55 protein-coding genes and 3 tRNA genes (2 of these 58 only partly in view) are annotated in these 57,323 nt (G+C 56.0%); 42 read left to right on the plus strand and 16 right to left on the minus strand.

The features are described from left to right. The 3 genes from nagE to ACN1CO_RS01450 all read left to right on the plus strand — a co-directional run. On the plus strand, positions 1-1,765 hold the 3' portion of the coding sequence (gene nagE, locus ACN1CO_RS01440) for an N-acetylglucosamine-specific PTS transporter subunit IIBC (protein ID WP_419137121.1). The gene continues 272 nt to the left of window position 1, outside the view; 1,765 of the gene's 2,037 nt are visible here — the last part of the coding sequence; its start codon lies off the left edge, out of view; its stop codon occupies positions 1,763-1,765. Between the two features lie 152 nt (positions 1,766-1,917). After that, a complete protein-coding gene (gene glnS / locus ACN1CO_RS01445) occupies positions 1,918-3,585 on the plus strand; it encodes a glutamine--tRNA ligase (protein WP_419137123.1) in 1,668 nt (555 codons plus the stop codon). Between the two features lie 234 nt (positions 3,586-3,819). Beyond that, positions 3,820-4,215 carry a hypothetical protein gene (locus tag ACN1CO_RS01450; RefSeq protein ID WP_419137125.1) on the plus strand — a complete coding sequence of 132 codons (396 nt, stop codon included), beginning with the start codon at positions 3,820-3,822 and terminating at the stop codon, positions 4,213-4,215. A gap of 66 nt (positions 4,216-4,281) precedes the next feature. Here ACN1CO_RS01450 and fur read toward each other — a convergent pair whose 3' ends face one another. The 4 genes from fur to ybfF all read right to left on the minus strand — a co-directional run bounded on the left by fur (position 4,282) and on the right by ybfF (position 6,943). After that, positions 4,282-4,725, minus strand: a complete 444-nt coding sequence (gene fur, locus ACN1CO_RS01455; protein ID WP_003852805.1) for a ferric iron uptake transcriptional regulator — start codon at positions 4,723-4,725, stop codon at positions 4,282-4,284. A 346-nt stretch (positions 4,726-5,071) separates the two neighbouring features. Beyond that, the gene (gene fldA / locus ACN1CO_RS01460; RefSeq protein WP_090962998.1) at positions 5,072-5,602 is read right to left on the minus strand and encodes a flavodoxin FldA; all 531 of its coding nucleotides are present in this window, start codon (positions 5,600-5,602) and stop codon (positions 5,072-5,074) included. Positions 5,603-5,734: 132 nt separating this feature from the next. Further along, positions 5,735-6,010, minus strand: coding sequence for a LexA regulated protein (ybfE, locus tag ACN1CO_RS01465; protein WP_003852811.1), 276 nt, complete (start codon positions 6,008-6,010; stop codon positions 5,735-5,737). A 168-nt stretch (positions 6,011-6,178) separates the two neighbouring features. Further along, a complete protein-coding gene (gene ybfF, locus ACN1CO_RS01470; protein WP_419137127.1) occupies positions 6,179-6,943 on the minus strand; it encodes an esterase in 765 nt (254 codons plus the stop codon). Positions 6,944-7,193: 250 nt separating this feature from the next. Here ybfF and seqA point away from each other — a divergent pair, with 250 nt between their 5' ends. Next, complete coding sequence (seqA, locus tag ACN1CO_RS01475; RefSeq protein ID WP_419137128.1) at positions 7,194-7,739, plus strand: replication initiation negative regulator SeqA; 546 nt, start codon at positions 7,194-7,196, stop codon at positions 7,737-7,739. A 26-nt stretch (positions 7,740-7,765) separates the two neighbouring features. Beyond that, positions 7,766-9,406 carry a phosphoglucomutase (alpha-D-glucose-1,6-bisphosphate-dependent) gene (pgm, locus tag ACN1CO_RS01480; protein ID WP_008925011.1) on the plus strand — a complete coding sequence of 547 codons (1,641 nt, stop codon included), beginning with the start codon at positions 7,766-7,768 and terminating at the stop codon, positions 9,404-9,406. A 275-nt stretch (positions 9,407-9,681) separates the two neighbouring features. Here pgm and kdpE read toward each other — a convergent pair whose 3' ends face one another. Beyond that, complete coding sequence (gene kdpE / locus ACN1CO_RS01485) at positions 9,682-10,356, minus strand: two-component system response regulator KdpE (protein ID WP_419137131.1); 675 nt, start codon at positions 10,354-10,356, stop codon at positions 9,682-9,684. A gap of 257 nt (positions 10,357-10,613) precedes the next feature. Here kdpE and ACN1CO_RS01490 point away from each other — a divergent pair, with 257 nt between their 5' ends. The 11 genes from ACN1CO_RS01490 (at position 10,614) to nei (ending at position 19,833) form a co-directional block, all read left to right on the plus strand. Next, positions 10,614-10,814: a DUF2517 family protein gene (locus ACN1CO_RS01490; RefSeq protein ID WP_090962986.1), complete on the plus strand. Its 201-nt coding sequence runs from the start codon at positions 10,614-10,616 to the stop codon at positions 10,812-10,814. 154 nt (positions 10,815-10,968) lie between these two features. Further along, positions 10,969-11,925, plus strand: coding sequence for a YbgA family protein (locus ACN1CO_RS01495; RefSeq protein ID WP_419137133.1), 957 nt, complete (start codon positions 10,969-10,971; stop codon positions 11,923-11,925). A 12-nt stretch (positions 11,926-11,937) separates the two neighbouring features. Then, positions 11,938-13,362, plus strand: coding sequence for a deoxyribodipyrimidine photo-lyase (phrB, locus tag ACN1CO_RS01500; protein ID WP_419137134.1), 1,425 nt, complete (start codon positions 11,938-11,940; stop codon positions 13,360-13,362). A gap of 18 nt (positions 13,363-13,380) precedes the next feature. After that, entirely contained in the window at positions 13,381-14,124 is a 744-nt protein-coding gene (locus ACN1CO_RS01505) for a type 2 GTP cyclohydrolase I (RefSeq protein ID WP_419137136.1), read from the plus strand. A 150-nt stretch (positions 14,125-14,274) separates the two neighbouring features. Further along, positions 14,275-14,931: a 5-oxoprolinase subunit PxpB gene (gene pxpB / locus ACN1CO_RS01510; RefSeq protein WP_419137138.1), complete on the plus strand. Its 657-nt coding sequence runs from the start codon at positions 14,275-14,277 to the stop codon at positions 14,929-14,931. Next, entirely contained in the window at positions 14,925-15,854 is a 930-nt protein-coding gene (gene pxpC, locus ACN1CO_RS01515; protein ID WP_419137140.1) for a 5-oxoprolinase subunit PxpC, read from the plus strand. The genes pxpB and pxpC overlap by 7 nt, the downstream gene beginning before the upstream one ends. After that, entirely contained in the window at positions 15,844-16,581 is a 738-nt protein-coding gene (gene pxpA, locus ACN1CO_RS01520) for a 5-oxoprolinase subunit PxpA (RefSeq protein ID WP_419137142.1), read from the plus strand. Before pxpC ends, pxpA begins: the two co-directional genes overlap by 11 nt. A 53-nt stretch (positions 16,582-16,634) precedes the next feature. Continuing rightward, positions 16,635-17,363: a DUF969 domain-containing protein gene (locus ACN1CO_RS01525; RefSeq protein ID WP_419137144.1), complete on the plus strand. Its 729-nt coding sequence runs from the start codon at positions 16,635-16,637 to the stop codon at positions 17,361-17,363. Further along, entirely contained in the window at positions 17,363-18,379 is a 1,017-nt protein-coding gene (locus tag ACN1CO_RS01530) for a DUF979 domain-containing protein (protein ID WP_419137146.1), read from the plus strand. The genes ACN1CO_RS01525 and ACN1CO_RS01530 overlap by 1 nt, the downstream gene beginning before the upstream one ends. A 6-nt stretch (positions 18,380-18,385) precedes the next feature. Continuing rightward, entirely contained in the window at positions 18,386-19,033 is a 648-nt protein-coding gene (pcp, locus tag ACN1CO_RS01535) for a pyroglutamyl-peptidase I (protein ID WP_419137148.1), read from the plus strand. A gap of 11 nt (positions 19,034-19,044) precedes the next feature. Continuing rightward, positions 19,045-19,833 carry an endonuclease VIII gene (gene nei, locus ACN1CO_RS01540; RefSeq protein WP_419137150.1) on the plus strand — a complete coding sequence of 263 codons (789 nt, stop codon included), beginning with the start codon at positions 19,045-19,047 and terminating at the stop codon, positions 19,831-19,833. A gap of 338 nt (positions 19,834-20,171) precedes the next feature. Here the strand turns inward: nei and ACN1CO_RS01545 are convergent, their stop codons facing one another. Beyond that, a complete protein-coding gene (locus ACN1CO_RS01545) occupies positions 20,172-21,455 on the minus strand; it encodes a citrate synthase (RefSeq protein WP_419137152.1) in 1,284 nt (427 codons plus the stop codon). Positions 21,456-22,086: 631 nt separating this feature from the next. On the opposite strand from ACN1CO_RS01545, the gene sdhC reads away from it, so the two are divergent. From sdhC to ACN1CO_RS01655, 22 genes are all read left to right on the plus strand, one after another. Further along, entirely contained in the window at positions 22,087-22,476 is a 390-nt protein-coding gene (gene sdhC / locus ACN1CO_RS01550) for a succinate dehydrogenase cytochrome b556 subunit (RefSeq protein ID WP_419137154.1), read from the plus strand. Further along, positions 22,470-22,817 (plus strand): succinate dehydrogenase membrane anchor subunit, encoded by a 348-nt coding sequence (gene sdhD / locus ACN1CO_RS01555; RefSeq protein ID WP_008925023.1) that lies wholly within the window; start codon positions 22,470-22,472, stop codon positions 22,815-22,817. The genes sdhC and sdhD overlap by 7 nt, the downstream gene beginning before the upstream one ends. Further along, positions 22,818-24,584: a succinate dehydrogenase flavoprotein subunit gene (gene sdhA / locus ACN1CO_RS01560; protein ID WP_090962960.1), complete on the plus strand. Its 1,767-nt coding sequence runs from the start codon at positions 22,818-22,820 to the stop codon at positions 24,582-24,584. 14 nt (positions 24,585-24,598) lie between these two features. Further along, positions 24,599-25,315, plus strand: coding sequence for a succinate dehydrogenase iron-sulfur subunit (locus ACN1CO_RS01565; RefSeq protein WP_179896495.1), 717 nt, complete (start codon positions 24,599-24,601; stop codon positions 25,313-25,315). Between the two features lie 200 nt (positions 25,316-25,515). After that, a complete protein-coding gene (gene sucA, locus ACN1CO_RS01570) occupies positions 25,516-28,323 on the plus strand; it encodes a 2-oxoglutarate dehydrogenase E1 component (protein WP_419137156.1) in 2,808 nt (935 codons plus the stop codon). 15 nt (positions 28,324-28,338) lie between these two features. Continuing rightward, positions 28,339-29,559, plus strand: coding sequence for a 2-oxoglutarate dehydrogenase complex dihydrolipoyllysine-residue succinyltransferase (gene odhB, locus ACN1CO_RS01575; protein WP_419137158.1), 1,221 nt, complete (start codon positions 28,339-28,341; stop codon positions 29,557-29,559). A 67-nt stretch (positions 29,560-29,626) separates the two neighbouring features. After that, a complete protein-coding gene (sucC, locus tag ACN1CO_RS01580; RefSeq protein ID WP_003853151.1) occupies positions 29,627-30,793 on the plus strand; it encodes an ADP-forming succinate--CoA ligase subunit beta in 1,167 nt (388 codons plus the stop codon). Then, positions 30,793-31,668 (plus strand): succinate--CoA ligase subunit alpha, encoded by an 876-nt coding sequence (gene sucD, locus ACN1CO_RS01585; RefSeq protein WP_090962952.1) that lies wholly within the window; start codon positions 30,793-30,795, stop codon positions 31,666-31,668. Before sucC ends, sucD begins: the two co-directional genes overlap by 1 nt. Before the next feature lie 574 nt (positions 31,669-32,242). Then, on the plus strand, positions 32,243-33,814 hold the full coding sequence (gene cydA / locus ACN1CO_RS01590) for a cytochrome ubiquinol oxidase subunit I (RefSeq protein WP_419137161.1): 1,572 nt from the start codon (positions 32,243-32,245) through the stop codon (positions 33,812-33,814). A gap of 11 nt (positions 33,815-33,825) precedes the next feature. Further along, entirely contained in the window at positions 33,826-34,965 is a 1,140-nt protein-coding gene (gene cydB / locus ACN1CO_RS01595) for a cytochrome d ubiquinol oxidase subunit II (protein WP_419137163.1), read from the plus strand. A gap of 15 nt (positions 34,966-34,980) precedes the next feature. Next, positions 34,981-35,085, plus strand: coding sequence for a cytochrome bd-I oxidase subunit CydX (gene cydX, locus ACN1CO_RS01600; protein ID WP_013357150.1), 105 nt, complete (start codon positions 34,981-34,983; stop codon positions 35,083-35,085). Beyond that, the gene (gene ybgE / locus ACN1CO_RS01605; RefSeq protein WP_419137165.1) at positions 35,085-35,378 is read left to right on the plus strand and encodes a cyd operon protein YbgE; all 294 of its coding nucleotides are present in this window, start codon (positions 35,085-35,087) and stop codon (positions 35,376-35,378) included. Before cydX ends, ybgE begins: the two co-directional genes overlap by 1 nt. A 178-nt stretch (positions 35,379-35,556) precedes the next feature. Beyond that, complete coding sequence (ybgC, locus tag ACN1CO_RS01610) at positions 35,557-35,961, plus strand: tol-pal system-associated acyl-CoA thioesterase (protein ID WP_003853144.1); 405 nt, start codon at positions 35,557-35,559, stop codon at positions 35,959-35,961. Then, a complete protein-coding gene (gene tolQ / locus ACN1CO_RS01615) occupies positions 35,958-36,644 on the plus strand; it encodes a Tol-Pal system protein TolQ (protein ID WP_090962944.1) in 687 nt (228 codons plus the stop codon). Before ybgC ends, tolQ begins: the two co-directional genes overlap by 4 nt. A 13-nt stretch (positions 36,645-36,657) precedes the next feature. Next, on the plus strand, positions 36,658-37,086 hold the full coding sequence (gene tolR / locus ACN1CO_RS01620; RefSeq protein ID WP_003853140.1) for a colicin uptake protein TolR: 429 nt from the start codon (positions 36,658-36,660) through the stop codon (positions 37,084-37,086). Positions 37,087-37,113: 27 nt separating this feature from the next. Beyond that, positions 37,114-38,448: a cell envelope integrity protein TolA gene (tolA, locus tag ACN1CO_RS01625; RefSeq protein WP_419137168.1), complete on the plus strand. Its 1,335-nt coding sequence runs from the start codon at positions 37,114-37,116 to the stop codon at positions 38,446-38,448. 115 nt (positions 38,449-38,563) lie between these two features. Further along, a complete protein-coding gene (gene tolB / locus ACN1CO_RS01630; protein WP_313701731.1) occupies positions 38,564-39,859 on the plus strand; it encodes a Tol-Pal system beta propeller repeat protein TolB in 1,296 nt (431 codons plus the stop codon). A gap of 51 nt (positions 39,860-39,910) precedes the next feature. Beyond that, positions 39,911-40,438, plus strand: coding sequence for a peptidoglycan-associated lipoprotein Pal (pal, locus tag ACN1CO_RS01635; protein ID WP_090962904.1), 528 nt, complete (start codon positions 39,911-39,913; stop codon positions 40,436-40,438). A gap of 9 nt (positions 40,439-40,447) precedes the next feature. After that, positions 40,448-41,242, plus strand: coding sequence for a cell division protein CpoB (gene cpoB / locus ACN1CO_RS01640; RefSeq protein ID WP_090962902.1), 795 nt, complete (start codon positions 40,448-40,450; stop codon positions 41,240-41,242). 164 nt (positions 41,243-41,406) lie between these two features. Beyond that, positions 41,407-41,482, plus strand: a tRNA-Lys gene (locus ACN1CO_RS01645). Positions 41,483-41,552: 70 nt separating this feature from the next. Continuing rightward, positions 41,553-41,628 (plus strand) — tRNA-Lys (locus ACN1CO_RS01650). Positions 41,629-41,674: 46 nt separating this feature from the next. Further along, positions 41,675-41,750: transfer RNA gene (locus ACN1CO_RS01655), tRNA-Lys, on the plus strand. A 393-nt stretch (positions 41,751-42,143) separates the two neighbouring features. On the opposite strand, the gene ACN1CO_RS01660 is transcribed toward ACN1CO_RS01655, so the two are convergent. Then, entirely contained in the window at positions 42,144-43,619 is a 1,476-nt protein-coding gene (locus tag ACN1CO_RS01660) for an AlkA N-terminal domain-containing protein (protein WP_419137171.1), read from the minus strand. 158 nt (positions 43,620-43,777) lie between these two features. Here ACN1CO_RS01660 and ACN1CO_RS01665 point away from each other — a divergent pair, with 158 nt between their 5' ends. The 3 genes from ACN1CO_RS01665 to pnuC all read left to right on the plus strand — a co-directional run bounded on the left by ACN1CO_RS01665 (position 43,778) and on the right by pnuC (position 46,254). Continuing rightward, positions 43,778-44,320, plus strand: coding sequence for a methylated-DNA--[protein]-cysteine S-methyltransferase (locus ACN1CO_RS01665; RefSeq protein WP_419137173.1), 543 nt, complete (start codon positions 43,778-43,780; stop codon positions 44,318-44,320). Positions 44,321-44,446: 126 nt separating this feature from the next. Then, a complete protein-coding gene (gene nadA, locus ACN1CO_RS01670; RefSeq protein WP_419137174.1) occupies positions 44,447-45,508 on the plus strand; it encodes a quinolinate synthase NadA in 1,062 nt (353 codons plus the stop codon). A 23-nt stretch (positions 45,509-45,531) separates the two neighbouring features. Beyond that, the gene (gene pnuC, locus ACN1CO_RS01675) at positions 45,532-46,254 is read left to right on the plus strand and encodes a nicotinamide riboside transporter PnuC (RefSeq protein WP_419137176.1); all 723 of its coding nucleotides are present in this window, start codon (positions 45,532-45,534) and stop codon (positions 46,252-46,254) included. On the opposite strand, the gene zitB is transcribed toward pnuC, so the two are convergent. The 4 genes from zitB to ACN1CO_RS01695 all read right to left on the minus strand — a co-directional run bounded on the left by zitB (position 46,248) and on the right by ACN1CO_RS01695 (position 51,322). Beyond that, entirely contained in the window at positions 46,248-47,231 is a 984-nt protein-coding gene (gene zitB, locus ACN1CO_RS01680) for a CDF family zinc transporter ZitB (RefSeq protein ID WP_419137178.1), read from the minus strand. The two genes, pnuC and zitB, sit on opposite strands and share 7 nt — an antisense overlap. After that, a complete protein-coding gene (locus tag ACN1CO_RS01685) occupies positions 47,209-50,265 on the minus strand; it encodes an ATP-binding protein (protein WP_419138951.1) in 3,057 nt (1,018 codons plus the stop codon). Before ACN1CO_RS01685 ends, zitB begins: the two co-directional genes overlap by 23 nt. Positions 50,266-50,279: 14 nt before the next feature. Next, on the minus strand, positions 50,280-50,861 hold the full coding sequence (locus tag ACN1CO_RS01690) for a response regulator (protein WP_419137180.1): 582 nt from the start codon (positions 50,859-50,861) through the stop codon (positions 50,280-50,282). A 98-nt stretch (positions 50,862-50,959) separates the two neighbouring features. Continuing rightward, the gene (locus ACN1CO_RS01695; RefSeq protein WP_419137182.1) at positions 50,960-51,322 is read right to left on the minus strand and encodes a YbgS-like family protein; all 363 of its coding nucleotides are present in this window, start codon (positions 51,320-51,322) and stop codon (positions 50,960-50,962) included. Positions 51,323-51,610: 288 nt separating this feature from the next. On the opposite strand from ACN1CO_RS01695, the gene aroG reads away from it, so the two are divergent. Then, on the plus strand, positions 51,611-52,663 hold the full coding sequence (gene aroG, locus ACN1CO_RS01700; protein WP_419137184.1) for a 3-deoxy-7-phosphoheptulonate synthase AroG: 1,053 nt from the start codon (positions 51,611-51,613) through the stop codon (positions 52,661-52,663). A 147-nt stretch (positions 52,664-52,810) separates the two neighbouring features. On the opposite strand, the gene gpmA is transcribed toward aroG, so the two are convergent. From gpmA to modF, 5 genes are all read right to left on the minus strand, one after another. Further along, positions 52,811-53,563: a 2,3-diphosphoglycerate-dependent phosphoglycerate mutase gene (gene gpmA / locus ACN1CO_RS01705; protein WP_283545943.1), complete on the minus strand. Its 753-nt coding sequence runs from the start codon at positions 53,561-53,563 to the stop codon at positions 52,811-52,813. 151 nt (positions 53,564-53,714) lie between these two features. Next, positions 53,715-54,749: a galactose-1-epimerase gene (galM, locus tag ACN1CO_RS01710; RefSeq protein ID WP_419137186.1), complete on the minus strand. Its 1,035-nt coding sequence runs from the start codon at positions 54,747-54,749 to the stop codon at positions 53,715-53,717. Beyond that, positions 54,743-55,891 carry a galactokinase gene (gene galK, locus ACN1CO_RS01715; protein ID WP_191921992.1) on the minus strand — a complete coding sequence of 383 codons (1,149 nt, stop codon included), beginning with the start codon at positions 55,889-55,891 and terminating at the stop codon, positions 54,743-54,745. Before galK ends, galM begins: the two co-directional genes overlap by 7 nt. After that, positions 55,888-56,934 (minus strand): galactose-1-phosphate uridylyltransferase, encoded by a 1,047-nt coding sequence (galT, locus tag ACN1CO_RS01720; RefSeq protein WP_191921993.1) that lies wholly within the window; start codon positions 56,932-56,934, stop codon positions 55,888-55,890. The genes galK and galT overlap by 4 nt, the downstream gene beginning before the upstream one ends. A 236-nt stretch (positions 56,935-57,170) precedes the next feature. Further along, a protein-coding gene (gene modF, locus ACN1CO_RS01725; protein ID WP_419137189.1) for a molybdate ABC transporter ATP-binding protein ModF crosses the window boundary here: on the minus strand, positions 57,171-57,323 show its 3' end. It continues 1,320 nt past the right edge of the window; the window shows 153 of its 1,473 coding nt (coding positions 1,321-1,473); the start codon falls outside the window, past its right edge; it ends in the stop codon at positions 57,171-57,173.

Genomic DNA, 57,323 nt, shown 5'->3' on the forward strand with positions numbered 1-57,323 from the left:
GCTCTGCTCACCAGCCGCGGTGGCGATGATACAGAAAATTCCATTGGCGCAGGTACCTGTGGCGTTTGGCAAAATTAACAACCAGTTCGTCGGTATCCTGGTCGGTATCCTGTCAGCGGAAGTTTATAACCGCTTCAGTCATGTCGAGCTGCCGAAAGCCCTCTCCTTCTTCAGCGGACGGCGTCTGGTGCCGATTCTGGTCTCGTTCCTGATGATCCTGGTCGCTTTTATCCTGATGTATATCTGGCCGGTTATCTTTAACGGGCTGGTCAACTTCGGTGAACATATCCAGAAGCTCGGCTCTGCCGGTGCCGGTATCTACGCCTTCTTCAACCGTCTGCTGATTCCGGTCGGTCTCCATCACGCCCTGAACTCCGTGTTCTGGTTTGACGTTGCAGGCATTAATGACATTCCTAAATTCCTTGGCGGTGCGCAGTCACTGGCTGACGGAACCGCAACCGTAGGTATTACCGGCCGTTATCAGGCGGGCTTCTTCCCGATTATGATGTTTGGTCTGCCGGGTGCGGCACTGGCCATCTACCACTGTGCGCGTCCTGAGAACCGCGTCAAAGTCGGTAGTATCATGCTGGCCGCTGCATTTGCTGCCTTCTTTACCGGTATCACCGAACCGCTGGAGTTCTCCTTCATGTTCGTGGCACCGGTGCTCTATCTGATCCACGCCGTGCTGACCGGACTCTCTGTCTTCATCGCAGCCAGCATGCACTGGATTGCCGGATTTGGTTTCAGCGCCGGGCTGGTGGATATGGTCCTGTCGACCCGTAACCCGCTGGCAACACACTGGTACATGCTGATTCCGCAGGGCCTGGTCTTCTTCGTGATCTACTACGTGGTGTTCCGCTTCACGATCAAAAAATTCAACCTGATGACGCCGGGCCGTGAGCTGGCGGTTGCCGGTGATGAAAGTGATGGCTATGACGTCAACGTGGATAAAACAGATAATGGTGAAACGGCCACTGAATCGCTGGCGCGCCGTTACATTGGTGCGGTAGGGGGTTCAGCGAACTTAACCAGCATCGATGCCTGTATCACTCGTCTGCGTCTTAACGTGAATGATTCCGCTCAGGTTAATGAAGGTGTGGCGAAGCGTCTGGGCGCATCCGGCGTGATTCGTCTTAACAAACAGAGCGTGCAGATCATCGTGGGCACCCAGGCAGAAAGTATCGCCTCGGCCATGAAAAAAGTGCTGACCAAAGGTCCGGTTGCTGCAGCGGCTACCAGCAGTGCACCCGCTGAGCCGGTTCAGCAGGACGTGAAACCGCAGGCAGTACTGAACAGTGAGAAGCGTGTCATTGCGACCCTGCTGGCACCGGTAACGGGCGAAGTGGTCGCGCTGGATGATGTGCCGGATGAAGCCTTCGCCAGCAAAGCGGTGGGTGACGGTCTGGCGATCAAGCCCAGCGACAAATGGGTAGTGGCACCGATTGCCGGTACGCTGGTGAAAATCTTCAACACCAATCACGCCTTCTGTCTGGAAACGGACAATGGTGTAGAGATTGTGGTGCACATGGGGCTGGATACCGTGGCGCTGGAAGGTAAAGGCTTTACCCGTCTGGTTGAAGAGGGGGCCACCGTGGTCGCCGGTCAGCCTGTGCTGGAAATGGACCTTGAATTCCTGAACGCGAACGCCCGCTCAATGGTGAGTCCGGTCGTGGTCAGCAACAGCGATGATTTCGCCGGGCTGACGTTACTGGCTCGCGGCCAGGTGGTAGCAGGTGAAACCCCGCTGTATGAAGTGAAAGGCTAATCCCCGCAACAGAACCCCACAGGCAGGAAGCGATTCCTGCCTTTTTTGTTTTAAAGGCTTAACAAACGGTTGTTTCCCTCAGACGCTTTGTGGATCATACTCCGTTACTTCGTGGTACAAATCACCCGTTATTCGTATTGAGGATTTTTGAGATGAGTGAGGCTGAAGCCCGCCCAACTAACTTTATTCGTCAGATCATTGACGAAGATTTGGCGAGCGGTAAGCACAACAGCGTGCATACCCGTTTCCCGCCAGAGCCCAATGGCTATCTGCATATTGGTCATGCGAAATCGATCTGTCTGAATTTTGGCATCGCCCAGGATTATCAGGGGCAATGCAACCTGCGTTTCGACGATACCAATCCGGTTAAAGAGGATCTGGAATTCGTTGAATCCATCAAGCGTGACGTCCAGTGGCTGGGTTTTGAGTGGAGCGGTGAGGTCTGTTACTCATCAAACTATTTTGATCAGCTTTATCATTATGCCATCGAGCTGATTTCTAAAGGTCTGGCCTATGTTGATGAGCTGAGTCCGGATCAGATTCGCGAATATCGCGGCACCCTGAAAGAGCCGGGTAAAAACAGCCCTTATCGCGATCGCAGCGTTGAAGAGAACCTGGCGCTGTTTGAGAAGATGCGTAACGGTGAGTTCGCCGAAGGCACTGCCTGTCTGCGTGCTAAAATCGACATGGCCTCTAATTTCATCGTGATGCGCGATCCGGTGCTTTACCGCATCAAGTTCGCGGAACACCACCAGACGGGCAACAAGTGGTGCATCTATCCGATGTATGACTTCACCCACTGCATCTCCGATGCGCTGGAAGGCATTACGCACTCACTGTGTACGCTGGAGTTCCAGGACAACCGACGTCTCTATGACTGGGTGCTGGATAACATCACCATTCCGGTTCATCCGCGGCAGTATGAGTTCTCGCGCCTGAATCTGGAGTATGCGGTGATGTCGAAACGCAAACTCACTCAGCTGGTGACCGAGAAGCACGTAGAAGGCTGGGATGATCCGCGTATGCTGACCGTTTCAGGTCTGCGCCGTCGTGGTTACACCGCAGCGTCTATCCGTGAGTTCTGCCGTCGTATCGGCGTGACCAAGCAGGACAACATTGTGGAGATGGCCTCGCTGGAGTCCTGTATCCGTGATGACCTGAATGAGAATGCGCCACGCGCCATGGCAGTGCTGGATCCGCTTAAAGTGGTCATCGAAAACCTGCCGGCCGGTCACAGCGAAATCATCACCATGCCAAATCATCCGGGCAAGCCTGAGATGGGCACGCGTGAAGTGCCGTTCAGCCGTGAGATCTGGATCGATCGTGCAGATTTCCGTGAAGAGGCGAACAAGCAATATAAGCGTCTGGTGCTGGGCAAAGAAGTTCGCCTGCGCAACGCCTATGTGATCCGTGCTGAGCGTATCGCTAAAGATGAAGCGGGCAACATTACCTGCATCTATTGCACCAGCGATGTTGATACGCTGAGCAAAGATCCGGCCGATGGTCGCAAGGTGAAAGGGGTGATTCATTGGGTGTCTGCCGATCATGCGCAGCCTGCTGAATTCCGTCTGTATGACCGTCTGTTCAGCGTGCCAAATCCAGGCGCGGCAGAGGACTTCCTGGCGGTGATCAACCCTGAGTCTCTGGCAATCAAACAGGGCTTTGTCGAACCGGGCCTGCGCGATGTAGAATCGACCACCCCGTTCCAGTTCGAACGTGAAGGTTATTTCTGCGCCGACAGCGTTTACTCTAAGCCGTCACAGCTGGTGTTTAACCGCACCGTCGGTCTTCGTGATACCTGGACGAAAACCGGCGAATAATTTTTTTCCGCTGACCTCATAAAATGACAAAAGGGCGATTTATCGCCCTTTTTTATTGCCCCGATTTTTGCCATTGCCGATGTTTATTCTGCACTAACTGCAACCTGTTAAATCCCGCATTGTGAGAGTAATCTGAGTTTAAAAAAATTAATCAATTTCCGGATGTGAATTATTCGCTTTCAGGTAGGCTATGCGCTCTCAGAGGTTGTACAGCGGGTTACAGAAGGAAAAAAAATGACCGTTCTCGCTCAGGAAGCCAGAAACAGTGTTGTCGTTTTACATCAGCTCATTGAACGTATTTTTAATCAGCCTGCCGGATCTGACGACAGTTTCGAGCTGCTGATGTCCTATTTTCATCCTGACTTCCGCATGGTGACCCCGAAGGGCAAAGAGTACAATCTGAACGAAGTTGAAGATCTTTTCCGACAGTTGCAGGGACAACGCGAAGGGATGCGCATTGCCACCTGCGAACATGTGATCCTCTCTCATCATGATAAAGAGATCACCGTGCAGTATCGCGAAATGCAGATGATAAATGGCAACAACCATAGCCGCATCTCGCTGGCGATACTGGATTGCAGTAGCTCCATTCCGCGCTGGCGTTATCTGCAGGAGACGCTGGTTGCCTGACGCGTAACAGCAGAAAACAGACAAAAAAAACCGGTGAATTCACCGGTTTTTTCATTTCAGGGCACGTTACTGGTCGTGCAGGGTTTCATTTTCCCGGCAATCGCCCAGTGTGCAGTGTCCATAGAGATAGAGGCTGTGGTTGGTCAGCTTGATGCCATGACGGGTCGCGATTTCACGCTGACGCGTTTCGATCGACTCATCGCTGAACTCGATAACCTTGCCGCAATCCAGGCAGATCAGGTGATCGTGGTGATGCTGCTGCGTCAGTTCGAAGACAGATTTGCCGCCTTCAAAGTTGTGGCGTGTGACAATGCCGGCATCATCAAACTGGTTCAGAACACGGTAAACGGTCGCCAGGCCAATCTCTTCGCCGATATCAATCAGGCGTTTGTACAAATCTTCCGCACTGACGTGATGGCACTCAGGTTCCTGAAGCACTTCCAGAATTTTCAGTCTGGGCAGTGTCACTTTCAGGCCAGCCTTTTTTAATGCGGTGTTGTTGTCAGTCATGCGGATTTTGTCCTGTTACTAATATTCACTTTGTGGCTTGTCGCCTTGAATGTCGATCTACACTCATTCTCATTTGCGTCTCATTATAGAACTGAAGCGATGAAATGAAAACCAGAGGGCGTGCCTGAATCATCATGGGCTATTGGGGAGAGGTCACCGGGCCGGGGAGGATTCTGGCAGATGTCTGTTTGTACATCGCTTAGTCTTGCCGCTGAGAAAATAAGCGGAAGATCGATGCGGGTATTCTACAGATTAAACGGAGAAAGTTAAAAAAATGTGGCTATTATTTCTATAGGAATTTCCATTGCCTCAATGTGAGCTGGCGCTCACATTGAGTCGGACAGGATCAGGCTTCGATGATCTCTTTCAGCTGCAGCTCATCAAAGATCTGCTTAACCCACTGTTCTACACGCTGGTTAGTCAGTTCTGGCTGACGATCTTCGTCAATGGCCAGGCCCAGGAAGTGAGTATCATCGGCCAGCCCTTTTGAGGCTTCGAAGTGGTAACCTTCCGTTGGCCAGTGACCGACAATCACGGCACCGTGCGGCTCAATGATGTCACGGATCGTGCCCATCGCATCACAGAAATACTCTGCGTAATCTTCCTGATCGCCACAGCCAAACAGCGCAACCAGCTTGCCGTTAAAATCGATCTCTTCCAGCGTCGGGAAAAAGTCATCCCAGTCGCACTGCGCTTCACCGTAGTACCAGGTCGGAATGCCCAGCAGCAGGATATCGAACGCTTCCAGATCTTCTTTTGTGCTTTTCGCGATGTCATGCACTTCTGCAACGTCAGTACCCAGCTGTTTCTGGATCATTTTTGCAATGTTTTCGGTATTGCCGGTATCGCTGCCAAAGAAGATGCCTACGAGTGCCATGAGTAAAATAACCTCTTAAATCCTGATGATGAGATGTGTGCCGCAGCACAATTCAGCGAATGATAGCAGACGAGGGAAAACCGGTGAACGGTTAAAGCCCCGACATTTGCTCCTGCGTGCGGTTTGCCCGCATCAATCCAGTTTGAGCTGCGCCAGCAGCATCTGTTCAATCAGTTCGCTGCGGCTGAGATTACGCTGTTCTGCCAGCGTGTTGAGTGCATCGACGGCTTCACTGTTCATTTTCAGTTCGACACGACGAAGCCCGCGTCCTTTGTCACGTTTAAGCTGATTGCGCTTGTTGATGCGCAGCTGTTCATCACGCGAAAGCGGACTGGTTTTGGGTCGACCAGGGCGGCGCTCATCAGCAAAGAGATCGAGCGTCGTGCGGTCAGTCTGTTCTTTTGCCATGGCTTAGTAAAACTGAATGAGGGCGGGCGCCAGACTCTCACCGCGCAGATTATAAATTATTGGCTATTGCCGCAGCAAAACTGACCTGCGGCAAAATTTTAGCGCGCCATCATACTTCACGCGTACTCCCGACGCCAATCCTAAACCTTTGCTGCCATCTGATTGCTTTTAAAGCGCAAAAAAGCGACGAACACTGCGCAAAACGGCATCGGGTTTCTCTGCATGAACCCAGTGTCCTGCGCCTCCAATGACATGTGCCTGCGCGGCCGGGAACTGCTGCAACAGCGCATCGCGGTAGCGGTTATCGAGATAGCTGGAGTCACCGCCGCGAATAAACAGCGCCGGGTGATCCCAGGCAGGCACCGGCTGCCAGCCAGAAATCGTGGTGTAGTTATCCCACAACACGGGTACGTTGAAGCGCCACTCGCCCTCCTGAAACGACTTCAGCAGGAACTGGATCACGCCTTCTTCATCAATCACCGTGCGCATAATGCGGGCTGCCTCGCTGCGGGATGAAACGCCTGCATCGGTGACGGCACGAATACTGGCAAAAATCTCATCATGGCGGCGGGTCTGGTAGTCCACCGGGGCGATATCGATCATCACCAGCCGCTCAATGCGGTCCGGCACCAGCGCGCTCATGGTCATGGCGATCTTACCGCCCATTGAGTGACCGATCACCGTGACGCGATCGATGCCGTGTGCATCCAGCGTATCGACCATATCCTGCGCCATTACAGCGTAGTTCATCTCGTCAGATCGTGGAGAGAGTCCGTGGTTACGGACATCGACCTGCAGCAGGGGACCGGCATCTTTCAGGCCGCGAGCCAGCACGCCAAGGTTATCCAGACTGCCAAACAGGCCGTGGATTAACAGGATGGGCAGGGAATCAGCGGGGGATTGTTCAGTTTGCAGACGGGCGTTCAAAATCATAGCAAAGTTCTTAAGTTTGAGACCTGAGCTTAGGTTATCATGGTTTCACCTTTTCAGGCGCGCCGGTTCCGGCGGCATTAGGACATATTCTGACTTTTGCCCGTAAACCGTTTGATTGCTAACAACCCGCCTGAATTTAACTTTATAATCCTGATGTTAGAACCCACACACCCTTTGAATTGCCTGACTATACTCAGAGCTTTTCAGGAAACAGGTGGTTCTGTCATGAGAAAGAACCGTACGGAATAAGATGAAAACGATCGAAGTTGACGAAGAGCTCTACCGTTATATTGCCAGCCACACGCAACACATTGGTGAAAGCGCATCCGACATTCTGCGTCGTATGCTGAAGTTCACGGCCGGTCAGACTGCACCCGCTTCGCCTGCGCAGCCAGCGTCAAAAGAGGCAGCGAAAGAGTCCCCGGCCTCAGTGGGTTCACGTCCTCAAGACCGTGTCCGCGCGGTGCGTGAGCTGCTTCTCTCCGATGAATATGCGGAGCAGAAGCGGGCGGTGAATCGCTTTATGCTTATCTTGTCAACGCTCTATCGTCTTGATACCGCAGCTTTTGCTGAGGCTACTGCATCGCTGCAGGGCCGCACCCGCGTCTATTTTGCAGGTGATGAGCATACGCTGTTGCAGAATGGCACCCATACTAAGCCGAAGCATGTACCCGGCACGCCGTACTGGGTGATCACCAACACCAATACTGGTCGTAAATGCAGCATGGTCGAACACATCATGCTCTCGATGAAGTTCCCTGCGGAACTGACCGAGAAAGTTTGCGGCACCATTTAAAACTTAAGCGTCAGGGAGCAGCGCCAATGGCCAATCACCCACGTGCCGGGCAACCCGCCCAGCAGAGCGATTTGATTAACGTTGCACAATTAACGTCACAATATTATGTCCTGCAGCCCGATGTGGCGAACCCGGAACATGCGGTGAAATTTGGCACCTCTGGCCATCGCGGCAGTGCAGGGCGTCAGAGCTTCAACGAGATGCACATTCTGGCGATCGCTCAGGCGATTGCCGAAGAGCGTAAAAAGAACGGCATCACCGGGCCGTGCTACGTCGGTAAAGACACCCATGCGCTGTCAGAGCCGGCTATCCTGTCGGTACTGGAAGTGCTGGCAGCGAACGGCGTTGATGTGATTGTGCAGCAGGACAACGGCTATACGCCAACCCCTGCCATCTCAAACGCGATTCTTGAGCACAACAAAGCGGGTGGCCCGCTGGCTGACGGCATCGTCATCACACCTTCGCACAACCCACCGGAAGATGGCGGCATCAAGTACAACCCACCTAATGGTGGACCGGCTGATACCAATGTCACCAAAGTGGTGGAAGATCGCGCCAACCAGCTGATCAAAGATGGGCTGAAAGAGGTTAAGCGTCTGCCACTGGAGCAGGCGATGGCCAGCGGTCACGTAGTCGAGAAAGATCTGATCCAGCCTTACGTTGAAGGTCTGGCCGAGATTATCGACTTCCCGGCGATTCAGAAAGCCGGCCTGAAGCTGGGTGTTGATCCACTGGGCGGTTCCGGTATTGCTTACTGGCAGCGTATTGCTGAGCACTACAAGCTGGATCTGACGCTGGTGAATGACGCGGTCGATCAGACTTTCCGCTTTATGCATCTGGATAAAGATGGCGTCGTGCGCATGGACTGCTCGTCTGAAAGCGCAATGGCAGGCCTGCTGGCCTACCGTGACAAGTTCGATCTGGCGTTCGGTAACGATCCTGATTATGACCGTCATGGCATTGTGACCCCGGCAGGTCTGATGAATCCGAACCACTATCTGGCGGTCGCGATCAACTATCTGTTCCAGCATCGTCCACAGTGGGGCCAGGATGTTGCCGTGGGTAAAACCCTGGTGTCCAGCGCCATGATTGACCGTGTGGTCAACGACATTGGTCGCAAGCTGGTGGAAGTGCCGGTTGGTTTCAAATGGTTTGTTGATGGTCTGTATGACGGCAGCTTCGGTTTCGGCGGCGAAGAGAGCGCGGGTGCTTCATTCCTGCGTTTTGATGGCACGCCATGGTCAACGGACAAAGATGGCATCATCATGTGTCTGCTGGCGGCTGAAATCACCGCTGTGACCGGTAAAAACCCGCAGCAGCATTATGACGAGCTGGCCGCGCGCTTTGGCGCACCAAGCTACAATCGTCTGCAGGCATCAGCCACTTCAGCGCAGAAAGCTGCACTGTCGAAGCTGTCCCCAGAAATGGTAAGCGCGGATACGCTGGCGGGTGATCCTATCACCGCGCGTCTGACTGCGGCACCAGGTAACGGTGCGTCTATCGGCGGTCTGAAAGTGATGACGGAGAATGGCTGGTTTGCTGCCCGTCCTTCAGGCACCGAAGACGCCTACAAAATCTACTGTGAAAGCTTCCTGGGCGCAGAACACCGCGAGCAGATTGAGAAAGAAGCGGTAGAGATTGTTAGCGAAGTGCTGAAAAACGCCTGATAAGGTGGGTAGATAAAAGGCGCCTCTGGCGCCTTTTAGATTGTTGACAAAGTCTATTCCAGTTAGCTGCAGGAACGAGCCAGCACAGGAAACAGGGTCAGATCGGAAAGACGCAAAAGCCGTCATCCATGACACGCTCGGCCCACGCCATCCATGGCGTGGGACGCTTTCCTCTTCTGACCGTGCTCCCTGCGCCTCAGGCTTATTCGTTGCCATCAGATTCACTCTGATTTGATTCTGTTTGCAGTCATGAAAGGCGCCTCTGGCGCCTTTTTTTATGGCATAAAGCGATAGCCGATCCCGGTTTCGGTCAGCAGATGCGCCGGTTGGGTCGGATTCTCTTCCAGCTTCTGGCGCAGATGGCCCATATAGATGCGCAGATAATGGCTATGCTCCACCGCATTAGGTCCCCAGACCTGGCTCAGCAGCTGCCGCTGCGTCAGCACCTTTCCGGCATTGTTAAGCAGAATACTCAACAGACGAAATTCAATTGGGGTGAGGTGAATCTCGCTGCCGCCGCGCTGTACCCGCCGTGCAGCGAAATCGACGCTGACGTCGGCAAATTGAATTCTGGCGTCAGGCTGCTGACCACTATGACGGCGCAGTGCTACACGCACGCGCGCCAGCAGCTCGCCAATACCAAAGGGTTTAGTAAGATAGTCATCCGCCCCGGCATCCAGTGCGGCGATCTTATCCTGCTCATCGCTGCGCGCCGACAGCACAATCACCGGGATGGCGCTCCACTGACGCAGGTCACGGATAAAATCGGTGCCATCCCCATCCGGCAGGCCAAGATCGAGGATCACTAAGTCGGGCTTGCGAGTCGCCGCTTCAATCAGGCCGCGCTGCAGCGTATCGGCATCAAACACCTTCAGCTCTTCATTTTCCAGCGCCAGTCGGACAAAGCGGCGGATCTCTTTTTCATCTTCAACGATCAAAACCGTGGTCACGCAATACCTGCCTTGAGTGGGGGCCGAAATGCCATTTTATCAATATTAGAGGCTGCCGTCCGTGGGCTTCACCTTTTAGGCGTTTAAACCCTCATGTAACCGGACGATAACGTATCTGTAACTTAATTACAGGCTAATTCTTAAACAGTGTAAATAGCGGCAAATAAGTGGTCAGATGAGTAGTAAAGTTACACAACCTGGCGTAAAGTTGGACACAGATCACATTCGAACACATTAACTTACCGGGAGGAGAAACCATGTATCAGGCTTATCCACGTTACAAAATTATCGCACGCCGTACGCTGGTGGTTCTTCTCGGCGTTCTGGCACTGCCTGTCATGTTGTTCCGACAGGATCGGGCGCGTTTCTACAGTTATCTGCACCGCGTCTGGTGTAAGACCAGTGCAAAGCCCGTCTGGCTGGCGCAGTCTGAAGCCGGTGGCGGCGCGTTCTGGTAATTTGCCCTGCTGCAAAACAGGCCTGGTCAACCGACCGGGCTTTTTTTTGCGGTTTTTCTGATAATAAGCGGACCGGAACTCCGTTTTAACCCTTTCTTCCTGACCATTTTGCGCTACACTTAAACCTCTACAAGATTTCGGAGGTTGTACAAGTATGAGCAAAAAAATCCCCGTTGGAATCAGTGCATGCCTGCTCGGCGACCGCGTCAGATTTGATGGTGGGCATAAGCGTCTTACTTTTGCGACCGACGATCTCACCCCCTTTGTCCACTTTGAACCTGTCTGCCCGGAAATGGCGATTGGTCTGCCTACGCCACGCCCGGCATTACGGCTGGTAAAACAGGGCGATGATGAGGTGCATCTCTGCTTCAGCAAAGATGGCGGAGAAGAGGTCACCACGCAGATGCGTGACTGGTCAGCCGAGCGGGTAAAATCGCTGCATCATCTCTGTGGTTATATCCTGTGTGCCAAATCTCCCAGCTGCGGCATGGAGCGTGTGCGGGTCTACGAGCCTGACAACAACAACAACCGCAAAGTGGGCACCGGCATTTTTGCTGAATTCCTGCAGCGTGAGATGCCCTGGCTGCCGCTGGAAGAGGATGGTCGCCTGCACGATCCCGCCCTGCGTGAGAACTTTATTGGCCGCATCTGCGCACTGCACGAATTTAATCAGATGTGGGAAAACGGTCTGACCCGTCAGGGGCTGATCGCCTTCCACAGCCGCTACAAATTAATGATGCTGGCACACTCGCAGGAGAAATACCGCGAGCTGGGGCCATTTGTCGCCTCAATGAGCGAGTGGGAATCACTGGATGCCTTTGCCTTTGAGTACCGCAATCGCATGATGGAACTGATGTCACGTCCTGCGTCACGTCGCAATCACACCAATGTGCTGATGCATGTTCAGGGCTACTTCCGTTCGCATCTCAGCTCACCGCAGCGCCAGGAGCTGGCAACCCTGATTGACCGCTATCGCCAGGGCACACAACCGCTGCTGGTGCCGATCACCATTCTCAAGCACTACATGGCCGAGTACCCGCATCCGTGGCTGGCACAGCAGCGCTATTTCGATCCCTATCCCGAAGCCTTGTGTTTACGCTACGGACAGTAATTCAGGAGGAGTATGACCACCCATCTGGTCTGGCTGCGTAACGATTTACGCATCAACGACAACCTGGCGCTGCACGCCGCCTGCCGCGACAGCGAGGCAAAAGTGATTGCGCTCTTCTTTGCCACCCCGGAACAGTGGCAACAGCATGACATGTCCCCGAAGCAGGCGGCGTTTATTCACGCCAGTCTGTTGCAAGTGCAGAGTGCGCTGGCCGAGCGGGGCATTGAGCTGCACTATCAGGCCTGTCATGCCTTCAGCGACAGTATTGATGCTCTGGTGCAGTTCTGCGCAGAGCAGCAGGTCGATCAGCTCTTCTACAATTATCAGTATGAAGTTAACGAGCGTCAGCGCGATGCCGAAGCTGAAAAGCGTCTCGATGAAGCGGGCGTAATCTGCCAGGGCTTTGATGACAGCCTGTTGCTGCCGCCCGGCAGCGTGCAGAGCGGTGATCGTTCGATGTACAAGGTTTTTACCCCGTTCAGCAAAGCCTTTGTCCGCCGGTTACAGCAGGGGTTGCCGGAGTGCGTGTCAGCGCCTAAACCGCGTGAAGGTGCGCCGCTTAAAGTCACGCCGGTTCCTGCTTTTGACTATCCGACTGAAGACGTTGATCAGGATCTCTTCCCGGCTGGCGAAGCGGCCGCGCTGAAGCGGTTACGCCATTTTGCCACGAAACCGGTGCTCGACTATCCCGCAAAGCGCGACCTTCCGGCGCTTGATGCCACCAGTCGACTGTCGGTCTATCTGGCGACCGGCGTGCTGTCGCCCCGTCAGTGCCTGCATCGCGTGCTGCATGAGCATCCCGATGCGCTGGATAACAGTCGTGCGTTCACCTGGCTGAACGAGCTGATCTGGCGTGAGTTCTACCGGCATCTGCTGGTGGCTTATCCGGCGCTGTGTCGGCACCAGCCGTTTATCGACTGGACGCGTAATGTGGAGTGGCAGCGTAACGACGCGCATTTCGAGGCCTGGAAAGCGGGTAAAACTGGCTATCCTATTGTCGATGCCGCGATGCGTCAGATGAAAGCGCTGGGCTGGATGCACAACCGCCTGCGCATGATCACCGCCAGCTTCCTGGTGAAGGATCTGCTGATCGACTGGCGTGAAGGTGAGCGCTACTTCATGCAGCAGTTGATTGATGGTGACCTGGCCGCGAACAACGGCGGCTGGCAGTGGGCGGCATCGACCGGCACGGACGCGGCTCCCTATTTCCGCATCTTCAACCCGACCACTCAGGGCGAGCGTTTCGATGAGAAGGGCGATTTTATTCGTCACTATCTGCCGGAACTGGCCGACGTCCCTGACAGTGATATTCACCAGCCCCACGTCTGGGCGGAGAAGCATCACAAGAAACTCGATTATCCGGCACCAATCGTGGATCATAAGGCAGCCCGTAAAAAGACATTAGACGCCTTTGAGCGCGCCAAAAGCGCCGCCTGAGGCCGCGAAGGAGCCTGAATGAACCATTACGAATTAGAGACGCTGATCAACCAGCAACTCGACAGCCACAGCTTCAGCGATTATGCCCCCAACGGTTTGCAGGTTGAGGGACGCAGCGAAGTCAAAACGATTATCACCGGCGTGACGGCCTGTCAGGCGTTGCTGGATGAGGCGGTGGCACGTCAGGCCGATGCGATTATCGTCCATCATGGCTATTTCTGGAAAAGTGAACCGGCCGCCATTAAAGGCATGAAGCGCCGCCGTCTGCGCACGCTGCTGGCTAACGACATTAATCTCTATGGCTGGCACCTGCCGCTCGATGCGCATCCTGAACTGGGCAACAACGCTCAGCTGGCGAAACTGCTGGATATCCAGGTGCGTGGCGAAGTGATGCCGCTGGTGTTCTGGGGCGAGCTGGCTGAACCGATTTCCGGCGAACAGCTGGCCCGTAGAATCGGCGATCGGCTGGGACGTGAACCGCTGCATTGCGGTGACAATGCGCCAGCACTGATTCGTCGCATTGCCTGGTGCAGCGGCGGCGGACAGGGCTTTATCGACCAGGCCGCCGCCGCATGCGTTGATGCCTACATCACCGGTGAAGTCTCTGAGCAGACCATTCACAGCGCACGCGAGCAGGGACTGCACTTCTTTGCTGCAGGCCATCATGCGACCGAGCGCGGTGGCGTAAAAGCGCTGGGAGAATGGCTGGCGCAGCACCACGATCTTGATGTGACCTTCATCGATATTCCTAATCCTGCCTGATCCCCACTCAGGTCCTGCGCGCCTGCGCAGGACCTAAATCTGTTGACACATCCCCGTCACTTTCGCATAACTATTTGCTTTATGTAGATAAGCCATCGGCTGATCCGGGTATCCGGTCAGGCGCGATCTTAACCAGGCGGGAGGTAGCTGTTGCAACGAGCACGGTGTTATTTATTGGGTGAACGCGCTGTTGTGCTGGAGCTGGAACCGCCGATCTCACTGGAGAGTCAGCAACGTATCTGGGGACTGAACCAGCGGCTGCAGTCCTACGCGGACGTGCTGGAGGTGATTCCTGGGATGAACAACATCACGCTGATCCTAAGAGATCCCCAGCAGAGTCCGCTGGACGCGATAGAGCGGCTTCAGCGCTGGTGGGAAGAGAGTGAGGCGCAGTTGCCGGAGTCGCGTCTGGTGGAGATTCCGGTGATCTACGGCGGCGAGTCAGGTCCCGATCTGAGCGTAGTGGCGGAACATGCCGCGCTGACGCCACATCAGGTGGTCGAGCTGCACAGCAGCAGCGACTATGTGGTGTTTTTTATCGGCTTTCAGCCGGGCTTTCCCTATCTGGGCGGACTGGATCCGCGTCTTCACATGCCTCGTCGGGCTGAGCCGAGGGTCGCGGTGCCCGCCGGATCGGTCGGCATCGGCGGCAGCCAGACCGGCGTCTATCCGCTGGCTTCGCCCGGCGGCTGGCAGTTAATCGGCCAGACGCGCACCGCGCTGTTTGATCCGCTGCAACAACCGCCCACGCTGCTCCGTCCCGGTGACAGGGTCCGCTTTGTGCCGCAACAGGAGGGCGTATGTTAAATATTCTGCGAGCCGGGCTGGCTGCCACCCTTCAGGATGCGGGCCGCTACGGCTGGCGTCAGTATGGCATCAGCCCCGGCGGCGTGCTGGATCATCCCGCGATGATCACCGCCAACGTGCTGGTAGGCAATGATCCTGACAGCGCGGTGCTGGAGATGGTGCTTGGCCAGTTCAAAGCGGAGTTTACCCGCGATGGCTGGTTTGCGCTGACCGGCGCAGGCTGCCATGCGGAGCTGAACGGTCAGCCGGTCTGGACGGGCTGGCGCACGCCGGTGAAACGCGGGCAGGTCCTGTCGCTGGCGATGCCGCAGCGCGGTATGCGCAGCTATCTGGCGGTGCAGGGTGGTTTTGATATCCCTGATGTGCTCGGTTCTGCCAGCACCGATCTGAAAGCCAGATTCGGCGGGTTTCATGGTCGCGCCTTACAGGATGGCGATCAGATCCCACTGGGTAAACCGACCCGTGAGTTCGACCGCAAAGTCGGGGTGCGGCAACTGCTGTGGGGCAACCGCATTCGCGCTTTGCCTGGCCCGGAGTATCGCGAGTTCAGCCCCGAAGCGCAGCAGGCGTTCTGGCGGACGTCATGGAAACTCAGTCCGCAGAGTAACCGGATGGGATACCGGCTGGAGGGACGTGAGCTTAAGCGCGAGAGACCGCGCGAGCTGCTGTCACACGGCGTGATGCCGGGTGTGATTCAGGTGCCACCGAACGGACAGCCCATTGTTCTGATGGCGGATGCCCAGACTACCGGAGGCTATCCGCGCATCGCCTCCGTTATCGAAGCCGATCTCTATCACCTGGCGCAAATCCGTCTGGGTGAGCCGATTCACTTTATTCACTGCACCCTGCCGGAAGCGATGCTGGCCCGTCAGCATCAGCACCGGGCGCTGGACCAGATGAAGTGGGGACTCAATGAATATTGATTTAAATGCCGACCTGGGCGAGGGCTGCGCCAGCGACCAGGCGCTGCTGCAACTGGTGAGTTCCGCCAACATCGCCTGTGGCTTTCACGCCGGTGATGCGCAGACCATGCTGCAGTCGGTGCGCTGGGCGCAGGCATCCGGCGTCGCGATCGGGGCGCATCCCGCCTTTCCCGATCGCGAGAACTTTGGCCGCAGCGCCATGCAGTTGCCGCCGGAAACGGTCTATGCCCAGATGATCTACCAGATTGGCGCGCTGAAAAGTCTGGCGGAAAGCGAGGGTGCCCGGCTGGTTCACGTTAAACCGCACGGCATGCTCTATAACCAGGCCGCGGCTGACCCGGTGCTGGCAGATGCCATTGCCCGCGCCATCAGGGCGGTCGACAGTCAGCTGATCGTGGTCGGGCTGGCGAATAGCGAATCGATCCGTGCTGCGGCGCATTATGGCTTACGCACGCGGGAAGAAGTGTTTGCTGACCGTGGCTATCTCAGCAGCGGTGCGCTGGTGCCGCGCAGCCAGCCGGGTGCGCTGATCGAAGATGAGCAGCAGGCTATTGATCAGACGCTGACGATGGTGCAGCTGGGCAAAGTTAAAAGTATCACTGGAGAATGGGTGGCAGTGAATGCACAGACCGTCTGCTTACATGGCGACGGCGCGCACGCTCTGCAGTTTGCTCAGCGGTTACGTGATGCCTTTGCCGTTCAGCAGATTCGTGTCACCAGCGCCTGAATAATCACACTTAGCCCGGCTTATGCCGGGTTTTTTTAACTCTGGGGGAATCCATGGAAAGTGCAGTAAATCTCTGGCCATTACTGGGCATTGCCGCGATCGTCATCGGCTTCGTATTACGTTTCAACCCGGTGCTGGTGGTCATTGTTGCCGGATTTGTGACCGGTCTGGCCGCGATGATGCCGCTGGCTGACATTCTGGAAAAGCTCGGCGCGGGTTTTCTTAACACCCGTAACCTGCCGCTGATTCTGCTGCTGCCGCTGGCGGTCATTGGCCTGCTGGAGCGTCACGGGCTGAAGGAAAGGGCGCAGGCGTGGATTGCGCAGATCAAAACCGCCACCGCCGGACGTCTGCTGATCGTCTACCTGTTTGTGCGTGAAATCACGGCGGCGCTGGGGTTAACCAGTCTCGGCGGACATCCGCAGATGGTGCGTCCGCTGCTGGCACCGATGGCAGAAGGTGCCACTGAAAACCGCTATGGCGAGATCTCCCCTGAACTGCGTCATAAGCTGCGTGCCATGTCAGCGGCGACGGATAACGTCGGCCTGTTCTTTGGTGAGGATATCTTCGTAGCATTTGGCGCGATTATCTTTATGCACAATTTTATGCAGGAGTCGGCCGGGATTCAGACCGAGCCGCTGCACATCGCCTTATGGGGCATTCCGACCGCCGTTGCCGCGTTTCTGATTCACTCGGCACGTCTGGTGCGACTGGATCGTCAGCTGGCGCGAGAGCTGCAGCAGCTCAACAGTCAGGCGCTCAAAGCCAAAGGAGGTCAGTAATGTTCCAGCAACAATATCTGATGTGGCTGGCGGGTATTATCCTGCTGGTGGTGGCGATTCTCTCGTGGCGTGACAGCGCTAACCCGCGCCGTTTCACTACCGGACTCTTCTGGGCGTTGTATGGCCTGGTGTTCCTGGTCGGTGACTGGACGACGCAGATGATGAGCAGCCTGATGGGCTCCGACGCGGAGGGCACCCGCATGCTGCACATCACCATTGGTGTCATTGTGGTGGTAATGGCGCTGATCGCCGGTTTGGGTGGTGTCCGGCTGGGTCGTTATCATCAGCGCAGCGATGAAGAGAAACAGGCCAGTGCCCTGCGTCTGCGCAATAAGCTGTTTCTGCCTGCGCTGGCGATTCCGGTCGTGACCGTGGTCGGCGTGCTGGCGTTTAACAATATTCCCGGTCTGCAGGAAGCGGTGTTCGGTCCTGGCAACCACGCCACGCTGGTGACACTCTTTTCAATGATGCTCGGCTGTGTGATTGGCTGGCTGGTGGCGTTGAAACTGACTCATGAAAAACCGGTGCAGTCGATGCAGGAGACCCGTCGTCTGCTGGATTCGATTGGCTGGGCTTTTATCCTGCCGCAGATCCTCGCCACCCTGGGACTGTTGTTTACCACCGCGGGCGTAGGCAGCGCCATTTCGCATCTGACCGAAACCTGGCTGGCGGTGGATAACCGCTTTGTCGCGGTTACCGTCTATGCCGTCGGGATGGCGCTGTTAACCATGATCATGGGCAACGCCTTTGCGGCGTTTCCGATTATCACCGCAGGCGTCGGCATCCCGATTCTGGTGCTACAGCACGGCGGGAATCCGGCGGTGATGGCGGCGATTGGTATGTTCTCCGGCTACTGCGGCACGCTGATGACGCCGATGGCGGCGAACTTCAATATTGTCCCGGCGGCGCTGCTGGAGTTGCCCGATCGTAACGCGGTGATCAAAGCTCAGATTCCGACCGGTGTGCTACTGTTAATCGTTAACATTTTCCTGCTCTATTTCCTGATGTTTCTGTGAGGCTGCATGAAAACTGTCCTGATGACTGCCTTTGAACCCTTTGGCGGTGAAACGATTAATCCCTCCTGGGAAGCGGTGCGAGCGCTGGAAGGCAAACAGATAGGCGGAGCGACGATAGTGATCCGCCAGTTGCCGGTCGTCTTCAGCGAGGTCCTCCACGTGCTGAACCAGGCGCTGGAAGAGGTGAAACCGGATGCGGTGCTGTCGGTAGGGCAGGCGGGCGGCCGCAGCGACATTACCGTGGAACGTATCGGTATCAATGTCGATGACGCCCGCATCCCGGACAATGCGGGCAATCAGCCCGTTGATGAACCCATTGTCGCTGGCGGCCCGGCCGCCTATTTTTCCCGTCTGCCCATCAAAGCAATTGTGGCGGCAGTGCGTGAAGCGGGGATCCCCGCTTCGGTTTCACAAACCGCTGGCACCTTCACCTGTAACCGGGTGATGTATGGCCTGCTGCACTGGCTTGAGCAGCAGAAGAGTCCGGCGCGTGGCGGCTTTATCCATATTCCTTATTTGCCTGAACAGGCGGCGCTGCATCCCGGTGCGCCGAGCATGGCGGTTGCGACCATTATTCAGGCGCTGGAGATTGCGGTGAAGGTGACGCTGGAGACCGGCCAGGATATCAAACAGGCTGGCGGCGCCACCCATTAAGAGGAAGAACGATGCCTGAAGGACCGGAAATTCGCCGCGTGGCGGATAAGCTTGAAGCCGCCATTGTTGGGCAACCGTTAACGGAAGCGTGGTTCGCGTTTCCTCAGCTCAAGACCTATGAACCCTCACTGATTGGTGAGCAGGTGCAGGCGATTGAGACGCGGGGCAAAGCGCTGCTGACTCATTTCAGCAATGGCCTGACGCTTTACAGTCATAACCAGCTTTATGGCGTCTGGCGCATTGTGAAGCCCGATACCGAACTGAATACCACGCGTCAGTTGCGGGTGCGGCTGGCGACAGCGGGCAAAGCGATTTTGCTTTATAGCGCCTCGGATATTGAACTGCTCAACGCAGATACGCTGGCGGCGCATCCGTTTCTGACCCGCATCGGACCGGATGTGCTGAACAGCCAGCTTAACGTGGAAGAAGTGAAAGAGCGGCTGCTGTCACCCCGTTTCCGGCGGCGACAGTTCAGTGGTCTGCTGCTGGATCAGGCTTTTCTGGCCGGGCTGGGAAATTACCTGCGCGCTGAGATTCTCTGGCTGGCGCAGCTGCTGCCAAATCATCGGGCGCAGGATCTCAGTGACCATCAGCTGACTGCTTTCAGCGAGGCGCTGCTGTCGGTGCCGCGTCATGCCTATCGGATGCGGGGAACCATGAAGAAATATCATGAGGAAGCGGCGTTTCAGTTCGAGGTTTTTCATCGGCAGGGCAAGAAATGCCGGCGCTGTGACACGGTAATTGAGAAGGGCACGCTTTCATCACGGCCTTTTTACTGGTGTCCGGGTTGTCAGAGATAGAAAGGGCATGAAGTTTATAGCGGGTGAGGATAGTAACAGGCAGCTGTGAGATCGAGCCTGCTCAGGAAACACGGTCAGATCGGAAAGACGCAAAAGCCGTCATCCATGACATGCTCGGCCCGCGCGATTACGCACCTCATCCCTGAGATGCGCCCGTTGCCGGGCCAACGCTTTGCGTTGTTCAAAAACGCTCCCGGCATTTTTGTCCCTGGCGCGGGACGCTTTCCTCTTCTGACCGTGTTCCCTGCGCGTTGAACTTATTCGTTGCGGCCAGATTCACCCATATGCAGGCTTATCAACTGGCTGAGCGGAGATTCCTCTCCGCTATCCACCGAATCTTACTTTTTCAGCTGTGAGCTGAACTCGCGCTCGGTATAACCGGTGTAAAGCTGACGCGGACGGGCAATCTTCATGCCTTCGTCGTGCATCTCTTTCCAGTGTGCAATCCAGCCAACAGTACGGGCCATCGCGAAGATCACCGTAAACATGGAGGAGGGAATACCCATCGCTTTCAGAATGATACCGGAGTAGAAGTCCACGTTTGGATAGAGTTTACGCTCGATGAAGTACGGGTCGTTCAGTGCAATGTGTTCCAGCTCCATCGCCACTTCCAGCAGGTCATCTTTCATACCCAGCTCATTCAGCACTTCATGGCAGGTATCGCGCATCACGGTTGCACGTGGATCGTAGTTTTTATAAACGCGGTGACCAAAGCCCATCAGACGGAATGAATCATTCTTATCTTTGGCGCGTTTAACAAATTCCGGGATGTGCTCAACGGTGCTGATCTCTTCCAGCATACGCAGAGTCGCTTCGTTGGCACCGCCGTGCGCCGGTCCCCACAGGGAGGCGATCCCGGCGGCGATACAGGCAAACGGGTTCGCGCCGCTTGAACCCGCGGTACGTACGGTAGAGGTTGAGGCGTTCTGCTCATGATCAGCATGCAGAATCAGAATGCGGTCCATCGCGCGTTCCAGCACCGGGTTCACTTTGTACTCTTCGCACGGTGTAGCAAACATCATATGCAGGAAGTTACCGGCATATGAGAGGTCGTTGCGCGGATAGACAAATGGCTGACCGATTGAATATTTGTAACACATTGCTGCCATGGTCGGCATTTTAGAAAGCAGACGGAATGCCGCGATTTCGCGGTGGCGCTCAATGTTTACATCCAGCGAATCGTGGTAAAACGCTGCCAGTGCGCCAGTCACACCGCACATGACTGCCATCGGATGGGAATCACGACGGAAACCATGGAACAGGCGGGTAATCTGCTCATGAATCATGGTGTGGCGGGTAACGGTGGTACAGAACTCATCAAACTGTTTCTGGTTAGGCGCTTCGCCGTTCAGCAGGATGTAGCAGACTTCCAGATAGTTAGAGTGGGTCGCCAGCTGAGAAATAGGGAAACCACGGTGCAGCAGGATACCTTCATCACCATCGATAAAGGTGATAGCAGATTCGCAGGACGCTGTAGACGTAAAACCGGGATCGAAGGTGAACAGGCCACTTGAACCCAGAGCGCGGACATCAACCACATCCTGGCCCAGCGTGCCTTTCAGCACGTCCAGTTCAATAGATGTTCCATCTTGCAGGGTTAGCGTTACTTTTTTATCTGTCATTTTCGTCTCCATAGCGCCTTATGTAGGTAAGGATCTTTAGACACCTGAAACGCGTTCATGTTGCGGTTGGCAAAACTACACAGTATCACTCTGCGGGGGTAAAGCGGTGCAGGGTACAGAGTGAGCGGCGCGTTCCCAGCGGGAACCGGTGAGCCATGGACATGCTGCATATCGCGGTTGTTAAAGATCCGGTCAGGACATAACTTCTTGGTAACCAATAACCTGATGCTTTTTAAAGCTCATTATCGCAATGTTACATAACTTGCGCTTAGGGGAAAGTGTATCCCCATAACTTTTGTGCATCATAGGCATTTATAGGCTTAGTTTGTAACTGAATTGTTGAACTATTGTCAAATCAGATAATTAAAATTGTATCAATTGTGAAAATCGTGAGTAGGATCACTGTTCCACCTAAAATATACCAAAGAGTTTGTAGGGGAATTGTAATCAGAATGTGATCCTCCTATACTCCTGGCAGGTCTCCGGAACACCCTGACACCAGGAGCCACCCAGCGTTTACTACCGCGTCAATTAACACTGGATGTTGCTTGTTTGGTGACGGTTAAGTCTGCCACACGTTGTGATTAGACTCCGCCTCAGGTCCGGAGGAAGCAAAATAAAAAAGAGCTGTGTGGGCAAAACCGTGAAAAAACAAAGACCTGTCAACTTGGATCTCTCGACGATCCGGTTTCCCGTTACTGCAATATCGTCCATTCTTCACCGCGTCTCCGGCGTAATCACATTGGTTGCCACTGGCATCCTGCTGTGGCTGCTCGGTCTCTCTCTCTCTTCTCCTGAAGGTTTCCAGCACGCTGCGTCCATCATGGATGGCTTCTTCGCGAAGTTCATTATGTGGGGCATCTTAACGGCGCTGGCCTATCACGCGGTGAGCGGGATTCGTCATATGTTGATGGATTTTGGTTATCTGGCCGAAACGCTTGAAGTGGGTAAGCGTTCCGCTCATATGACTTTTGTGATCACTGTCGTGCTGGCAATTCTGGCGGGAGTCCTCGTATGGTAAGCAATGCATCCGCGTTGGGTCGCAACGGCATTCAGGACTGGCTGCTGCTGCGGGCAACGGCAATCCTCATTACGCTCTACATCGTCTACATCCTCGGTTTCGTGGTGATGACAGACACGCTGACCTATGACCTGTGGCGTGGCTTCTTCGCGTCCGCATTCACCAAAGTGTTCACGCTGCTGACGCTGTTTTCCATTCTGGTCCATGGCTGGATCGGTATGTGGCAGGTGTTAACAGACTACGTCAAATCGCTGCCGGTTCGCTTGCTGTTGCAGTTTGTGATTGTCGTGGCGCTGTTGTGGTATGCGATTTATGGCTTTGTTGTGGTGTGGGGTGTGTAAATGAGTTTGCCAATCAGAGAGTTCGATGCCGTGGTAATCGGCGCAGGTGGCGCAGGAATGCGGGCCGCACTGCAAATCTCCCAGGGCGGCCAGACCTGCGCTCTGTTATCTAAAGTTTTTCCGACCCGTTCCCACACAGTATCTGCGCAGGGCGGTATTACCGTTGCGCTGGGTAATACCCATGAAGATAACTGGGAATGGCATATGTACGACACCGTCAAAGGTTCCGATTACATCGGTGACCAGGACGCGATTGAATATATGTGCAAAACCGGCCCGGAAGCGATTCTGGAACTGGAGCACATGGGCCTGCCTTTCTCGCGTCTGGAAGATGGTCGTGTTTATCAGCGTCCGTTTGGTGGCCAGTCGAAGAATTTCGGTGGCGAGCAGGCGGCACGAACGGCGGCTGCGGCTGACCGTACCGGTCATGCGTTGCTGCACACGCTCTATCAGCAGAACCTGAAAAACAAAACCACTATCTTCTCTGAGTGGTATGCCCTGGATCTGGTAAAAAACGCCGATGGCGCAGTGGTGGGTTGTACCGCTATCTGCATCGAAACCGGTGAAACCGTTTATTTCAAAGCGAAAGCGACCATTCTGGCTACCGGCGGCGCGGGCCGTATCTACCAGTCCACCACCAATGCGCATATCAACACCGGTGACGGCGTCGGTATGGCCCTGCGTGCGGGCGTGCCGGTGCAGGATATGGAGATGTGGCAGTTCCACCCAACCGGCATCGCCGGTGCGGGCGTGCTGGTCACCGAGGGCTGCCGTGGTGAAGGCGGCTATCTGCTGAACAAACATGGCGAACGCTTCATGGAGCGTTATGCGCCGAACGCCAAAGATCTGGCGGGCCGCGACGTGGTTGCGCGCTCAATGATGATTGAAATCCGTGAAGGTCGCGGCTGTGATGGCCCATGGGGTCCACATCTGAAGCTGAAACTGGATCACCTGGGTAAAGAGGTGCTTGAGTCACGTCTGCCTGGCATCCTTGAGCTGTCACGCACCTTTGCGCACGCCGATCCGATTAAAGAACCTATCCCGGTCATCCCGACCTGTCACTACATGATGGGCGGTATTCCGACCAAAGTGACCGGTCAGGCACTGCGTGTGAATGAGCAGGGCGAAGATGTCGTAATTCCAGGCCTGTTCGCCGTCGGCGAAATCGCCTGTGTATCGGTGCATGGTGCCAACCGTCTGGGCGGTAACTCCCTGCTCGACCTGGTGGTCTTTGGCCGTGCAGCGGGTCTGCATCTGCTGGAGAGTATCAAAGAGCAGGGCGACCTGCGCGATGCTTCTGAAGACGAGATCGCCGTGGCGATGGCGCGCTTCAACCGCTGGGAAAACAACACCACCGGTGAAGATCCGGTTGAGATTCGTAAAGCGCTGCAACGCTGCATGCAGAACAACTTCTCTGTATTCCGCGAAGGCGAAGCGATGGCACAGGGTCTGGAAGAGCTGAAAGAGATTCGCCAGCGGCTGAAGTCAGCGCGTCTGGATGACCGCTCACCGGATTTCAACACGCAGCGTATTGAGTGCCTGGAGCTGGATAACCTGATGGAGACGGCCTTTGCCACGGCGGTAGCGGCCAACTATCGCACCGAGAGCCGCGGTGCGCATAGTCGCTTCGACTTCCCGGATCGTGATGATGAAAACTGGCTGTGCCACAGTCTTTATGTCCCGGAAACCGAAAGCATGACTCGCCGTGAGGTGAACATGCAGCCGAAACTGCGCGCGGCCTTCCCGCCGAAAGTGCGTACCTACTAATTTCGGAGACGATCATGAGACTCGAGTTTTCAATTTACCGCTACAATCCGGACGTCGATGACAAACCGCGCATGCAGGATTACACCCTGGAGTCGGAAGACGGTCGCGACATGATGCTGCTGGACGCGCTGATTCGCCTGAAAGAGAAAGATCCCACTCTGGCGTTTCGTCGCTCCTGCCGTGAAGGCGTGTGTGGCTCTGATGGCCTCAACATGAACGGTAAAAACGGACTGGCCTGCATTACGCCAGTCTCGGCACTGGGCAATGGCAAACAGAAAATCGTTATCCGTCCATTGCCGGGTTTACCGGTGGTGCGTGACCTGGTTGTAGACATGAGCCAGTTTTATGCACAGTATGAGAAAATTAAGCCTTTCCTGTTGAATAATGGGGAAAATCCGCCAGCACGTGAACATCTGCAGATGCCGGAAGAACGTGAACACCTGGATGGCCTGTACGAGTGTATTCTCTGTGCCTGCTGTTCAACCTCATGCCCATCATTCTGGTGGAATCCTGAGAAGTTCATCGGTCCTGCTGGCCTGCTGGCGGCATACCGCTTCCTGATTGACAGTCGCGACACCGAAACCGAAGCGCGTCTCGACAATCTGAATGATGCTTTCAGCGTATTCCGCTGTCATAGCATCATGAACTGTGTGAGCGTCTGTCCGAAAGGACTGAACCCGACGCGCGCCATCGGCCATATCAAGTCGATGCTGCTGCAGCGCGGCGCATAAGCAGTCTCCGCCGGGAACCTCAGGTTCCCGGTGTTTTACGGAAGCCTCTGTAAGCGTGGTGATTACCACGTTTACAAAGGTTCCCTTACGGGCCACGCGCGCTGCGCAAAGTGCTCGTATCGCTGAACTCACTACGGCAAACCGCGAAAGCGGCAACAAATGAAACCTCAAAAAAGCATAGCAATGCTTAAGGGATCACAATGCAGAACAGCGCGATGAAGCCCTGGCTGGACTCTTCCTGGCTGGCCGGCGCGAATCAGTCTTACATAGAGCAGCTCTATGAGGATTTCCTGACCGATCCTGACTCTGTCGATGCAGTGTGGCGCTCGATGTTCCAGCAGCTACCGGGCACCGGAATGAAACCTGAGCAGTTTCACTCCACCACACGTGAGTACTTCCGTCGCCTGGCGAAAGATGCATCTCGTTACACCTCATCTGTCTCCGATCCGGAAACCAACTCCAAGCAAGTAAAAGTGCTGCAGCTGATTAACGCGTTTCGTTTCCGCGGCCATCAGCATGCCAATCTTGATCCGCTCGGCCTGTGGAAACAGGACCGTGTTGCCGATCTCGACCCCGCTTTTCACGATCTGACCGAGGCCGATTTTCAGGAAAGCTTTAACGTAGGTTCCTTTGCCATTGGCAAAGACACCATGAAGCTGGCCGATCTCTTCCAGGCGCTGACGCAGACTTACTGCGGCTCGATTGGCGCAGAATATATGCACATCAACAACACCGATGAAAAACGCTGGATTCAGCAGCGTCTTGAGTCGGTTGCGGGCCGTGCAGCGTTCAGCAACGAAGAGAAAAAAGGTTTCCTGAAAGAGCTGACTGCGGCAGAAGGTCTGGAAAAATATCTCGGGGCGAAATTCCCGGGTGCCAAACGCTTCTCGCTCGAAGGCGGCGATGCGCTGGTACCGATGCTGCGCGAAATGATCCGTCACGCCGGTAAGAGCGGTACCCGTGAAGTCGTACTGGGTATGGCGCACCGTGGTCGTCTCAACGTGTTGATCAACGTGCTGGGTAAAAAGCCACAGGATTTGTTCGACGAGTTCGCCGGTAAGCACAAAGAGCATCTGGGCACTGGTGACGTGAAGTACCACATGGGCTTCTCCTCTGACGTGGAAACCGAAGGCGGCCTGGTTCACCTGGCGCTGGCGTTTAACCCGTCACACCTGGAGATTGTCAGCCCGGTAGTCATGGGTTCTGTGCGTGCCCGTCTGGATCGTCTGGATGAGCCAGCCAGCAATAAAGTCTTACCGATCACCATTCATGGTGATGCGGCCGTGATTGGCCAGGGCGTGGTTCAGGAAACTCTGAACATGTCCCAGGCGCGCGGTTATGAAGTGGGCGGGACCGTTCGCATCGTCATCAACAACCAGGTTGGCTTTACGACGTCCAACCCGAAAGATGCGCGTTCTACCCCATATTGCACCGACATCGGCAAAATGGTGCTGGCACCAATTTTCCACGTCAACGCAGATGACCCGGAAGCCGTCGCCTTTGTGACCCGTCTGGCGCTCGATTATCGCAACACCTTTAAGCGTGATGTGTTTATCGATCTGGTCTGCTACCGCCGTCATGGTCACAACGAGGCCGATGAGCCAAGTGCGACCCAGCCGCTGATGTACCAGAAAATCAAAAAACACCCGACGCCGCGTAAAATCTATGCCGACCGTCTGGAAGGTGAAGCCGTTGTCACCCAGGAAGATGCGACCGAAATGGTCAATCTCTATCGTGACGCGCTGGATGCGGGCGAATGTGTGGTGCCGGAATGGCGTCCAATGAGCCTGCACTCCTTTACCTGGTCTCCTTACCTGAATCACGAGTGGGACGAGCCTTACCCGGCTCAGGTCGACATGAAACGTCTGAAGGAACTGGCGCTGCGTATCAGCCAGGTGCCTGAAGAGGTCGAAGTACAGTCGCGTGTGGCCAAGATCTATAACGACCGTCGTCTGATGGCTGAAGGCGAGAAAGCCTTTGACTGGGGCGGCGCGGAAAACCTGGCGTACGCCACGCTGGTTGATGAAGGTATTCCGGTCCGCCTCTCAGGCGAAGATACCGGTCGCGGGACCTTCTTCCACCGCCACGCGGTCGTGCATAACCAGGCGAACGGCTCAACCTATACCCCTCTGCACCATGTGCACAGCGGTCAGGGCCAGTTCAAAGTCTGGGACTCCGTGCTGTCAGAAGAGGCGGTACTGGCCTTTGAATATGGCTATGCTACCGCTGAGCCGCGCATTCTGACCATCTGGGAAGCGCAGTTTGGTGACTTCGCTAACGGTGCGCAGGTGGTTATCGACCAGTTCATCAGCTCCGGTGAGCAGAAATGGGGACGTATGTGTGGTCTGGTGATGCTGCTGCCGCACGGTTATGAAGGTCAGGGGCCAGAGCACTCCTCTGCGCGTCTGGAGCGTTATCTGCAACTCTGCGCTGAGCAGAACATGCAGGTCTGCGTACCTTCTACACCAGCGCAGGTTTACCATATGCTGCGTCGTCAGGCGCTGCGCGGTATGCGCCGTCCGCTGATTGTGATGTCGCCGAAATCCCTGCTGCGCCATCCGCTGGCCATCTCCACGCTGGATGAACTGGCTAACGGCTCCTTCCAGCCTGCGATTGGCGAAGTTGACGATCTGGATCCGCAGGGCGTGAAACGCGTCGTGCTGTGTTCCGGTAAAGTTTATTACGACCTGCTTGAGCAGCGTCGTAAAAATGAGCAGACCGATGTGGCTATCGTGCGCATCGAGCAGCTCTATCCGTTCCCGCATCAAGCGGTTCAGGAAGCATTAAAAGCGTATTCTCACGTACAGGATTTTGTCTGGTGTCAGGAAGAGCCGCTGAATCAGGGCGCCTGGTACTGCAGCCAGCATCATTTCCGTGAAGTTGTGCCGTTTGGTGCGACCTTACGTTATGCAGGCCGCCCGGCCTCCGCCTCACCGGCCGTGGGTTACATGTCCGTACACCAACAACAGCAGCAAGACCTGGTTAATGACGCGCTGAACGTTAATTAATTAAAAGGAAAGATAATGAGTAGCGTAGATATTCTCGTTCCCGACCTGCCTGAATCGGTTGCCGATGCCTCAGTGGCAACCTGGCACAAAAAACCAGGCGATGCAGTCACTCGCGATGAAGTGCTGGTCGAAATTGAAACCGACAAAGTGGTGCTGGAAGTGCCAGCCTCTGCTGACGGTATCCTGGAAGCGGTTCTGGAAGAAGAGGGCGCCACTGTCACTTCCCGCCAGATCCTGGGTCGTTTGAAAGAAGGCAACAGCGCAGGTAAAGAGAGCAGCGCGAAGTCTGAAAGCAAAGAGTCTACCCCGGCTCAGCGTCAGACCGCGTCACTGGAAGAAGAGAGCAACGATGCACTCAGCCCGGCTATCCGCCGCCTGATTGCAGAGCATAATCTCGATGCCTCGCAGATCAAAGGCAGCGGTGTTGGCGGACGTCTGACCCGTGAAGATGTTGAAAAACATCTGGCCAATAAGCCGCAGGCTGCCAAAGCTGCCGCGCCAGCTGCTGCTGCTGCACCACAGCAGCCAGTGGCTAACCGCAGCGAAAAACGCGTGCCGATGACGCGTCTGCGTAAGCGTGTTGCTGAGCGTCTGCTGGAAGCGAAGAACAGCACTGCGATGCTGACCACCTTCAACGAAATCAACATGAAGCCCATCATGGATCTGCGTAAGCAGTATGGTGAGGCGTTCGAGAAGCGTCACGGTGTACGTCTGGGCTTTATGTCCTTCTACATCAAAGCGGTTGTTGAAGCGCTGAAACGCTATCCGGAAGTGAATGCGTCAATCGATGGGGAAGATGTGGTTTACCACAACTACTTCGACGTCAGCATTGCGGTTTCTACGCCACGTGGTCTGGTTACACCGGTCCTGCGTGACGTTGATGCGCTGAGCATGGCGGACATCGAGAAGAAAATCAAAGAGCTGGCAGTGAAAGGCCGTGACGGCAAGCTGACAGTAGAAGATCTGACCGGCGGTAACTTCACCATTACCAACGGCGGCGTCTTTGGTTCACTGATGTCTACCCCGATCATCAACCCACCGCAGAGCGCCATCCTGGGCATGCACGCCATCAAGGATCGCCCGATGGCGGTCAATGGTCAGGTCGTGGTGCTGCCAATGATGTATCTGGCGCTCTCCTACGACCACCGTCTGATCGATGGCCGTGAATCAGTTGGTTATCTGGTTGCAGTGAAAGAGATGCTGGAAGATCCGGCGCGTCTGCTGCTGGATGTCTGATTTTCACCGGGCGCGCCTCGCGCGCCCAACCTCAATACTCTTTTCAGACCTGAATGGATAGAACATCATGAACTTACACGAATACCAGGCGAAACAACTGTTTGCACGGTATGGCATGCCGGCACCAACGGGTTACGCCTGCACTACACCACGTGAAGCGGAAGAAGCAGCCTCTAAAATTGGCGCAGGCCCGTGGGTAGTTAAATGTCAGGTTCATGCCGGTGGCCGCGGTAAAGCGGGCGGTGTGAAAGTGGTTAACAGCAAAGAAGAGATTCGCGCCTTTGCTGAGAACTGGCTGGGCAAACGCCTGGTGACCTATCAGACAGATGCAAACGGCCAGCCGGTAAACCAGATTCTGGTTGAAGCTGCGACCGATATCGATCAGGAGCTCTACCTGGGCGCTGTGGTCGATCGCGCAACACGTCGCGTGATTTTCATGGCCTCCACTGAAGGCGGCGTGGAAATTGAAAAAGTGGCGGAAGAGACCCCGCACCTGATCCACAAAATGGCGCTGGATCCCCTGACTGGCCCGCAGCCTTATCAGGGCCGTGAGCTGGCGTTCAAACTTGGCCTGACCGGCAAGCTGGTTGGACAGTTCACTAAGATCTTCATGGGTCTGGCGACCCTGTTCCTGGAGCGCGATCTGGCGATGGTTGAGATCAACCCGCTGGTGATCACTAAGCAGGGCGATCTGATCTGCCTGGATGGCAAACTGGGTGCCGATGGCAATGCCCTGTTCCGTCAGCCAGAGCTGCGCGAAATGCGCGATCCAAGCCAGGAAGATCCCCGTGAAGCACATGCGACACAGTGGGAACTGAACTATGTTGCGCTGGAAGGCAACATCGGTTGTATGGTTAACGGCGCAGGTCTGGCGATGGGCACCATGGACATCGTTAAGCACCACGGCGGTCAGCCAGCCAACTTCCTTGATGTCGGCGGCGGCGCAACCAAAGAGCGCGTGACCGAAGCCTTCAAAATCATCCTGTCTGACGATGCGGTTAAAGCCGTGTTCGTTAACATCTTCGGCGGTATCGTACGCTGTGACCTGATTGCCGACGGCATCATCGGCGCAGTCGCTGAAGTGGGTGTGAACGTGCCAGTCGTGGTACGTCTGGAAGGTAACAACGCCGAGCTGGGCGCCCAGAAACTGGCGGACAGCGGTCTGAACATCATTGCAGCAACCAGCCTGACAGACGCCGCACAGCGTGTTGTTGCTGCCGCGGAGGGTAAATAATGTCCATTCTGATCGACAAAAACACCAAAGTCATTTGCCAGGGTTTCACCGGTGGCCAGGGGACGTTCCATTCTGAGCAGGCGCTGGCTTACGGCACCCAGCTGGTTGGCGGCGTAACGCCAGGCAAAGGCGGCACGACTCACCTCGGCCTGCCGGTGTTCAACACCGTGCGCGAAGCCGTAGAAGCGACTGGCGCAACCGCCACCGTGATCTACGTACCTGCACCATTCTGTAAAGATGGCATCCTGGAAGCGATCGAAGCGGGCATCAAACTGATCATCACCATCACCGAAGGTATCCCGACGCTGGATATGCTGACCGTGAAAGTGAAGCTGGATGAAGCAGGCGTGCGGATGATCGGTCCAAACTGCCCGGGTGTTATCACCCCAGGTGAATGTAAGATCGGCATCATGCCGGGCCACATTCACCAGCCGGGCCGTGTCGGTATCGTCTCCCGTTCAGGCACCCTGACCTATGAAGCGGTTAAGCAGACCACTGACATCGGCTACGGCCAGTCAACCTGCGTCGGCATCGGTGGTGACCCGATCCCAGGCTCTAACTTCATCGACATCCTGAAAATGTTCCAGGACGATCCACAGACTGAAGTTATCGTGATGATCGGTGAGATCGGCGGTAGCGCAGAAGAAGAAGCGGCAGCTTTCATTAAAGAGCACGTGACCAAACCGGTTGTGGGCTACATTGCTGGCGTGACCGCGCCGAAAGGCAAGCGTATGGGCCATGCGGGCGCCATCATTGCCGGTGGTAAAGGCACAGCAGATGAGAAATTTGCTGCGCTGGAAGCGGCAGGCGTGAAGACCGTTCGCAGCCTGGCGGACATCGGTGACGCGGTTAAAGCCGTATTACCGATTAAATAAGTCAGCGTCATCTGAAACTAAGCCACCTCCGGGTGGCTTTTTTTATGCTGATTACTCATGGGCATAACGCAGACAGCTAAAGAGAAGAGGGTGCTGTTAAATAACCTGCTCGCGGATCATTACGTTAAGAAAAAGTGGCAAAGGTAAACTATTTTTTCACGCCTTATTTCATTAATGACATCTCATTAACAAGAAACCCACCTGACTCTATCTGGAAACTTATTACGTTAATCCAGATCAATAAATCACGTTTTATATCCAACTATATCTCTGGCAAAGCGCGACGCTAAAGGCGTAAATTGCGCTGCATCAATCCAGCCTTTTACACAAATTTTCAAACGTCTGCTCAACCCGGGATGACACCCACTTTCCTCCTGTTAAAGCACGCGTTAATGAAAGCGCGGATTGACAATTTTCAGAGCTGCTTCATTCGCTACTCGCCTTTTCGGGCAGCTCACAGATCTGTTCTGCTGGTAATAAAAAACTGGAATCAATAAACAGTCGTTCCTGACTCTGATTACGTTCGATCTGATCGCGCGCGTGACGGAGACAAAGCGAGGAGCAAGGAGTCCTTATGTTAGATATCGTCGAGCTGTCGCGGTTACAGTTTGCCTTAACGGCGATGTACCATTTTCTGTTCGTCCCTTTAACGCTGGGTATGGCGTTTTTGCTGGCGATCATGGAAACGGTATATGTCCTGAGCGGCAAACAAATTTATAAAGATATGACGAAGTTCTGGGGCAAGTTATTTGGTATTAACTTTGCGCTGGGTGTTGCTACCGGCCTGACCATGGAATTTCAGTTCGGGACGAACTGGTCATATTACTCTCACTACGTCGGCGATATCTTCGGCGCGCCGCTCGCCATTGAAGGTCTGATGGCGTTCTTCCTGGAATCGACCTTTGTCGGCCTGTTCTTCTTTGGCTGGGATCGCCTCGGTAAAGTGCAGCACATGGCGGTGACCTGGCTGGTAGCGCTGGGCTCGAATATGTCTGCGCTGTGGATTCTGGTCGCCAACGGCTGGATGCAGAACCCCATCGCCTCTGAGTTCAACTTCGAAACCATGCGCATGGAGATGGTCAGCTTCTCTGAGCTGGTGCTGAACCCGGTGGCGCAGGTAAAATTCGTTCACACCGTTGCGGCCGGATACACCACCGGTGCGATGTTTATCATGGGCATCAGCGCCTGGTACATGCTGAAAGGTCGTGACTTCGCCTTTGCTAAACGCTCGTTCGCCATTGCGGCCAGTTTTGGCATGGCGGCGGTGCTGTCAGTGATCGTGCTGGGTGATGAGTCCGGTTACGAAATGGGGGACGTGCAGAAAACCAAGCTGGCGGCTATCGAAGCCGAGTGGGAAACCCAGCCGGCTCCGGCGTCATTTACGCTGTTTGGCCTGCCTGATCAGGCAACTCAGGAAAACCGGTACGCTATTCAGATCCCCTGGCTGCTGGGCCTGATCGCTACCCGATCAACCGATACGCCGGTGACCGGTCTGAAAGAACTGATGGCTCAGCATGAAGTGCGGATCCGCAACGGCATGAAAGCCTATGCCCTGCTGAATGAACTGCGCGGCGGCAGCCAGGATCAGGCGGTACGTGACGCATTCAACAGTCACAAGCAGGATCTCGGTTACGGTCTGCTGCTGAAACGCTATACCGATAACGTGGCGGATGCGACTGAAGCGCAGATCAAGCAGGCGACGCAGGACTCTATCCCGCGTGTTGCGCCGCTTTATTTCGCCTTCCGTATCATGGTGCTGTGTGGTGTCCTGCTGCTGGGCATTATCGCGCTGGCCTTCTGGAGCGTGTTGCGTAACCGCATCGGAAAAAATCGCTGGTTACTGAAAGCGGCGCTGTTTGGTATTCCGCTGCCATGGATCGCGATCGAATCAGGCTGGTTCGTGGCGGAATATGGTCGTCAGCCCTGGGCTATCGGTGAAGTTCTGCCGACCGCCGTGGCGAACTCTTCTCTGACCGTTGGCGATCTGCTGTTCTCGATGATCCTGATCTGCGGACTCTACACGCTGTTCCTGGTGGCTGAGATGTACCTGATGTTCAAATTCGCCCGCCTTGGGCCGAGTAGCCTGAAAACCGGGCGTTACCATCATGAGCAGATTACGGCAACCACTCAACCGGTTCAGGGATAAGGAGAGCGACCATGTTTGATTATGAAGTTCTGCGCTTTGTCTGGTGGCTGTTGATTGGCGTGCTGCTGATCGGCTTTGCCGTCGCAGATGGTTTTGATATGGGCGTCGGCATGATGACGCGCATTCTGGGCCGCACCGATACTGAACGTCGCATCATGATTAACAGTATCGCCCCGCACTGGGACGGCAACCAGGTCTGGCTGATCACCGCCGGTGGAGCACTGTTTGCCGCCTGGCCGATGGTCTACGCGGCGGCCTTCTCAGGTTTCTACGTGGCGATGATTCTGGTGCTCGCATCGCTGTTCTTCCGTCCGGTCGGCTTTGATTACCGCTCGAAGATTGAAGACAACCGCTGGCGCGGTGCCTGGGACTGGGGCATTTTCATTGGCAGCTTCGTGCCGCCGCTGGTGATTGGCGTGGCGTTTGGCAACCTGTTGCAGGGCGTACCGTTCCATGCCGATGAGTATCTGCGCCTGTTCTACACCGGCAACTTCTTCCAGCTGCTGAATCCGTTTGGTCTGCTGGCCGGTGTGGTCAGCGTGGCGATGATTCTGGCACAGGGCGCAACCTATCTGCAGATGCGCACGACCGGCGAACTGCATCTGCGTTCACGCACTGCCGCTCAACTTGCCGCGCTGGTGATGATGGTTTGCTTCATCCTGGCGGGTGTCTGGGTGAAATATGGTATCGATGGCTATGTAGTGACCAGCACGATGGATCACTTCGCCGCCTCAAACCCACTGGGTAAAACCGTGGTGCGCGAAGCGGGTGCCTGGATGGTGAACTTCCAGAACCATCCTGTGCTGTGGCTGTTCCCGCTGCTGGGCGCTGTGCTGCCGCTGCTGACCATACTCTGCTCGCGGGTTGAGAAGGGCGCCTGGGCGTTCCTGTTCTCCTCACTGACGCTGGCCTGCGTCATCATGACCGCCGGCATTGCGATGTTCCCGTTCATCATGCCATCCAGCACCGTGCCAGGAATCAGCCTGACGATGTGGGATGCAACGTCCAGCCTGCTGACGCTGCAAACGATGACCGTTGCCGCCGCTATCTTTGTGCCGATCATTCTGATTTACACCACCTGGTGCTACTGGAAGATGTTTGGTCGTATCACCAAAGAGCATATTGAAAGCAACAGTCACTCACTTTATTAATCAAGGAGATGTCGCATGTGGTATTTTGCCTGGATTCTCGGCACGTTGCTGGCCTGTGCCTTTGGTATCGTGACCGCGCTGGCGATTGAACACGTTGAAGCGCAGGATGAGACGCACTGATGCGTACGCCAATTCGGATGCTGTATGATCTGATGGATAAGGGCCCGTTACGGGCCCTTTCACTGCTGCTGGCGCTGCTGACGGCCGGCGGCGTGATGTGGGATCCGACCCGCTTTGCTAACCATGCGGGTCAGTTACCCGCGCTGCAAGGTCTGGTGCTGATCTGGGCAGTCTGCAGTGGCGTGATCCACGGTGTGGGCTTCCGGCCACAGCAAACCCGATGGCAGGCGCTGTTTAGTCCGTTACCCGCCATGCTGGTGCTATTGATTGCGCTTTACCGTTTTTACCTTTAACACCCCGCCTCACCGACGCTGTCAGTGAATATTTGTCAGCGTCTGGTCAATAAATCTCCCTGAAATCGTTCCATTTGTTACGGAGCGATAATTATTTTCACCTGGCTCTGACGAGCCATTCCCAACCCCAATTCTCTTGCGTATAGTAGCAACGTTTAAAACGAGGCCGGGATGTAGAGTGAGTACAACGCTGTTTCGCTGGCCGGTTCGTGTCTACTACGAAGATACTGATGCCGGTGGTGTGGTTTATCACGCCAGCTATATCGCTTTTTATGAACGAGCACGTACCGAAATGTTGCGACAGCACCATTTCAATCAGCAGACGCTGTTAGAACAGCAGATCGCTTTTGTGGTGCGGCGCATAACGGTGGACTATCTTGCGGCGGCGCGTCTTGATGACCTTCTGGAGATCCAGAGCGAGGTCACCTCAATGACCCGGGCTACCATGACGTTCACTCAGCGTATCGTGAATACTGAAGGCAAAGTGCTCAATGAGGCAGAAGTCCTGATTGCCTGCATTAACCCTCATCTAATGAAGCCGATTGCGCTTCCCAAGTCTATTGTCGCGGAGTTCAAGCAGTGACTGACATGAACATTCTTGATTTGTTCCTGAAGGCGAGCCTTCTGGTCAAACTTATCATGTTGATTTTGATCGGCTTTTCTATTGCCTCCTGGGCCATCATTATTCAGCGCACACGTATTCTGAATGCGGCGGGAAGAGAAGCTGAGGCATTTGAAGACAAATTCTGGTCCGGCATCGAACTCTCTCGCCTGTATCAGGAGAGCCAGGAGCGCCGGGAAGAGCTGGGCGGTTCGGAGCAGATTTTCTACTCCGGCTTTAAAGAGTTCGCCCGCCTGCATCGCGCGAATAGTCATGCGCCCGAAGCGGTCATTGAGGGTGCCAGTCGTGCGATGCGCATCTCTATGAACCGTGAGCTGGAAGCGCTGGAAAACCACATTCCGTTCCTCGGCACCGTCGGTTCAATCAGTCCTTATATCGGGCTGTTCGGTACCGTCTGGGGGATCATGCACGCCTTTATCGCGCTGGGCGCGGTGAAGCAGGCGACGCTGCAGATGGTGGCACCCGGTATCGCAGAAGCACTGATCGCGACCGCGATCGGTCTGTTTGCGGCGATTCCGGCGGTAATGGCGTACAACCGTCTGAACCAGCGCGTGAACAAACTGGAGCAGGGCTACGACAACTTCATGGAAGAGTTCACTGCCATTCTGCATCGCCAGGCTTTCTCCAGCGATAGCGCTAAGTAAATAGAGGTTAATGATGGCCAGAGTACGTGGTCGCAAACGCCGCGACCTGAAGTCGGAAATCAACATCGTTCCGCTACTGGACGTCCTGTTGGTGCTGCTGCTGATCTTCATGGCAACGGCGCCCATTATTACCCAGAGCGTGGAAGTGGATCTGCCTGATGCGACCGACTCTAAAACTGTTTCCAGCGATGATAACCCGCCGGTGATTGTTGAAGTGGCGGGTGTTGGGCAGTACAGCCTGGTGGTGGATCACGATCGTATGGATCAGCTCCCGCCAGAGCAGGTGATCAGCGAAGCGCAGCGTCGACTGGAAGCGAATCCTAAGACGGTCTTTTTGATCGGGGGTGCGAAAGAAGTGCCTTACGATGAAATTATTAAAGCGCTCAACCTGCTGCACCAGGCGGGTGTTAAATCTGTCGGTTTGATGACGCAGCCGATTTAAAATCGAACCGTTTTTTGGGAACCGAGTGTGTCGAAGGCAACCGAGCAAAACGAGAAGTTAAAGCGCGCGATAATCATTTCGGTGATTCTGCATATCGTGCTGATCGCGCTGCTGATTTGGAGCTCGTTTAATGAGCACGTTGACCCCAGCAGTGCGGGTGGCGGAGGCAGCGATATTGATGCAGTGATGGTCGATCCCGGAGCCGTCGTGAGTCAATACAATCGTCAGCAGAACCAGCAGAGCGACAGCCAGCGGGCTGAGCAGCAGCGTAAAAAGCAGGCGCAGCAGCAGGCTGAAGAGCTGCAACAGAAACAGGCGGCTGAACAGCAGCGTCTGAAAGCGCTGGAGAAAGAGCGTTTAGCCGCGCAGGAAACCGCGAAAGAAGAAGCTAAACAGCAGGCTGAGCAGCAGAAAGCGGCTGAAGAGGCCGCGAAACAGGCTCAGGAACAGCAGAAAACCGCTGAAGCGGCGGCAGCCAAAGCTCAGGCAGATGCTAAAGCTCAGGCGGATGCCCAGGCTAAAGCGAGCGCTGAGCAGGCTAAGCAAGCCGCGGCTGAAGCAAAAAAGCAGGCTGATCAGCAGGCGAAAGCCGCTGCTGCTGCTGCAGCAAAAGAGAAAGCCGTTGCGGAAGCGAAGGCAAAATCTGAAGCGGATGCTAAAGCGGCGGCTGAGGCCAAAGTGAAAGCGGCTGCGGATGCCAAAGCCAAAGCGGCCGAAGAAGCGAAAGCGAAAGCCGCAGAAGCCAAAGAAAAAGCAGCAGAGGCGGCAAAAGAGAAAGCTGCTGAAGCCGCGAAAGAGAAAGCTGAAGCTGCTAAAGAGGCTGCCAAAGAGAAAGCTGAGGCGGCCAAAGAGGCCGCTAAAGAGAAGGCAGAAGCGGCTGCAAAAGCGAAAGCCGATGCAGCAGCCAAAGCGAAGGCCGATGCCGCCGCTAAAGCCAAAGCAGATGCCAAAGCGAAAGCGGCCGCCGATGCGGCCAATGACAGCGATGTGGATGATTTGCTGGGTGGACTCACTTCCGGTAAAAATGCACCGAAAAGCGGCACCTCAGGTGGCGCAGCAGGGCAGGGCAACCAGAAGAAAGCGGGTGCATCGGGCGCGGAAATCAACTCCTACCTGGGTCAGGTCGTGAGTGCGATTCAGAGCCGATTCTACGATGCCGATCTGTATCGCGGAAAAACCTGTGATTTGCGGATTAAACTTGCGCCTGATGGCTTGTTGATTGATGTTAAGTCAGAGGGTGGCGATCCCGCGCTCTGTCAGGCCGCGATTGCTGCCGCCAAACAGGCACGTATTCCGAAGCCGCCTTCGCAGGCGGTCTACGAAGTGTTTAAAAACGCCCCGATGCGTTTTAAACCGCAATAATGCAGTCACGGTCGGCAAGTTGATCTATGTTTAGCTTGCCGTACTTATGTTGTACTCGTGGTTTCCAGGAACAGTGCCAATTATCGTGGACTGAGGTTCAGATAAGGGAGATAAAATGAAGCAAGCTCTTCGCGTTACGTTAGGCTTTTTTATCCTGCTGTGGGCAGCCATGCTGCATGCAGAAGTTCGAATTGAGATCACCCAGGGTGTTAACACCGCGCGCCCGATTGGCGTGGTGCCGTTTAAATGGGCCGGTTCTGGCGCAGCGCCGGAAGATGTCGGCGGCATCGTAGCGGCTGACCTGCGCAACAGTGGCAAATTTAATCCACTGGATCGCTCACGTCTGCCACAGCAGCCAACCAGCGCGCAGGAAGTTCAGCCTGCCGCCTGGAGCGCACTCGGCATCGACGCCGTTGTCGTCGGCCAGGTCGCGTCAAACCCGGATGGCAGCTATCAGGTCTCTTACCAGCTGGTCGATACCGGCGGTGCGCCGGGTACGGTGCTGGCACAGAACTCGTATAAAGTGACTAAGCAGTGGCTGCGTTATGCCGCTCATACTGCCAGTGACGAAACGTTCCAGAAGCTGACAGGCATTAAGGGTGCTTTCCGTACTCGCATCGCCTATGTCGTGCAGACCAACGGCGGCCAGTTCCCGTATGAACTGCGCGTAGCTGACTACGATGGATATAACCAGTTCGTCGTGCATCGTTCACCACAGCCACTGATGTCGCCAGCCTGGTCTCCGGATGGCAGCAAAGTGGCCTACGTGACCTTTGAAAGCGGCAAATCTGCGCTGGTGGTTCAGACGCTGTCTAACGGTGCAATCCGTCAGGTCGCCTCTTATCCGCGTCATAACGGTGCTCCGGCATTTTCGCCAGATGGCTCTAAGCTCGCTTTCGCGCTTTCTAAAACCGGTAGCCTGAATCTGTATGTGATGGATCTGGCCTCAGGTCAGACGCGTCAGGTGACGGATGGTCGTTATAACAGTACTGAACCGACCTGGTTCCCGGACAGCCAGACACTGGCTTATACCTCCGATCAGGCGGGTGCCCCTCAGATTTATAAAGTCGGTCTGAATGGCGGCACGCCACAGCGTATTACCTGGGAAGGTGGTCAGAACCAGGATGCGGATGTCGCAACAGATGGTAAATCTATGGTGATGATTAGCACCAACGGTGGTGCTCAACACGTCGCCAAACAGGATCTGGAAACGGGAGCCGTTCAAACGTTAACGGACACGTTCCTGGATGAAACGCCGAGCCTGGCACCAAACGGCACGATGGTAATCTACAGCTCTACTCAGGGTATGGGTTCCGTGTTGCAGTTGGTTTCAACCGACGGCCGTTTCAAAGCGCGTCTTCCGGCAACTGATGGACAGGTCAAATTTCCTGCCTGGTCGCCGTATCTGTAATGTCTGACAATTCAGACATCGCAAACAATAAACAATAATGGGATTTTTGAAATGCAACTGAACAAAGTGCTGAAGGGTTTGATGCTGGCTCTGCCGGTTCTGGCAGTAGCGGCTTGTAGCTCACACAAGAACAACAACAATGACCAGACTGGCTCAGGCGCTGATGGCGCATACGGTGCAAATTCTGGCATGAACGGCAACGGCGGCAACATGTCTTCTGACGAGCAGGCTCGTCTGCAGATGCAGCAGCTGCAGCAGAACAACATCGTGTACTTCGGCCTGGACAAGTATGACGTTCAGTCTGATTACGCACAGATGCTGGATCAGCACGCGACCTTCCTGCGCAGCAACCCATCATACAAAGTGACCATCGAAGGTCATGCGGATGAGCGCGGTACGCCGGAATACAACATCGCCCTGGGCGAACGTCGTGCCAGCGCAGTTAAAATGTACCTGCAGGGCAAAGGCGTGTCGGCTGATCAGATGTCTATCGTTTCTTACGGTAAAGAGAAGCCAGCCGTTCTGGGTCATGACGAAGCAGCGTATTCTAAAAACCGTCGTGCCGTTCTGGTCTACTAAGAGAATCACATGGTTAGTAACTTCAGACGTCATCTGTTGAGTCTGTCGTTACTGATTGGCGTAGCGGCCCCCTGGGCCGCTAATGCCCAAGCGTCAATCAGTAGCGTTGGCTCCGGCTCGGTCGAAGACCGTGTCACCACTCTTGAACGAATCTCTAATGCCCAGGCACAGCTGATGCAGCAATTGCAGCAGCAGATGAGCGATAACCAGCGTGATATCGATGCGCTGCGTGGGCAAATCCAGCAAAACACGTATCAGTTGAATCAGGTGGTTGAGCGGCAGAAGCAGCTTTACCAGCAGATTGACACGCTGAGCAGCGCCAGCAGCAGCGGCGGGCAACAGGCAGCCGGTAGCGATGCCGCAGCGGATACAGGCGCAGCAGCAACCGCAGGCGCAGCAGCATCAACGGGAAGCGCCCCCGCGCAGACCGGCGATGCTAACAGCGACTACAATGCGGCTGTGGCGCTGATTCTGGAGAAGAAACAGTATGACCAGGCGATCAGTGCGCTTCAGGCGTGGGTAAAACGTTACCCTGATTCGACCTATCAGCCGAATGCGAATTACTGGCTGGGTCAGCTGAACTACAACAAAGGCAAAAAGGACGACGCGGCTTATTATTACGCCACGGTAGTGAAAAACTATCCGAAGTCGCCGAAAGCTGCAGAAGCGTTGTTGAAAGTAGGTGTGATCATGCAGGAGAAAAAAGACACGGCGAAAGCCAAAGCGGTCTTCCAGCAGGTGATCAAACTTTATCCAGACACCGAATCTGCTAAACAAGCTCAGAAACGTCTGAGTGGCCTGTAATTTGTCCGGTTCAGACCAGATATCGTGTGATTTCTGGTCTTGCCGTATGAAAGGTAAGCAACTGAAGCATTTAGCAGAAATAAGAGTTGCGCTACCCCGCTAAATCAGTAATATATGCCGCCGTTGCCGGGACACATTGAAAAGTGTCTGGCAAGCCTGAAGATGGGTCGTTAGCTCAGTTGGTAGAGCAGTTGACTTTTAATCAATTGGTCGCAGGTTCGAATCCTGCACGACCCACCATCTCCTTCAGACGCGCTTTTACCGCGCGGTTTTAAGAAGAACACTTCAGCATTGCTTCACAACCTAAGATGGGTCGTTAGCTCAGTTGGTAGAGCAGTTGACTTTTAATCAATTGGTCGCAGGTTCGAATCCTGCACGACCCACCATCTTATCTCAGCCGCCTGGCGCGCTGAACGGTTGTAAGCCCCCAGCGGGTCGTTAGCTCAGTTGGTAGAGCAGTTGACTTTTAATCAATTGGTCGCAGGTTCGAATCCTGCACGACCCACCAATTAAGAAAGAAGCGCCTTTAAGGCGCTTTTTTCGTTTCTGCGGTATCTGCTTAAAAGCACAATGCATCTGGCATTTAAGATAGTGGTCAATCCTGGCCTGTATCGCTATGAGATCCAGCCTGCGCAGAGAACACGGTCAGATCGGAAAGACGCAAAAGCCGTCATCCATGACACGCTCGGCCCGCGCCGTCCTGGCGCGGGACGCTTTCCTCTTCTGACCGTGTTTCCTGCACGTCGGGCTTCTGCGTTGCTTGGGGGATTAAAGCTGATTTAGCTTTCTCAGCCGTCTAAACGCGCTACTGGCGATAATGGCGCAGGATGCTTTCCTCCTCTGACCGGGTTCCCTGCTCATTTGCTTTTGCGTTGCGGGGTGAGTTGCCCTGTATCCTCCGTCACGCCTTTTTCTTTACCTTCGCCACCGCCAGGCTCTCCCAGATATGCATCACCGCATAGCTGCGCCAGGGGCGCCAGGATTGCGAGCGCGCTTCCGCTTCTTTGGATGACAGGCCGCCCAGGTTATTACGGATGGCGATATCCTCTTTGGGAAACGCATCCGGCCAGCGCAGAGCGCGCATCGCGATGTAGTGCGCGGTCCAGGGACCAATGCCAGGCAGGCTGACCAGCTTTTTTATCACCTCATCAGGCGGCTGCGCGGCGCTGAGACGCAGATCGCCGCTGGCGCAGGCGCTGGCAAAGGCGATGATGGCGCGGGAGCGGGCGGCGCTGACAATTCCCATCGGCGCAACGTCGTCCACCGTCAGTCCGGCGATGCGATCAGGTTGCGCGGTGTAGCGGGTCAGATCGGCAAAGGGCGTTTCACAGGGCTCGCCAAAGGCGGCGGCAAAACGGCTGCTGACAGTGGTGGCCGCTTTGACCGTCACCTGCTGTCCGATAATGGATCGCACGCCCAGTTCGAAGGCGTCGAAGGCGCCAGGCACACGCAGACCCGGATGTGCGATCAGGCTGGGTGCCAGCAGCGGGTCCTGAGCCAGACAGACGGCGATACGCTGCGGCTGCGCGTCGAGATCGAACAGGTCGCGCAGACGGCGCAGCAGCAGAGGCAGAACCGGCGTCAGCGAGGTGGAGAGCGTTACCTGCAGCGCGTTCTTCTGCGGCAGATGGGAAACACTGACCCAGCCCCGATAATTTCCCAGCGCCACGGTGCGTCGCCAGCAGCCATCTTCCACCGCCTCGACCTCTTTCATCAGGTGCGTCTGCAAAAACCAGAGCATCGCCGCCCAGTCATAAGGAGGGCGATAGGCCAGCCGCAGCGTCACGCGGTCGCCGGGTTGCGCACGTTTCGTGCCGGTATCGTCACGCCGCAGCGCGCTCGGCGTCATGCGATAGCGCGCCTGGAACACATCATTAAAACGGCGCAGGCTGCTGAAGCCGCTGGTGTAGGCGACCTCTGTGACCGGTAGTTGCGTCTCTGTCAGCAGCTGCTTGGCCAGCAGCATGCGTCGCGTCTGCTTCAGTTCGAGTGGCGAGACGCCGAGTTCATGCTGGACGATGCGGCGCAGCTGACGCAGGCTGAGACCGAATTCAGCGGCAATCGCCTCCAGGCCTTCGCGCTCTTCCAGCACGCCTTCTTCGATGCGCTGAATCAGCTGCTCCGCCACGCGATGCGGCTGATCGACTGGCGCATTGCCAGGAGCCAGCTCAGGCCGGCAGCGCAGGCAGGGTCGGAAGCGCGCTTTCTCGGCCGCCTCTGCGCTGTTAAAGAAAAGGCAGTTCTTCTGCATCGGCGCTTTAACCGGGCAGATCGGACGGCAGTAGATACCGGTTGAGGTCACGCCCACAAAGAAAACGCCGTCAAAGCGGGTGTCACGAGAGGTCAGCGCCTGATAGGCAATGTCGGGATCAAGCATGGCATTTCTCCGGTAAATAAGCGCAGCCTACACCGGTGAATCCCGGCAGACTGGCTGTTTTCGGACAGCACAACAGTTTATAGCCATGACCGAAAACAGCCAGTCAGGCTGATGAAAAGTGCGATACTGGGTGACGGAATCGTGACGGGAGAATCACCATGTACTACTTCAAACCGATAGTTACCCCGGTGGGCGAACTTAAACTGGTCGCCAGCGATAGCGGCCTGGCGGGGATTTTGTGGGAAAACGACGATCCGAAACGCACCCGGTTTTTGCCGCAAACGCGCGATGACGATCATCCCATTCTGATCGAAACCGAGCGTCAGCTCAGCGAGTACTTTACCGGTGCGCGTCGCTGTTTTGAGCTGCCGCTCGACATGGTCGGCACCGAATTTCAGAAAAAAGTCTGGCAGGCGCTAGTGGCGATCCCGTTTGGTGAGACCCGCAGCTACAGCCAGATTGCCAGGGAGATCGGCCATCCACTGGCGGTGCGAGCGGTTGGCGCGGCCAACGGTCGTAATCCACTCTCTATTGTCGCGCCGTGCCATCGCGTGATCGGTTCCAACGGCAAGCTGACCGGCTTTGCGGGCGGGCTGGATATCAAAGCCTTCCTGCTGGCACTGGAAGCGCCGCAGAAACCGCTGGTGCTGGCGGATGAAACGCAGCCGGGCAGGGTGGGTGCAGTGATACAGCCAGAGTAAATATCTCACGACACAGTGTGGCTTTTCCGCTATCGTGTTTAGCATATAAAACACGACGGCGGATTCATCGCCATTATTCGCCTTATCAGGCGATTTTCGTTAATTAGACAAAACGAGAGCTGTGTCATGAGTGTGATGTTCGATCCTGAAAGCGCCGTTTATCCTTTCCCGCCTAAACCCGCCCGCCTGAATGATGACGAGAAGGCGTTTTACCGTGAGAAAGTCAAAGCGCTGCTGAAGGCGCGTAACGCGGTGATGGTGGCACACTACTACACCGATCCGGAAATCCAGGCGCTGGCGGAAGAGACCGGCGGCTGCGTTTCTGACTCGCTGGAGATGGCGCGTTTCGGCAGCAATCATTCAGCTACCACGCTGCTGGTGGCAGGCGTGCGCTTTATGGGCGAAACCGCCAAAATCCTCAGTCCCGAAAAAACCGTGTTGATGCCGACTCTGCAGGCGGAGTGCTCACTGGACCTCGGCTGTCCAATCGAAGAGTTTAACGCCTTCTGCGATGCGCATCCCGATCGCACCGTGGTGGTCTATGCCAACACCTCGGCGGCTGTCAAAGCGCGGGCCGACTGGGTGGTGACCTCCAGCATTGCGGTTGAGCTGATTGAGCATCTCGATAGCCTGGGCGAAAAGATCATCTGGGCACCGGATCGTCATCTGGGCCGCTACGTCACCCAGAAGTCGGGTGCGGACGTGCTCTGCTGGCAGGGTGCCTGCATTGTGCATGACGAGTTCAAAACCCAGGCGCTGCAGCGCATGAAAGCGCTCTATCCCGACGCAGCGGTGCTGGTGCATCCTGAGTCACCGCAGGCGATTGTCGATCTGGCCGACGCGGTTGGCTCGACCAGCCAGCTGATTCAGGCCGCGAAATCCCTGCCGCATCCGCAGATGATTGTGGCGACCGATCGTGGCATCTTCTACAAAATGCAGCAGGCGGTGCCGGATAAAGAGCTGCTGGAAGCGCCGACAGCCGGCGAGGGCGCAACCTGCCGCAGCTGTGCTCACTGTCCATGGATGGCCATGAACGGCCTTAAAGCCATCGCAGAGGCGCTGGAGACGGGTGGGCTGGAACATGAGATTCAGGTGGATGAGACGCTGCGAGAGGCGGCGTTACTGCCGCTTAATCGCATGCTATCCTTTGCAGCGGAACTTAAACTCAACGTGAAGGGCAACGCCTAAGCGTTCCCGGACAGGTGCTCTGCATGGATTTCTTCAGCACACATAATATTCTGGTTCACATTCCGCTGGGTGCCGGAGGCTACGATCTCTCATGGATCGAGGCCATCGGCACGCTGGCAGGCTTACTCTGTATCTGGTTTGCCAGCTTAGAAAAAATCATCAACTATCCGTTCGGCCTGATTAACGTCACGCTGTTCGCGGTGATCTTCTTTCAGATTCAGCTCTACGCCAGCCTGCTGCTGCAGCTCTTCTTCTTTGCGGCCAATATCTATGGCTGGTACGCCTGGAGTCGTCAGACCGAGGATCACCAGGCGGCGCTGAAAATCCGCTGGCTGCCGCTGCCCAAAGCGCTGGCCTGGACGGCGGGCTGTATCATTGCGATTGCGCTGATGACCCTCTACATCGATCCGGTATTTGCGCTGTTAACCCGTGCGGCGGTGACGCTGATGAATGGCCTTGGCCTGTCGGTGGCGATGCCTGTGCTGCAGCCGGATGCTTTCCCGTTCTGGGACTCCTGCATGATGGTGTTGTCGATTGCGGCGATGGTGCTGATGACGCGCAAATATGTTGAGAACTGGCTGCTGTGGGTCATCATCAACGTGATTAGCGTGATGATCTTCGCCCGCCAGGGTGTCTATGCGATGTCGCTGGAGTATGTGATTCTGACGCTGATTGCGCTGAACGGATCACGTATGTGGATCCGCAGCGCGCGGCAACAGGGTTCCCGCGCGCTGTCGGCTCAGTGAGTGTGCGCTTCGCCTTTAGCGTGAGCGTGGTCATGATCATGGTCGTCAGAATGACTGTGGTCATGGCCGGCCGCGCTGCTTAAGCCGAGTTCACACTCGGCGCCGGCACAGGGCTGGTACTCCATCTGCACCGTCGCGTGCGCAATCTGATAGTTCTCGCGCAGATAGTCATGAATGCGATGCAGCAGCGCATCGTGATCGTAAGGCGGGATCACCTGCGCATGCAGCGTCAGCATCGGCTTTTCGCCCACCTGCCACAGATGCACATGGTGAACATTGCGCACCTCGGCGATGTTCAGGGTGAGATCCCGTGTCAGCTTGTTCACATCCAGTGAATGCGGTGCCCCTTCAAGTAACTCCTGCAGACTCTCACGCAGCAGCGACCAGGCGCTGCACAGCACCAGCAGTGACACCAGCAACGACAGAATCGGGTCGATGGGCGTCCAGCCGGTCAGCAGGATGATCACCGCCGCCACAATCGCGCCCACTGACCCGAGCAGGTCACCCATCACATGCAGCGCTGCGGCCCGGACGTTGAGGTTCTTCTCGCCGCTGCCGTGATGCAGCAGCCAGAACGACAGAATATTGGCCAGCAGGCCACCAATCGCGATCCCCAGCATCAGTCCGCCGGTCACCGGCTGCGGGTCGGCAAAGCGACGTACCGCTTCCCAGACGATCAGCGCAGTGATGCCCAGCAGCGCAATCGCGTTAACAAATGCCGCTACCGTGGTCAGACGTAGCAGGCCAAAGGTGTGGCGTGCATTGGGTTTACGGCGTGAGAAATGAACCGCCAGCAAGGCCATCAGCAGTGCTGCAGCATCGGTCAGCATATGGCCGGCGTCAGCCAGCAGCGCCAGTGAGCCTGAAAGCCAGCCGCCAATCACTTCAGCAACCATGAAGACGACGGTCACCCCGAAGGCGGCCGCCAGACGCGTGCGATTACTATCCTGCCCGCTATGAGTGTGGGTATGTGCCATAAGTTTCCAGTTTTTTCAGTAACCTGTTTGCTAATAATATCAGTAATTGCCACGTCTCAGACGTGTCCTGATTCTGTTTTACCTGCTCCGTCAGTTGCTGGCTGAGCTGCGCGCCATGCTCCAGCCCCACCAGTAACCAGCTTCCTTTCATCCGATGTGACGCCTCGGCGAACTGCGTCCAGTCCGCGCGCTCGTGCGCCTCCTGCATCGCGGCCAGATCCTGCGTCACCGTGCTGTGCAGCGTCTGGCTCAGACGGCTGAGGAATTTGTCATTCTGCTGCGCCAGCTGCCACAGATTGTCATCCAGCGACGCCAGCGGGTCTTCCTGCCACTCCTGCTGCCACTCTGCCAGCAGCGCGCTGAGATCGGCTAACTGCACCGGTTTGATCAATACCCGCTCCCGCTCCTCAAGCGGTCGTGACAGCAGCTGCGCGTCAGCCGAGCAGATTACCCGCATCCCCTGACGTTCCCGCTGACGGTCACGGCGACGCAGTATCCGCAGCAGCAGCGTGCCGTCAGGACGGGGCATCATCTGGTCGATAAACAGCAGGTCATAAGGTTGCTGCGCATCGGCCTGCAGTAGCGCGCGTCCCTGTTCGAAGATGTCTGCCTGAATCGCAAAGCGCGCCAGCTGCTGCTGCATCACCAGCAGATTGGTCGGATGGTCATCAACAATCGCCACCCGCAGCTGTGGAAAGCCCGGCAGGGCCGTCTCGTCCATATGGCTTGCCGGTGCGCAGATCTCCAGCGGCAACGACACGGTGACCTGGGTGCCGTGACCGGGTTCAGAGGCTAGCCGGATGTCACCGCCCATCCGCAGCACCATTTCCCGGCAGATGAACAGTCCCAAGCCGCTGCCCTGTACTGAAACGGATTTTCCGGACGGCGCCTGATACCACGGGTCAAACAGCTTCTGCTGTTCCTCTGGCGGAATACCGCTGCCACTGTCGCTCACCGTCAGAATCAGTTGTTGATCCTGTGCGGCCACAGTCAGGCGAATCGCGCCGTGGCGGGTGAATTTCAGCGCATTGGTCATCAGGTTATTGACCACCTGCTGCAAACGGTCGGCATCGATCAGCACCGTGTCAGGCAGCGGCGTGAGCGCCTCGACGATCAGTCGCGGGCCATCAGCGCGCATTAACGGATGATAAAAGTGCTGCTGCTGACTGAGCCACTGCGCCAGCGCCAGCGGACGGGGTGCCAGAGTGAAACTGTTGCTCTCGATACGCGCATGATCCTGCAGGTCGTTCAGCAGGGTCAGCAACGATTGTGCGCTGCTGTGCAATAGCCTCAGGTTCTGGCTGCTGTGCTGCTGCTTCTCCAGCTCCAGCAGTCCGAGGATCGCCTGCATCGGCGTGCGCAGCTCATGGCTGACGGTCGCCAGAAACTGGCTCTTCATCGCGTTAGCGTGCTCTGCCTGTTCACGCTGCTGACGTTCGCGGCGCTGCTGCCAGTAACGGCGCGCCAGCAGCAGTAACAGCAGCACAATCGCCGCACCGGCCACCGACAGCACCATCATCGGCAGCGAACCCATTACCATCACGCTGCCGGGCTGCGGCGGGGTAGACCAGCTGTCACGCATCTGGCTCTGGGTATCGGCCGGGATTTGCTGTAGAGCGCGATCCAGCAGCGAGCGCAGCACCGGCTGATCGGGTGTGACACCCAGTGCGATTGGCCAGGCGATATCACTGGCGGCAAAGGCCAGGTGGATGCGGGCATCATCGCGGCTGGCGATGCGCCAGCGGGCAGAGAGCACGTTATCGACCAGCACATCTATCTGCCCTTTTGCCAGCGCGTCATAGAGGCTATTACGATCGGCAAACTGCTGTGGCTGCAGATCTGCAGGCAGCAGACGCAGCGCCAGGTCATCCTGCAATACGCCGATCCGCTTGCCACGCAGGTCGCGCCAGTGTGCCAGTGACTCGGTCTGGATGCTGTAGATGCCCCACAGCGCGCGCCACACCGGCAGCGAGGTGCTCTGCATCGCATCCCCGTTCAGCGGCTGCATTAGTTGCAGCATCGCCTGTTTTTGCTCAATCAGCGCGCGGGCCTGACGTGGATTACTGACCCACACCGGCTCAAACTGCAACCCGGTGCTCTGTGCTATCGCTTTCAGCAGGTCCACGCCGTAGCCTCTGGCGGTTCCGCTGGCATCGCGGTAGCTCCAGGGATAATTGTCCGGTTCGGCGGTGTAGGTAATACGCGGATGATCGGCAATCCAGGCGCGTTCAGCGGCGCTGAGCATCAGGGTCTGCGTATCCTGATAGCGTGGCAGATTACTGCTCCAGCGCGCCTGCAGCGTGTTCATCAGTTCTGCAGGCAACTGACGCAGGCTCTGATTAATCCAGCTGATCAGCTGGGGATCGCGTGCCACCGCACGCAGGTTGAGCTGACCGGCCTCAATGTGGGAGGCGATCTGGTAAATCTGACCCTGCTGCAGCTGGCTCAGCAGGAAACCGGCGCTGGTCTCATCCGCCACCACATAGTCATTCTGTTGATTGAGCAGGGTATAGAGCGCCTGCAGGTCGCTGCTGTAGCGTCGCCAGCTGTGGCGGGCTGCCAGCGCAGGCGGCAGTTGAGCCAGCGTGCTGTCGCTGATCGCCAGTTGGGCATTCTGGCTGTTAAACATCACGGCACGCTGGTTTTGCTGATTGCGATAGACCCGCAGCGGGCTGCTGTACCAGTTATCGCTGCTCAGGGTGCCGGCTGGAAGGGGCGTGACCCACATGCCCAGCGCGAAATCGATCTGGCCGCTGCTGAGCGCCTGCATCAGATGTGGCTGATCGCTGTAGAGATTGAGCGTGAACTGCGCGCCGGTCAGCTGTCGCAGCGCGGAAAGATAGTCGGCATTGATGCCGTAGAGGTCGTTGCCGATGCGCATCGCCCAGGGCGCGTGGTTCTCTTCCAGCAGGCCGACGCGCAGGATTTTGCCCTGCATAGTTTCCGCGTGCGTCACCGGCAGCATCATCGGCAGATTGACGCTGCTCACCGGACGGACCTCAGCCAGCGCGGAGCCGCACAGCACCAGCAGCATCAGCAGAAAAACTCTCACTGCTGCGCTTTCCACAGGTCAGCCAGTTCCACGACCGAGCGGGCACCGGTCTTTTCCAGAATGTTCTTTTTATGGGTGCTGACCGTTTTGTTACTGATGTGCAGCTGGGCGGCGATTTGCAGATTGGACAGGCCGCTGGCCAGCAGTGCCAGAATCTGACGTTCTTTCTGGGTCAGCGGAAGTTCAGGCTCATCATCCATCTCCGGAAACGCCGTCTGCCCGCCCAATATCGCCAGGATGGCACTGAGCAGTTGCGCCATGCGCTGACTTTTCACCACGTAACCGGCAGCACCCAGCGCCTGGGCACGACGCACATAGTGGCGGGTCTGCTGCGCGGAGTAGATGAGAACCGGGCATTCAGGACGATGGATCTTCAGGCGACGCAGGAACTCCAGTCCATCGCTATCCGGCAGGCCGATATCCAGCACAATGATGTCCAGCGGCTGCTGAAGCAGAGGGCGGGCGGCTTTTTCACTGCTGGCAGAGAGGAGCTGAACCGGAATGGGTGACTGGCTCATGGCAGCTTCAAGTGCCACTTCAACCAGCGGATGATCGTCAATCAGAAGCAAAACGGCCATGAAGGATTCCCTGTAAATTTCACAGGATTAGCATAGCGGAAGAGTGGGGCAGAGGGGAGAAAAACCCGGAGAGCCGCAGCTCTCCGGGTTAAACAGAATTACTGAGTGGTACCGTCGGTTTTGGTATCTACGTCACCGCCGCCCACTTTAGTCTGAACTTTTTTGTTGATGTTCGGACATTTGCCATCTTTACACTGGGCGTTCTGATCCATTTCGTTAGCAGTCATATTACCGTTGCTGGTGGTGCTGCCAGAGGTTGCAGGATTGGTGTCGTTGCCAGTGTTATTAATTTTGTTGTTATCAACTTTATTTGGCGGCAGATTCTCTTTCGCTCCGCCCGCTGCTGCACCTGCACTTGCCGCCTGGTTAGCTGTACCGTTGTTGCTGCCCTCGGCCAGTACTGCACCACTGCTCAGTGTCATTGCTGCTGTCAAAAAAACTAAGGCTAACTTTTTCATCATTATGCTCCCGTTAATAAATGAAGTTGCTTTAAGCCCAGAGGTGCAATTTCGGGTAATAAAAATCCCTGACGAAATAAAATTCGCCGGTTGGCTTAAACAGGGTGATTAAATCGTGTAAGCGGGACGTTCCGCAGTGCTTACCATTAAAAAGTCTAGTCGCTAACCTGATTAATGCAAATATGACCCGAACATTTTACTCGCAGCGGGAATTTACACCCCTGGTGCTTCGGGCTACATTGGGCAGGTTGTGTCCGGCGGGCGCCGGGCCAGAAATAATATGGAATCAGTATGAATTACCAGAACGATGACTTACGCATCAAAGAGATTAAAGAGCTGTTACCTCCGGTTGCGCTGCTCGAAAAATTCCCGGCGACCGATCGTGCTGCACAGACCGTTTCACAGGCCCGTCAGGCGATTCATCAGATCCTGCAGGGCAAAGATGATCGCCTGCTGGTGGTGATTGGTCCCTGCTCCATTCATGACACAGAAGCGGCGAAAGAGTATGCCGATCGCCTGCTGGCGCTGCGTGATGAGCTGAAAGGCGAGCTGGAAGTGGTGATGCGGGTCTATTTTGAGAAGCCGCGCACCACGGTGGGCTGGAAAGGGCTGATCAACGACCCGTACATGGATAACAGCTATCAGCTCAACGACGGTCTGCGTCTGGCGCGTAAGCTGCTGCTGGAGATTAACGACAGCGGTTTACCGGCGGCGGGCGAGTTTCTGGATATGATTACCCCGCAATATGTGGCTGATCTGATGAGCTGGGGCGCGATTGGTGCGCGTACCACGGAATCTCAGGTTCACCGTGAGCTGGCGTCGGGTCTCTCCTGTCCGGTCGGTTTCAAAAACGGCACCGATGGCACCATCAAGGTCGCGATCGATGCGATTAACGCCGCGGGTTCACCGCACTGTTTCCTGTCAGTGACGAAGTATGGTCACTCTGCCATTGTGGAAACCAGCGGCAACGGTGACTGTCATATCATCCTGCGCGGCGGCAAAGAGCCGAACTACAGCGCGCAGCATGTGGCTGAGGTCAAAGAGGGACTGGCGAAAGCGGGTCTGCCACAGCAGGTGATGATCGATTTCAGCCACGCTAACAGCAGCAAGCAGTTCCAGCGTCAGATGGTTGTGGCCGACGATGTTTCACAGCAGCTGATCAACGGTGAGCAGGCGATTGTCGGTGTGATGATTGAGAGTCATCTGGTGGAAGGCAACCAGAGCCTGGAGAGCGGCGAGCCGCTGGTCTATGGTAAAAGTGTCACCGACGCCTGTATCGGCTGGGAAGATACTGACAAGGTGCTGCGTCAGCTGGCGGCAGCAGTTAAACAGCGCCGCGGCTGATTGGCTATCCAGACTCATTAACAGAGTCTGGCCGTGCTCCCTGTGCTTTTGAGCATTGAGCATTGAGCATTGAGCACGGCTTCAGGAGATTTAAAGCATAAAAAAAGGCCAGACTTTCGTCTGGCCTTTTTGCATTTCAGCGAGAAATTACTTCGCTTTACCCTGATTCGCAACGGCTGCGGCTTTCGCAGCAATCTCGTCCTGGTCGCCCAGGTAGTAGCGTTTCAGCGGTTTGAAGTTTTCATCGAACTCATACACCAGCGGTACGCCGGTAGGGATGTTCAGTTCGAGGATTTCATCTTCGCCGAGGTTATCCAGATATTTCACCAGCGCACGCAGTGAGTTGCCGTGTGCGGCAATGATCACTTTCTCACCGCTTTTGATGCGCGGCAGAATGGTTTCGTTCCAGTAAGGGATAACGCGGTCGATGGTCAGTGCCAGGCTTTCGGTGGTTGGCAGCTGCTCTGGGGTCAGTTTCGCGTAACGCGGGTCGTGGCCCGGGAAACGCTCATCTGCACGATCCAGCTCTGGCGGGGTGACGGCAAAGCCGCGACGCCACTGCTTAACCTGCTCGTCGCCATATTTAGCGGCAGTTTCCGCTTTATCCAGACCCTGCAGCGCACCGTAGTGACGCTCGTTCAGACGCCAGGTTTTCTCAACCGGCAGCCAGGCCTGATCCAGCTCATCCAGCACATTCCACAGCGTGTGAATCGCACGCTTCAGTACGGAGGTGTAAGCGAAATCAAAAACAAAGCCCTCTTTCTTCAGCAGCTGACCTGCTGATTTGGCTTCGCCACGACCTTTCTCAGAAAGGTCAACATCATACCAACCGGTAAAGCGGTTTTCGTTGTTCCACTGGCTTTCGCCGTGTCGCACCAGAACCAGCTTAGTTACAGCCATAGCTTAACTCCTTAATACTGTGATGTTTCTGTGAGATTGGAAACCTGCTGCTGCCCGCCTGATACACGAGCTGATTGCGCCATACCATAACGGAAAAGCGGGCAGCGCGTAAGCCTGTGTGTGACGCACTGCGCGTTTTTCAGCCGGAGGCTCAGCGTGGCGTGAAGCGATAACGCGTCACCGATTCCCAGCGATCTCCCGGCTGCAGCCAGCAATCAGGCTGAGGCCACTCAGCGTGATTAGGCGAATCCGGTAAAAATTCACTCTCCAGCGCAATGCCCTGAAATGCATTATAGCTCGCCTGCTCACGGGCACGGGTGCCCGCCAGGTAGTTGCCGGAGTAGAACTGCAACGCCGGGGCCGAGGTGGTCACGCTGAGCTGTAATTTGCCATCTTCCGACCAGAGTTCCGCCGCAGGCTGACTGCTGTCGCCTGCGCTGTTGAGCAGGAACGCATGGTCATAGCCCTTCACCGCGCGCTGGTCGTCGTCTGCCAGGAAATCCTGCGCCACCACTTTGGCCGTGCGGAAATCAAAGCTGGTATCGGCAACCGCTTTCAGCGGCGCATTCGGAATGCCTTGGCTGTCGACGGGCAGATACTGGTCGGCGTGCAGTTGTAAGCGATGCTGGCGGGCGTCGCCATGATGCGCATCAAGGTTAAAGTAAGCATGGTTAGTCAGATTGACCGGGCAGGGCTGATCACAGCGCGCTTCGTAGCTGATGCTCAGGCAGTTCTGGTCATCCAGCTGATAGCGCACGTCGGCAATCAGATTGCCCGGATAGCCCTGATCGCCATCCGGTGAATCGATGCGGTAGTGCACTTCGCTGTCGGACTGGCTGACAATCTGCCAGCGGCGTTTATCAAAGCCTTCTGGCCCGCCATGCAGCTGATGTGCGCCCTGGTTCGGTACCAGCTGGCGGTTCAGTTTATTGAGTTTTGCCCCGGCGATGCGGTTGGCATAACGGCCTACCGTAGCGCCCAGATAGGCATCCTGATGCAGATAGTCAGAGGGCGTAGCGCAGCCGAGCAGCGTTTCACGCACTGTACCATCCTGCATTGGCACGCGGGCGGAGAGCCAGGTCGCGCCCCAGTCCATAAAGGTCACCAGCATGCCGTTGGCATTGCGCAGCACCGTTATGCGCCACGGCTGACCGTCGGGCGCATGGGAGTTGACGTCATTCAGCATTGGCCGGCTCCTTCAGAGGCTTTGCAGACGTAGAAGGTCTCTTTGATGCCGGTTGCGGCTTCATACTGTTCCGCAACGGCGGCTTTGACCTGATCGACGAGGTCCAGTGGCATCAGCGCCACGATGCAGCCACCAAAGCCACCGCCGGTCATGCGGACGCCGCCGCGCTCACCGATCTGTGCTTTCACGATCTCAACCAGCGTATCAATTGGCGGCACGGTGATTTCGAAATCGTCACGCATAGAGGCGTGTGATTCGGCCATCAGCTGGCCCATACGGGTCAGGTCGCCCTGAGTCAGCGCATCGGCCGCTTCAAGGGTACGGGCGTTTTCGGTCAGAACGTGACGCACGCGTTTTGCCACCTGCGGGTCGAGCTGCGCCTGCGCCGCTTCAAACTCAGCCAGTTCAACGTCACGCAGCGCTTTCTTATTGAAGAAACGCGCGCCCGCTTCACACTGCTCGCGGCGGGTGTTGTATTCGCTGCCGACCAGAGTACGACGGAAGTTGGAGTTGATGATCACCACCGCGATATCTTCAGGCATCGACACCGGACGCGTGCCCAGCGTACGGCAGTCGAGCAGCATGGCGTGATCTTTCTGGCCCAGCGCGGAGATCAGCTGGTCCATGATGCCGCAGTTACAGCCGACAAACTGGTTCTCCGCTTCCTGACCATTCACCGCGATGGCTGCGCCATCCAGCGGCAGGTTATAGAGCTGCTGCACCACGGTGCCGACCGCGACTTCCAGCGAGGCGGATGAACTGAGGCCCGCGCCCTGTGGCACATTGCCGCTGATCACCATATCGATGCCGCCGAAATCAGCATGGCGCTTCTGCAGATGTTTCACCACGCCGCGCACATAGTTGGCCCACATCGGTTCCTGCACGCTGACGATCTCTTCGTCCAGCGAGAAGGTGTCCTGCGCATTCTCATAATCGGCAGCGACCACGCGAATCTGGCGGTCGTCACGGCGGGCACAGGCGATCACCGTCTGGTAGTCAATGGCGCACGGCAGCACGAAGCCGTCGTTATAGTCGGTGTGCTCGCCAATCAGGTTAACGCGGCCCGGTGCCTGAATAGTATGCGTGGCAGCGTAACCGAAGGTGTCAGAGAAAAGCTGCTGCGTGATGGTTTTTAAGCTCATTGTTGTGCCTCACGGAAGTGAACGTCGCTGACAGAACGCAGACGTTCCGCCGCCTGTTCCGCCGTTAAATCGCGTTGGGTTTCGGCCAGCATTTCATAGCCAACCATAAATTTACGAACCGTTGCTGAGCGCAGCAGCGGTGGATAGAAGTGAGCGTGCAGCTGCCAGTGATCGTTGGCTTCGCCGTTAAACGGCGCGCCGTGCCAGCCCATGGAGTAGGGGAAGGAGCACTGGAACAGGTTGTCGTAGCGGCTGGTCAGCAGCTTAATGGCTTTTGCCAGATCGGCACTCTGCGCTTCACTGAGATCGGTCAGCTGTTTAACGTGCGCTTTCGGCAGCAGCAGCGTTTCAAATGGCCAGGCGGCCCACCACGGCACCACGGCCAGCCAGTGTTCGGTTTCCACCACGGTGCGGCTGCCATCCTGCAGTTCGCGCGCCAGGTAATCGACCAGCATCGGCGAACCCTGTTTAGCGAAATAGTCGCGCTGATGATCATCTTCGCGCTGCGCTTCATTCGGCAGGAAGCTGTTGGCCCAGATCTGACCGTGCGGATGCGGGTTGGAACAGCCCATCGCCGCGCCTTTGTTCTCAAACACCTGCACCCACGGATAGTGCTGACCCAGATCGGCGGTCTGCGCCTGCCAGGTGCGCACCACTTCTTCCAGCGCGCTCAGTGACATCTCCGGCAGGGTTTTGCTGTGATCGGGCGAGAAGCAGATGACCCGACTGGTGCCGCGTGCGCTTTCACAGCGCATCAGGATATCGTCGCTCTCGGGCGCGTCAGGCGTGTCGGTCATCAGTGCGGCAAAGTCGTTGGTGAAGACGTAGGTGCCAGGATAGTCCGGGTTTTTATCGCCGGTGATGCGGGTGTTTCCGGCGCACAGGAAGCAGTCCGGATCGTGCGCCGGTAAGGTATTGACCGCCGGAGTTTCCTGCGCGCCTTGCCACGGACGTTTGGCCCGATGAGGTGAGACTAAAATCCATTGATCAATCAGTGGATTGTAACGGCGATGCGGGTGATCGACCGGGTTGAATTTTTCCATGTGAGATCCTGGTAAGCGTCAAAAGCCAAAGAGGCATCGGTAAAAAGTAGCACAACAGCGCGCCCGAAAGCGTGATCAAGTCTGGATAAATGGTATCGTTTACACAAGCTGAATATTCTTATTTGGTGGCATTGCGTGCGTTTTCAGAGGATGAAAGGCAGGGAGGAATGGTAGCGCTTACACGGAGGTGCTTTAAAACGCCGCGGCAGCGGCGTGGAGGGCGGGTTAAGAACGTTTTAGCGCAGCGTTTCCTGCTGAAAGGCGTAGCCGCCCTCAGTGGGAATAAAGCTCAGGCGATGCGTGATGCAGGCGGGCGCATCTTCGGCATGATGCGAAACGAACAGTAGCTGAGTGCGTCCCTCGCCAATCAGCACATCGACAAAGCGCCG

Origin of the sequence: Pantoea sp. R13S299 (assembly GCF_048515925.1) — a bacterium.
In the GTDB taxonomy this organism is placed as follows: Bacteria; Pseudomonadota; Gammaproteobacteria; order Enterobacterales; family Enterobacteriaceae; genus Pantoea.

Bases quoted from the DNA above. Each gene is read 5' to 3' on its own strand.
- nei (WP_419137150.1), top strand. From the start codon at position 19,045: ATGCCTGAAGGACCGGAAATTCGCCGCGTGGCGGATAAGCTTGAAGCC.
- pal (WP_090962904.1), top strand. From the start codon at position 39,911: ATGCAACTGAACAAAGTGCTGAAGGGTTTGATGCTGGCTCTGCCGGTT.
- cydX (WP_013357150.1), top strand. From the start codon at position 34,981: ATGTGGTATTTTGCCTGGATTCTCGGCACGTTGCTGGCCTGTGCCTTT.
- ACN1CO_RS01665 (WP_419137173.1), top strand. From the start codon at position 43,778: ATGTACTACTTCAAACCGATAGTTACCCCGGTGGGCGAACTTAAACTG.
- ybfE (WP_003852811.1), bottom strand. From the start codon at position 6,010: ATGGCAAAAGAACAGACTGACCGCACGACGCTCGATCTCTTTGCTGAT.
- cydB (WP_419137163.1), top strand. From the start codon at position 33,826: ATGTTTGATTATGAAGTTCTGCGCTTTGTCTGGTGGCTGTTGATTGGC.
- seqA (WP_419137128.1), top strand. From the start codon at position 7,194: ATGAAAACGATCGAAGTTGACGAAGAGCTCTACCGTTATATTGCCAGC.
- cydA (WP_419137161.1), top strand. From the start codon at position 32,243: ATGTTAGATATCGTCGAGCTGTCGCGGTTACAGTTTGCCTTAACGGCG.
- ACN1CO_RS01660 (WP_419137171.1), bottom strand. From the start codon at position 43,619: ATGCTTGATCCCGACATTGCCTATCAGGCGCTGACCTCTCGTGACACC.
- ACN1CO_RS01530 (WP_419137146.1), top strand. From the start codon at position 17,363: ATGTTCCAGCAACAATATCTGATGTGGCTGGCGGGTATTATCCTGCTG.
- ACN1CO_RS01545 (WP_419137152.1), bottom strand. From the start codon at position 21,455: ATGACAGATAAAAAAGTAACGCTAACCCTGCAAGATGGAACATCTATT.
- galT (WP_191921993.1), bottom strand. From the start codon at position 56,934: ATGGAAAAATTCAACCCGGTCGATCACCCGCATCGCCGTTACAATCCA.
- galM (WP_419137186.1), bottom strand. From the start codon at position 54,749: ATGCTGAATGACGTCAACTCCCATGCGCCCGACGGTCAGCCGTGGCGC.
- ACN1CO_RS01505 (WP_419137136.1), top strand. From the start codon at position 13,381: ATGAACCATTACGAATTAGAGACGCTGATCAACCAGCAACTCGACAGC.
- ACN1CO_RS01695 (WP_419137182.1), bottom strand. From the start codon at position 51,322: ATGATGAAAAAGTTAGCCTTAGTTTTTTTGACAGCAGCAATGACACTG.
- ACN1CO_RS01565 (WP_179896495.1), top strand. From the start codon at position 24,599: ATGAGACTCGAGTTTTCAATTTACCGCTACAATCCGGACGTCGATGAC.
- phrB (WP_419137134.1), top strand. From the start codon at position 11,938: ATGACCACCCATCTGGTCTGGCTGCGTAACGATTTACGCATCAACGAC.
- nadA (WP_419137174.1), top strand. From the start codon at position 44,447: ATGAGTGTGATGTTCGATCCTGAAAGCGCCGTTTATCCTTTCCCGCCT.
- ACN1CO_RS01525 (WP_419137144.1), top strand. From the start codon at position 16,635: ATGGAAAGTGCAGTAAATCTCTGGCCATTACTGGGCATTGCCGCGATC.
- cpoB (WP_090962902.1), top strand. From the start codon at position 40,448: ATGGTTAGTAACTTCAGACGTCATCTGTTGAGTCTGTCGTTACTGATT.
- tolR (WP_003853140.1), top strand. From the start codon at position 36,658: ATGGCCAGAGTACGTGGTCGCAAACGCCGCGACCTGAAGTCGGAAATC.
- fur (WP_003852805.1), bottom strand. From the start codon at position 4,725: ATGACTGACAACAACACCGCATTAAAAAAGGCTGGCCTGAAAGTGACA.
- pgm (WP_008925011.1), top strand. From the start codon at position 7,766: ATGGCCAATCACCCACGTGCCGGGCAACCCGCCCAGCAGAGCGATTTG.
- sdhD (WP_008925023.1), top strand. From the start codon at position 22,470: ATGGTAAGCAATGCATCCGCGTTGGGTCGCAACGGCATTCAGGACTGG.
- ybgE (WP_419137165.1), top strand. From the start codon at position 35,085: ATGCGTACGCCAATTCGGATGCTGTATGATCTGATGGATAAGGGCCCG.
- ACN1CO_RS01450 (WP_419137125.1), top strand. From the start codon at position 3,820: ATGACCGTTCTCGCTCAGGAAGCCAGAAACAGTGTTGTCGTTTTACAT.
- gpmA (WP_283545943.1), bottom strand. From the start codon at position 53,563: ATGGCTGTAACTAAGCTGGTTCTGGTGCGACACGGCGAAAGCCAGTGG.
- pcp (WP_419137148.1), top strand. From the start codon at position 18,386: ATGAAAACTGTCCTGATGACTGCCTTTGAACCCTTTGGCGGTGAAACG.
- pnuC (WP_419137176.1), top strand. From the start codon at position 45,532: ATGGATTTCTTCAGCACACATAATATTCTGGTTCACATTCCGCTGGGT.
- ACN1CO_RS01690 (WP_419137180.1), bottom strand. From the start codon at position 50,861: ATGGCCGTTTTGCTTCTGATTGACGATCATCCGCTGGTTGAAGTGGCA.
- sdhA (WP_090962960.1), top strand. From the start codon at position 22,818: ATGAGTTTGCCAATCAGAGAGTTCGATGCCGTGGTAATCGGCGCAGGT.
- pxpC (WP_419137140.1), top strand. From the start codon at position 14,925: ATGTTAAATATTCTGCGAGCCGGGCTGGCTGCCACCCTTCAGGATGCG.
- sucA (WP_419137156.1), top strand. From the start codon at position 25,516: ATGCAGAACAGCGCGATGAAGCCCTGGCTGGACTCTTCCTGGCTGGCC.
- sucC (WP_003853151.1), top strand. From the start codon at position 29,627: ATGAACTTACACGAATACCAGGCGAAACAACTGTTTGCACGGTATGGC.
- glnS (WP_419137123.1), top strand. From the start codon at position 1,918: ATGAGTGAGGCTGAAGCCCGCCCAACTAACTTTATTCGTCAGATCATT.
- galK (WP_191921992.1), bottom strand. From the start codon at position 55,891: ATGAGCTTAAAAACCATCACGCAGCAGCTTTTCTCTGACACCTTCGGT.
- tolB (WP_313701731.1), top strand. From the start codon at position 38,564: ATGAAGCAAGCTCTTCGCGTTACGTTAGGCTTTTTTATCCTGCTGTGG.
- odhB (WP_419137158.1), top strand. From the start codon at position 28,339: ATGAGTAGCGTAGATATTCTCGTTCCCGACCTGCCTGAATCGGTTGCC.
- zitB (WP_419137178.1), bottom strand. From the start codon at position 47,231: ATGGCACATACCCACACTCATAGCGGGCAGGATAGTAATCGCACGCGT.
- ACN1CO_RS01495 (WP_419137133.1), top strand. From the start codon at position 10,969: ATGAGCAAAAAAATCCCCGTTGGAATCAGTGCATGCCTGCTCGGCGAC.
- aroG (WP_419137184.1), top strand. From the start codon at position 51,611: ATGAATTACCAGAACGATGACTTACGCATCAAAGAGATTAAAGAGCTG.
- sucD (WP_090962952.1), top strand. From the start codon at position 30,793: ATGTCCATTCTGATCGACAAAAACACCAAAGTCATTTGCCAGGGTTTC.
- ybfF (WP_419137127.1), bottom strand. From the start codon at position 6,943: ATGATTTTGAACGCCCGTCTGCAAACTGAACAATCCCCCGCTGATTCC.
- pxpA (WP_419137142.1), top strand. From the start codon at position 15,844: ATGAATATTGATTTAAATGCCGACCTGGGCGAGGGCTGCGCCAGCGAC.
- ACN1CO_RS01685 (WP_419138951.1), bottom strand. From the start codon at position 50,265: ATGCTGCTGGTGCTGTGCGGCTCCGCGCTGGCTGAGGTCCGTCCGGTG.
- fldA (WP_090962998.1), bottom strand. From the start codon at position 5,602: ATGGCACTCGTAGGCATCTTCTTTGGCAGCGATACCGGCAATACCGAA.
- ACN1CO_RS01490 (WP_090962986.1), top strand. From the start codon at position 10,614: ATGTATCAGGCTTATCCACGTTACAAAATTATCGCACGCCGTACGCTG.